Source organism: Pedobacter sp. GR22-10 (assembly GCF_026239715.1).
Classification (GTDB): Bacteria; Bacteroidota; Bacteroidia; order Sphingobacteriales; family Sphingobacteriaceae; genus Pedobacter.
Window position 1 is genome coordinate 1 of record NZ_JAPIVR010000006.1, and the last position, 57671, is coordinate 57671.

General features: G+C 37.8%; 57 protein-coding genes (1 of these 57 running past the window's edge). 34 read left to right on the forward strand and 23 right to left on the reverse strand.

The genetic code is table 11. From position 1 onward, the window contains the following. From OQX64_RS20245 to OQX64_RS20260, 4 genes are all read right to left on the reverse strand, one after another. Window positions 1-1113, reverse strand: a 1113-nt coding sequence (locus OQX64_RS20245; protein ID WP_265820128.1) for a TIGR03364 family FAD-dependent oxidoreductase, incomplete at its 3' end; no start/stop codon positions are given. Next, complete coding sequence (locus OQX64_RS20250; RefSeq protein ID WP_265820129.1) at window positions 1110-2423, reverse strand: DUF5690 family protein; 1314 nt, start codon at window positions 2421-2423, stop codon at window positions 1110-1112. The genes OQX64_RS20245 and OQX64_RS20250, both read right to left, overlap by 4 nt. 9 nt (window positions 2424-2432) lie before the next feature. Further along, window positions 2433-3116 (reverse strand): HAD-IA family hydrolase, encoded by a 684-nt coding sequence (locus OQX64_RS20255; protein ID WP_265820130.1) that lies wholly within the window; start codon window positions 3114-3116, stop codon window positions 2433-2435. A gap of 78 nt (window positions 3117-3194) precedes the next feature. After that, complete coding sequence (locus OQX64_RS20260) at window positions 3195-3773, reverse strand: helix-turn-helix domain-containing protein (protein WP_265820131.1); 579 nt, start codon at window positions 3771-3773, stop codon at window positions 3195-3197. A 146-nt stretch (window positions 3774-3919) separates the two neighbouring features. Here OQX64_RS20260 and OQX64_RS20265 point away from each other — a divergent pair, with 146 nt between their 5' ends. From OQX64_RS20265 to OQX64_RS20290, 6 genes are all read left to right on the forward strand, one after another. Further along, window positions 3920-4501 carry a phosphohydrolase gene (locus tag OQX64_RS20265; RefSeq protein WP_265820132.1) on the forward strand — a complete coding sequence of 194 codons (582 nt, stop codon included), beginning with the start codon at window positions 3920-3922 and terminating at the stop codon, window positions 4499-4501. Window positions 4502-4681: 180 nt separating this feature from the next. Continuing rightward, window positions 4682-7963 (forward strand): SusC/RagA family TonB-linked outer membrane protein, encoded by a 3282-nt coding sequence (locus tag OQX64_RS20270; RefSeq protein ID WP_265820133.1) that lies wholly within the window; start codon window positions 4682-4684, stop codon window positions 7961-7963. A 20-nt stretch (window positions 7964-7983) separates the two neighbouring features. Continuing rightward, on the forward strand, window positions 7984-9582 hold the full coding sequence (locus tag OQX64_RS20275) for a SusD/RagB family nutrient-binding outer membrane lipoprotein (protein WP_265820134.1): 1599 nt from the start codon (window positions 7984-7986) through the stop codon (window positions 9580-9582). Between the two features lie 55 nt (window positions 9583-9637). Beyond that, window positions 9638-10729 carry an alkaline phosphatase family protein gene (locus tag OQX64_RS20280; RefSeq protein WP_265820135.1) on the forward strand — a complete coding sequence of 364 codons (1092 nt, stop codon included), beginning with the start codon at window positions 9638-9640 and terminating at the stop codon, window positions 10727-10729. A gap of 193 nt (window positions 10730-10922) precedes the next feature. After that, complete coding sequence (locus OQX64_RS20285) at window positions 10923-11144, forward strand: hypothetical protein (protein ID WP_029287553.1); 222 nt, start codon at window positions 10923-10925, stop codon at window positions 11142-11144. Window positions 11145-11338: 194 nt separating this feature from the next. Further along, entirely contained in the window at window positions 11339-11929 is a 591-nt protein-coding gene (locus OQX64_RS20290) for a hypothetical protein (RefSeq protein WP_265820136.1), read from the forward strand. Window positions 11930-12050: 121 nt separating this feature from the next. Here the strand turns inward: OQX64_RS20290 and OQX64_RS20295 are convergent, their stop codons facing one another. Continuing rightward, the gene (locus tag OQX64_RS20295) at window positions 12051-12842 is read right to left on the reverse strand and encodes a glucose 1-dehydrogenase (protein WP_265820137.1); all 792 of its coding nucleotides are present in this window, start codon (window positions 12840-12842) and stop codon (window positions 12051-12053) included. Between the two features lie 196 nt (window positions 12843-13038). Between OQX64_RS20295 and OQX64_RS20300 the strand changes: the two genes are divergently transcribed. The 3 genes from OQX64_RS20300 to OQX64_RS20310 all read left to right on the forward strand — a co-directional run bounded on the left by OQX64_RS20300 (window position 13039) and on the right by OQX64_RS20310 (window position 15451). Continuing rightward, a complete protein-coding gene (locus tag OQX64_RS20300) occupies window positions 13039-13341 on the forward strand; it encodes an ArsR/SmtB family transcription factor (RefSeq protein ID WP_265820138.1) in 303 nt (100 codons plus the stop codon). A 12-nt stretch (window positions 13342-13353) separates the two neighbouring features. Continuing rightward, window positions 13354-14454 (forward strand): NADH:flavin oxidoreductase, encoded by a 1101-nt coding sequence (locus OQX64_RS20305; protein ID WP_265820139.1) that lies wholly within the window; start codon window positions 13354-13356, stop codon window positions 14452-14454. A 106-nt stretch (window positions 14455-14560) separates the two neighbouring features. Then, entirely contained in the window at window positions 14561-15451 is an 891-nt protein-coding gene (locus tag OQX64_RS20310) for a pirin family protein (protein WP_265820140.1), read from the forward strand. A gap of 115 nt (window positions 15452-15566) precedes the next feature. On the opposite strand, the gene OQX64_RS20315 is transcribed toward OQX64_RS20310, so the two are convergent. Together OQX64_RS20315 and greA are read right to left on the reverse strand one after the other, a co-directional pair. Next, window positions 15567-15965 carry an HIT family protein gene (locus OQX64_RS20315; RefSeq protein WP_265820141.1) on the reverse strand — a complete coding sequence of 133 codons (399 nt, stop codon included), beginning with the start codon at window positions 15963-15965 and terminating at the stop codon, window positions 15567-15569. Window positions 15966-16053: 88 nt separating this feature from the next. After that, window positions 16054-16527, reverse strand: a complete 474-nt coding sequence (gene greA, locus OQX64_RS20320; RefSeq protein WP_029287566.1) for a transcription elongation factor GreA — start codon at window positions 16525-16527, stop codon at window positions 16054-16056. A 272-nt stretch (window positions 16528-16799) separates the two neighbouring features. Here greA and OQX64_RS20325 point away from each other — a divergent pair, with 272 nt between their 5' ends. Beyond that, window positions 16800-18680 (forward strand): M1 family metallopeptidase, encoded by a 1881-nt coding sequence (locus OQX64_RS20325; RefSeq protein ID WP_265820142.1) that lies wholly within the window; start codon window positions 16800-16802, stop codon window positions 18678-18680. Between the two features lie 65 nt (window positions 18681-18745). On the opposite strand, the gene OQX64_RS20330 is transcribed toward OQX64_RS20325, so the two are convergent. Together OQX64_RS20330 and OQX64_RS20335 are read right to left on the reverse strand one after the other, a co-directional pair. Continuing rightward, a complete protein-coding gene (locus tag OQX64_RS20330; RefSeq protein WP_088302498.1) occupies window positions 18746-19222 on the reverse strand; it encodes an OsmC family protein in 477 nt (158 codons plus the stop codon). 85 nt (window positions 19223-19307) lie between these two features. After that, window positions 19308-20231, reverse strand: coding sequence for a 2-hydroxyacid dehydrogenase (locus OQX64_RS20335; RefSeq protein ID WP_265820143.1), 924 nt, complete (start codon window positions 20229-20231; stop codon window positions 19308-19310). 226 nt (window positions 20232-20457) lie between these two features. Between OQX64_RS20335 and OQX64_RS20340 the strand changes: the two genes are divergently transcribed. From OQX64_RS20340 to OQX64_RS20350, 3 genes are all read left to right on the forward strand, one after another. After that, complete coding sequence (locus OQX64_RS20340; protein ID WP_088302496.1) at window positions 20458-22947, forward strand: TonB-dependent receptor domain-containing protein; 2490 nt, start codon at window positions 20458-20460, stop codon at window positions 22945-22947. A gap of 82 nt (window positions 22948-23029) precedes the next feature. Next, the gene (locus OQX64_RS20345; protein WP_088302495.1) at window positions 23030-23584 is read left to right on the forward strand and encodes an NUDIX domain-containing protein; all 555 of its coding nucleotides are present in this window, start codon (window positions 23030-23032) and stop codon (window positions 23582-23584) included. A 33-nt stretch (window positions 23585-23617) separates the two neighbouring features. After that, window positions 23618-24361: a lysophospholipid acyltransferase family protein gene (locus OQX64_RS20350; RefSeq protein ID WP_088302494.1), complete on the forward strand. Its 744-nt coding sequence runs from the start codon at window positions 23618-23620 to the stop codon at window positions 24359-24361. Window positions 24362-24446: 85 nt separating this feature from the next. On the opposite strand, the gene OQX64_RS20355 is transcribed toward OQX64_RS20350, so the two are convergent. Further along, the gene (locus tag OQX64_RS20355; RefSeq protein WP_088302493.1) at window positions 24447-25196 is read right to left on the reverse strand and encodes a LytR/AlgR family response regulator transcription factor; all 750 of its coding nucleotides are present in this window, start codon (window positions 25194-25196) and stop codon (window positions 24447-24449) included. A 58-nt stretch (window positions 25197-25254) separates the two neighbouring features. Next, window positions 25255-26286 carry a sensor histidine kinase gene (locus OQX64_RS20360; protein WP_088302492.1) on the reverse strand — a complete coding sequence of 344 codons (1032 nt, stop codon included), beginning with the start codon at window positions 26284-26286 and terminating at the stop codon, window positions 25255-25257. Between the two features lie 265 nt (window positions 26287-26551). Between OQX64_RS20360 and OQX64_RS20365 the strand changes: the two genes are divergently transcribed. Genes OQX64_RS20365 through OQX64_RS20375 form a run of 3 tightly spaced genes read left to right on the forward strand, consistent with a single transcriptional unit; the run spans window position 26552 to window position 28520 of the window. Next, window positions 26552-26809: a hypothetical protein gene (locus tag OQX64_RS20365; protein WP_088302491.1), complete on the forward strand. Its 258-nt coding sequence runs from the start codon at window positions 26552-26554 to the stop codon at window positions 26807-26809. A gap of 3 nt (window positions 26810-26812) precedes the next feature. After that, window positions 26813-27721, forward strand: coding sequence for an ABC transporter ATP-binding protein (locus tag OQX64_RS20370; RefSeq protein WP_265820144.1), 909 nt, complete (start codon window positions 26813-26815; stop codon window positions 27719-27721). 1 nt (window position 27722) lies between these two features. After that, the gene (locus OQX64_RS20375) at window positions 27723-28520 is read left to right on the forward strand and encodes an ABC transporter permease (protein WP_265820145.1); all 798 of its coding nucleotides are present in this window, start codon (window positions 27723-27725) and stop codon (window positions 28518-28520) included. A gap of 198 nt (window positions 28521-28718) precedes the next feature. Here the strand turns inward: OQX64_RS20375 and OQX64_RS20380 are convergent, their stop codons facing one another. Beyond that, on the reverse strand, window positions 28719-28949 hold the full coding sequence (locus OQX64_RS20380; RefSeq protein ID WP_088302488.1) for a response regulator transcription factor: 231 nt from the start codon (window positions 28947-28949) through the stop codon (window positions 28719-28721). 293 nt (window positions 28950-29242) lie between these two features. On the opposite strand from OQX64_RS20380, the gene OQX64_RS20385 reads away from it, so the two are divergent. From OQX64_RS20385 to OQX64_RS20415, 7 genes are all read left to right on the forward strand, one after another. After that, on the forward strand, window positions 29243-29632 hold the full coding sequence (locus OQX64_RS20385) for a hypothetical protein (protein WP_265820146.1): 390 nt from the start codon (window positions 29243-29245) through the stop codon (window positions 29630-29632). A 692-nt stretch (window positions 29633-30324) separates the two neighbouring features. Then, window positions 30325-31053, forward strand: coding sequence for a sensor histidine kinase (locus OQX64_RS20390; protein ID WP_265820147.1), 729 nt, complete (start codon window positions 30325-30327; stop codon window positions 31051-31053). 3 nt (window positions 31054-31056) lie between these two features. Further along, window positions 31057-31698, forward strand: coding sequence for a response regulator transcription factor (locus OQX64_RS20395; RefSeq protein ID WP_265820148.1), 642 nt, complete (start codon window positions 31057-31059; stop codon window positions 31696-31698). A 111-nt stretch (window positions 31699-31809) separates the two neighbouring features. Further along, a complete protein-coding gene (locus tag OQX64_RS20400) occupies window positions 31810-32187 on the forward strand; it encodes a BlaI/MecI/CopY family transcriptional regulator (RefSeq protein WP_088302600.1) in 378 nt (125 codons plus the stop codon). Next, window positions 32184-34205, forward strand: a complete 2022-nt coding sequence (locus OQX64_RS20405) for a M56 family metallopeptidase protein (RefSeq protein ID WP_265820149.1) — start codon at window positions 32184-32186, stop codon at window positions 34203-34205. Before OQX64_RS20400 ends, OQX64_RS20405 begins: the two co-directional genes overlap by 4 nt. Before the next feature lie 12 nt (window positions 34206-34217). Next, on the forward strand, window positions 34218-34841 hold the full coding sequence (locus OQX64_RS20410) for a TonB-dependent receptor plug domain-containing protein (RefSeq protein ID WP_265820150.1): 624 nt from the start codon (window positions 34218-34220) through the stop codon (window positions 34839-34841). Window positions 34842-34865: 24 nt separating this feature from the next. Then, window positions 34866-35588, forward strand: coding sequence for an energy transducer TonB (locus OQX64_RS20415; RefSeq protein WP_265820151.1), 723 nt, complete (start codon window positions 34866-34868; stop codon window positions 35586-35588). A 281-nt stretch (window positions 35589-35869) separates the two neighbouring features. Here the strand turns inward: OQX64_RS20415 and OQX64_RS20420 are convergent, their stop codons facing one another. From OQX64_RS20420 to OQX64_RS20430, 3 genes are all read right to left on the reverse strand, one after another. Then, window positions 35870-36640 carry a succinate dehydrogenase/fumarate reductase iron-sulfur subunit gene (locus OQX64_RS20420; protein ID WP_265820152.1) on the reverse strand — a complete coding sequence of 257 codons (771 nt, stop codon included), beginning with the start codon at window positions 36638-36640 and terminating at the stop codon, window positions 35870-35872. A 93-nt stretch (window positions 36641-36733) separates the two neighbouring features. Beyond that, entirely contained in the window at window positions 36734-38713 is a 1980-nt protein-coding gene (locus tag OQX64_RS20425) for a fumarate reductase/succinate dehydrogenase flavoprotein subunit (RefSeq protein ID WP_265820153.1), read from the reverse strand. A 19-nt stretch (window positions 38714-38732) separates the two neighbouring features. Beyond that, window positions 38733-39446 (reverse strand): succinate dehydrogenase cytochrome b subunit, encoded by a 714-nt coding sequence (locus tag OQX64_RS20430; RefSeq protein WP_253249069.1) that lies wholly within the window; start codon window positions 39444-39446, stop codon window positions 38733-38735. A gap of 93 nt (window positions 39447-39539) precedes the next feature. Here OQX64_RS20430 and OQX64_RS20435 point away from each other — a divergent pair, with 93 nt between their 5' ends. From OQX64_RS20435 to OQX64_RS22580, 3 genes are read left to right on the forward strand one after another with little or no spacing between them, the layout of a single operon-like run. Beyond that, window positions 39540-39755, forward strand: a complete 216-nt coding sequence (locus OQX64_RS20435; RefSeq protein ID WP_265820154.1) for a hypothetical protein — start codon at window positions 39540-39542, stop codon at window positions 39753-39755. Window positions 39756-39783: 28 nt separating this feature from the next. Further along, complete coding sequence (locus tag OQX64_RS22575; RefSeq protein WP_416240477.1) at window positions 39784-39951, forward strand: GxxExxY protein; 168 nt, start codon at window positions 39784-39786, stop codon at window positions 39949-39951. Next, window positions 39942-40100, forward strand: coding sequence for a GxxExxY protein (locus OQX64_RS22580; protein ID WP_416240479.1), 159 nt, complete (start codon window positions 39942-39944; stop codon window positions 40098-40100). Before OQX64_RS22575 ends, OQX64_RS22580 begins: the two co-directional genes overlap by 10 nt. 141 nt (window positions 40101-40241) lie before the next feature. Here OQX64_RS22580 and OQX64_RS20440 read toward each other — a convergent pair whose 3' ends face one another. The 3 genes from OQX64_RS20440 to meaB form a co-directional block, all read right to left on the reverse strand. Continuing rightward, on the reverse strand, window positions 40242-40433 hold the full coding sequence (locus tag OQX64_RS20440; RefSeq protein WP_010599638.1) for a cold-shock protein: 192 nt from the start codon (window positions 40431-40433) through the stop codon (window positions 40242-40244). Window positions 40434-40739: 306 nt separating this feature from the next. Continuing rightward, complete coding sequence (locus OQX64_RS20445) at window positions 40740-41243, reverse strand: hypothetical protein (RefSeq protein WP_265820155.1); 504 nt, start codon at window positions 41241-41243, stop codon at window positions 40740-40742. A 225-nt stretch (window positions 41244-41468) separates the two neighbouring features. After that, complete coding sequence (gene meaB, locus OQX64_RS20450) at window positions 41469-42371, reverse strand: methylmalonyl Co-A mutase-associated GTPase MeaB (protein WP_265820156.1); 903 nt, start codon at window positions 42369-42371, stop codon at window positions 41469-41471. Between the two features lie 154 nt (window positions 42372-42525). Between meaB and OQX64_RS20455 the strand changes: the two genes are divergently transcribed. The 3 genes from OQX64_RS20455 (at window position 42526) to OQX64_RS20465 (ending at window position 46334) form a co-directional block, all read left to right on the forward strand. Next, window positions 42526-43404: a glycosyltransferase family 2 protein gene (locus OQX64_RS20455; protein WP_265820157.1), complete on the forward strand. Its 879-nt coding sequence runs from the start codon at window positions 42526-42528 to the stop codon at window positions 43402-43404. After that, window positions 43405-44391, forward strand: a complete 987-nt coding sequence (locus tag OQX64_RS20460; protein WP_265820158.1) for a glycosyltransferase family 2 protein — start codon at window positions 43405-43407, stop codon at window positions 44389-44391. Window positions 44392-44516: 125 nt separating this feature from the next. Further along, complete coding sequence (locus tag OQX64_RS20465) at window positions 44517-46334, forward strand: ABC transporter ATP-binding protein (RefSeq protein ID WP_265820159.1); 1818 nt, start codon at window positions 44517-44519, stop codon at window positions 46332-46334. Here OQX64_RS20465 and OQX64_RS20470 read toward each other — a convergent pair. Next, window positions 46324-47472: a glycosyltransferase family 4 protein gene (locus OQX64_RS20470; RefSeq protein WP_265820160.1), complete on the reverse strand. Its 1149-nt coding sequence runs from the start codon at window positions 47470-47472 to the stop codon at window positions 46324-46326. The genes OQX64_RS20465 and OQX64_RS20470 overlap by 11 nt on opposite strands. Before the next feature lie 102 nt (window positions 47473-47574). Here OQX64_RS20470 and OQX64_RS20475 point away from each other — a divergent pair, with 102 nt between their 5' ends. The 5 genes from OQX64_RS20475 to OQX64_RS20495 are packed head-to-tail and all read left to right on the forward strand — an operon-like array spanning window position 47575 to window position 53556. After that, a complete protein-coding gene (locus tag OQX64_RS20475; protein WP_265820161.1) occupies window positions 47575-48567 on the forward strand; it encodes a glycosyltransferase family 2 protein in 993 nt (330 codons plus the stop codon). Window positions 48568-48573: 6 nt separating this feature from the next. Then, complete coding sequence (locus tag OQX64_RS20480; protein WP_265820162.1) at window positions 48574-49473, forward strand: glycosyltransferase; 900 nt, start codon at window positions 48574-48576, stop codon at window positions 49471-49473. A 21-nt stretch (window positions 49474-49494) separates the two neighbouring features. Continuing rightward, the gene (locus tag OQX64_RS20485; protein ID WP_265820163.1) at window positions 49495-51627 is read left to right on the forward strand and encodes a glycosyltransferase; all 2133 of its coding nucleotides are present in this window, start codon (window positions 49495-49497) and stop codon (window positions 51625-51627) included. A 1-nt stretch (window position 51628) separates the two neighbouring features. Next, window positions 51629-52459, forward strand: coding sequence for a glycosyltransferase family 2 protein (locus tag OQX64_RS20490; RefSeq protein ID WP_265820164.1), 831 nt, complete (start codon window positions 51629-51631; stop codon window positions 52457-52459). 5 nt (window positions 52460-52464) lie between these two features. Further along, entirely contained in the window at window positions 52465-53556 is a 1092-nt protein-coding gene (locus tag OQX64_RS20495) for a glycosyltransferase family 4 protein (RefSeq protein WP_265820165.1), read from the forward strand. A gap of 26 nt (window positions 53557-53582) precedes the next feature. On the opposite strand, the gene OQX64_RS20500 is transcribed toward OQX64_RS20495, so the two are convergent. From OQX64_RS20500 to OQX64_RS20510, 4 genes are all read right to left on the reverse strand, one after another. Continuing rightward, window positions 53583-54557 (reverse strand): nucleotide-diphospho-sugar transferase, encoded by a 975-nt coding sequence (locus OQX64_RS20500; protein ID WP_265820166.1) that lies wholly within the window; start codon window positions 54555-54557, stop codon window positions 53583-53585. Window positions 54558-54705: 148 nt separating this feature from the next. Further along, window positions 54706-55785 carry an acyltransferase family protein gene (locus tag OQX64_RS22585; protein ID WP_416240478.1) on the reverse strand — a complete coding sequence of 360 codons (1080 nt, stop codon included), beginning with the start codon at window positions 55783-55785 and terminating at the stop codon, window positions 54706-54708. A gap of 183 nt (window positions 55786-55968) precedes the next feature. Further along, window positions 55969-57441 (reverse strand): MAC/perforin domain-containing protein, encoded by a 1473-nt coding sequence (locus tag OQX64_RS20505; protein ID WP_265820167.1) that lies wholly within the window; start codon window positions 57439-57441, stop codon window positions 55969-55971. 119 nt (window positions 57442-57560) lie between these two features. Continuing rightward, window positions 57561-57671: the final stretch of a S41 family peptidase gene (locus tag OQX64_RS20510; protein WP_265820168.1), read on the reverse strand. Its footprint extends 1191 nt past the window's final position; 111 of the gene's 1302 nt are visible here — the last part of the coding sequence; its start codon lies off the right edge, out of view — the gene reads right to left on this strand; its stop codon occupies window positions 57561-57563.

Sequence of the window (57671 nt, forward strand, 5' to 3'; positions counted from 1 at the left end):
GATTACCTGCTCACACAATCCAAAAGATAAAGTCATGCCGTTACCACCTAAACCATTAATGATGGTTACCCCTGGTGCTACCGCCATAACCAGTTCGGTTTCGCCGTTTTTCATTTTCGGATAAATGCCATTCCAGGTTTGGATGATGCTGTTATCTTTAAAATGAGTAAAGGTTTTTAAATATTTTATAATCAGCTGGTTGATAAAATCCTTGTCGAAAGGATCATGAACCAGGCCATACTCATGCGAATCGCCGATGGTAATTTCTCCGGTATGGTTTTGGGCCGCCATTACATGGATGCCCCATTTCAAATATTCTGCATATTCCACTTCGTAACGTTTACGCAGCTGGGATAAAGATGGTGTGGCGTGAAACCCGGGATAATGAATCATACTCAGGCTTCCGCACAATGCCGGCCCCATACGCCAGCCCTCTGGCTGACTGATGATGCGTAACATTTGCAATTTGCATTTGGTAATGCCCTGCTGCATAAAAATTTCAGGATATAGGGTTTCAAATTCGGCACCACTGCAAATAAAGATTTCATCAGCCTGCCAGCTTCGTGATCCTGATTTTACAGTTGAATTTTCTACCTGGCTGATGGCCGTATTCCAGTGAAAATTTACCCCATATTTTTCTTCCAGATAACCGGCTATTTTACCAATGGCTACGCGGGCTTCTACAATCATTTCCGTCCCGCTCCACAAGGCGCCTTTTAATACAGCAGGATTTACGCCGTTTGATTTGGCTAAAGTTTGTTGAGGTGTAAGCAATGTACAATAGCGATAAGCCTGATTCATTTCTACATATTCAGTCATCACTGCAAGTTCATCATCGCTATTGGCGATGTGTAATGAACCTACCTCATCATGCCAGATACCGGCCTCCATGCAAATCTGTTTCCAGATACTGCGGGATAACATTGCACGCTCGAAAAGGGGCCCCGTAGGTTGTCCTATTGGCCACACCATCCCAAAGTTGCGGATAGATGCACCAACTGCACGCTCGTTACGTTCAAATACGGTTACTTCAAATCCCCTGATGGCAAGTGCCCGGGCGGTGGCCAAACCTACAATGCCGGCTCCAATAACGATGGCAGATGGTTGATTCATATGGTTGAAAATTTTAACGGTGTTGCCACAGCAGAAGTGCCCTTGCGTGCAGATTGAAAAAAATAAATTAAGGATAAGATGCTGCAAAGGCCTCCAATAACGGCGACCAGGATTATACCTTCTCTAAAAAAATTCCCCCAGCTGATATCCGGCTTTCCGAATTCTTTCACGATTAATACACTTACACTGGCCAGGTAGCCCAGGGAATCGGCCAGGTACATTACAAAACCCACATTGCTTTTATAATGAAAAGTGGCAATCATCCGTTCAAAAAAGATGGCGTTATAAGGCACATAACCCAGATAGAGCCCCAAGCCAGCCATTGTCATCCAGGCTACGGGGCCAACCATATGTAAACTGAACATAAGGGTGGATACGCCAATTAAAATGCAGCCCCCTATAATGAAGAGGTGGATAATACTGAAGGCTTTTAAATTTCTTTTGATCAGAAAAAGCAAGCTCATGGCAACCAGTACAATGATCGAAATCCGGCTATCTATTTTCGCATAAATGTTCTTATCGGTAATCCCCAGGCTGTTCCAGATTTCCACTTCAAAGTTATCACGCACATCACGCATCACTGTAAGCAAAACATAGATGATTAAAGTAAGGATAATGCCGGGCAGGAAGCGGCTGATAAATTGTTTTCTTTCTGAAGCCGTCATAGGCTTACGTTCAGTGCGCAGAAGCCGGTCTTTTTCTGTAGGCGGCGGCATGAGTTCGAGCAGTAAGACAAAAAATATAATCGGGATTACAAATAATGCACCCGTTAAAAATGGCATCATGTATTCATTTACATGGTAAGCGTGCAGAAGCGTTTGGCCAACTGTTTTTACGAAACCTGAACCGAAAATAAGGCTTATGGATAATACCGCAGCCATAAATTCGGTAGAACGGCGACCTTCCAGATAGCCAAATACCAGACCCCATATTAAACCCAGAGGGAAACCATTCATAAATAAAAACAGCATATTGTAGGGTGCCGGTACGAGGGCAAAGCCCAGCAAAGCCAGCCACGAAATACCTACCAGCAGCAGTATGGTAGCCCCCCTGCGCTTACTCTTAAGTTCGGCAATAAAACGGATGCCATAAAATTTACTCAGTGTATAACCTACAATCTGAAAAATAACGAGCCATACTTTATAATCAATATGAAAATACTGCTGCCCCGCGTATGTACCTGCAGCGAAGGCCTTGCGGAAGGCATACATAGATGAATAGGCCCCAAAAGCAGCCAAAGCCGATATAACCGACGTAAGGGCATAAGGCCAATGGGCTATCTTTGCCCGTAAAATTTTTGCTAAGCCCATCGCGATTATTTATAAAACGATGCCAAGCACATCAGCAATGTTATCAATAATATGCGTGGGATGGTAGGGCTCCAGCTCGGCACGGGTAAAAGCGCCGGTGGTTACCGCAATCACATATTTACAACCTGCGTTCTGCCCCTCCCGGATATCTACTTCGGTATCACCAACTTTCGCCACCTCATCTGCTTCAGCAATACCGGCCAGCTGCCGCAAACGGTTAATCATCCCTGGATTGGGGCGACCTTCTGCTACTTCGTCCGAACAAACCAGGTAATCAAATATATCTTTCTCCCGCCATTCGAGTCTTTTAATAATCACTTCGGCAATATCTCTTGAAAAACCCGTGTTGATGCCTACCTGAATACCTGCTTTTTTTAAGGCCAATAGCGTTGACGTTGCATTTGGTAAGGCTTCCAGAAAATCGGCCTGCTGATAATATTCAATCATCAGGCGTACAAAGGTCTCGTGGATCTGATCAATAAGAACTGGTGTAATCTTCGAAGCATCAGCTTCATATAAGTGGAGCATTTTGGTAATCGCCACTATTTTTTTATAGCCCATTAAAGGGTTGATGATGTGATCAGGAACATCATAACCATACTGATGTAAGGCACTTTTGAAAGTTTGCGTAACTTTATTTTCATCTTTGACCGTGGTACCGGCCATATCAAACACTACGAGTTTAATGGACATTTGCTAAATCTTTTGTTTAGCAAAATTAAACTTAGTTTATTATTACAAAACTACCTTAATGTTAAAATAAATTTAAGTTTAGCTGATTTCTTCAAAGAAATAGATTACCAGCATACTGGCTTTTTCTTTACCCAAATTTTTGGGGGTATGCGGCATACGCCCATCAAACAGCATAGAATCACCTTGCTTCAGGCTATATACCTCCTCCCCAAAATGGTAATCAATACACCCGTTTAAGATGTACTTATATTCAAAAGCTTCCGTTTGGATCTGCGGTCTTTGGGCACCGGGTTCCAAATCGAGAATAACGATATCTATGGTTGATTTCTTAATGGATTGTGTAAAGATGCGCTGGTAATTAAAACCTATAGCATCTTCCTTTTCAAAATGCTCGTAAGCTTCCTTACGGCGGATCAAAAGTGGAAACTCCTTGCCATTGTATTTAATATCCTTGAAAAATATGTTTAAATCAATTTCTAAAGATTTAATAATATCAATGAGTACAATTAAAGATGGTACAGTACGGCTATTTTCAATCTGCGAAATTAATCCCTTGCTAACATTTGCCCTGGAGGCAAGTTCCTGCACCGTAATATTCTTCTCACGTCGCCTGTCTTTAATACGGTTACTGATCTGTATCAGTACATCATCTTCCATCGATCTGATTTTTGTAAGGGCGGAAATTAGAGAATAAATTTTAGCATGGCAAGGCTTTTAAAATATTTTAGTATCATGTAAGAAGGTCACAAAAATTTAATTCTGTGCTAACATGAATTGCTTTTATTTGCGTTTTTTTAGATCGCATGACAGAAAAACCCTTAAATCCTCAGCTTATTGCTGATGAAGTGTTCGCTTTATATGAGGCACATGGAAATGATGATTACATCGGAGAACCTGTTTCCCAGTTGGAGCACATGTCGCAGGCAGCAAACCTGGCACTTGCAGAAGGCTATGATGATGAAGTTGTACTTGCAGCTTTCTTTCATGATATCGGACATTTATGTGCCGCAGGTTCAGCAGTGGGAAGCATGGATGGCATGGGTAATGTAAATCATGAGCAGATTGGAGCTGATTACCTGCTGGCACGTGGTTTCTCCCCGCGTTTGGCCAAACTGGTAAACGGACATGTGATTGCTAAACGCTATCTCACTTATAAATATCCCGAATATTTTGATAAGCTCTCTCCGGCCAGTCGCATTACTTTAGGCTTTCAAGGCGGACCAATGCATGCAGCCGAAGCAGCTGCATTTGAAGCTGATCCTGATCTTGATATTATTATCCGCATGCGTTTTTGGGATGATGAAGCGAAATTAACAGCGATCCCGATCAATAATTTAGATCAGCTTAAGGCGCTTGCCATAACACATTTAAGCCATAGTAAATAGGAATTATTGCTTTGGTGTTAAATCATCTTAACCTAATTGTATTGATTTAGTTACCAAAACTGAAATCTGTTAATGATCAGTAAACAAACTTTTAAAGTTTAGATAACTTAAAATTAGTTTACAAATAATAAACAAAGTTTAGTATTGCCAAATAATATTAAATCAAATTATTTGGCAATTATGGATGCTTTTTACCCCAATTTAAAAAGGCTCGCACTCCTGGTGATGTGCTTCCTTTCTCCGCTAATTTTACTGGCACAAACCAAGATTTCAGGTGTGGTTAATGATGAGACCAATCAGCCTCTTCCCGGGGTAACTGTCATGCTCAAGGATTCTAAAGTTGGCACAACTACTGATAATTATGGCCGCTTTATCCTATCAGCAAATATCGGTCAAACACTTCAGTTTCAATTTGTAGGTTTCAACAGCCAGGAAGCGACCATTATTGACAGCACGAACCCGCTGACCATCACGCTGCAAGGGAATAACCAAACACTTAATGAAGTTGTGGTAACGGCTTTAGGTGTAAAAAAGGATAACCGTAAAATTGGTTATGCCGTATCTACCGTTCAGGGAGATGATCTTATCCTGGCGCGTGATCCCAATCCGGTAACCGGCTTAATTGGCAAAGTGGCCGGATTATCAGTAGGTCCTTCTGCTGAATTATTGGGCTCGCCAAATGTAGCCATTCGCGGAAATACCATTTCTTTATATGTAGTGGATGGTTTCCCCATCAATACAGATACCTATAATATCAGTCCGGATGATATTGATACCTATACGGTATTAAAGGGTCCCGCTGCAGCTGCACTTTATGGCAACAGGGCATCTTACGGTGCCATTCTGATTACCACCAAAAAAGGCAACAAAAACAAAAAAGGCTTAACCATTGATGTGAACAGCAGTACGGTCATCAACAAGGGATTTTTGGCCTTTCCAAGAATACAGCACGCTTATGGGGCGGGTGAAAATACTTTTTATCAGTTTGTTGATGGTAAAGGTGGCGCACCGGGGGGTGTAGATTCTGATTATGACATTTGGGGGCCATACTTCAACGGACAATTAATTGCACAATATGACAGCCCTATCGTGAACGGTGTACGCCAGCCAACACCTTATACCGCGCGGGGTGCAAATAACTTAAATAACTTTTTACGCACCGGAGTTCAAACGAATAACAATATCGCCTTAACCTCTAACGGCGAAAACCATACCATCCGTTTTTCTGCTTCGCAACAACACCAGGACAGTTACATTCCTGAGCAATACCTGGATATTGCCAATGTCAACATGTATGCTTCATTCAACCCCAGCCCACGCTGGAAATTTGAAGGTAATGTTAACTTCAACCGCCAAACCACTGATAATTTTCCAGATGTACAATATGGCCCAAACAGTTTAATTTACAATATGGCCATCTGGACTGGGGCAGACTGGGATGTGAACGCACCCGATATTAAAGCCATCTGGCAACCGGGTAAAGAAGGGATTCAACAACAATTTGCAGAATATACCCGTTACCACAATCCCTGGTTTATGGTGAAAGAATGGACACGTGGCCACTATAAAACAAATACCACCGGCTACCTTTTAGCCAATTACAAAATCAACACGAACCTGAATGCAACCTTACGCTCTCAGGTTGATACCTACAATATCCTGCGCACAGAGAAAATGCCTTTTTCTGCCCATCCTTACGGACGTGAAGGCAATGAAGGGGATTACCGTGAAGATCGCCGCGACTTATTCGATAACAACACGGAGCTGATGGTAAATTACGATTATACCATTAAAAAATTCCTGAATATTTCGGGTTTAATCGGCGGAAACATGCGCAACATGTCTTATAATTCCAGCTGGACCTCTACCGATTACCTGAATGTTCCTGAAGTTTATGCTTTCAGCAACTCTAAAAATCCAATCCAGTCTACCAGTTTCAACTCTGGCATGCGGGTATTAAGTGCCTATTATTCGTTGGATTTAAGCTTAGGCAAATATGCAACGATTTCAAGCACAGGCCGTTTAGATAAATCTTCTGCCTTTCAGGTTCCAACCACCTATTATTACCCAAGCTTATCAGCAGCAACAGTAATCTCTGATTATGTTAAAATGCCAGCTTTTATCAGCTTTTTAAAAGCCAGGGCATCATACTCCAATATTCGATCTGATGCCACTTCTACCACCATAGGCCCTGCCCCATTCAGTTCCATTACGGCCTTGGGTGGCAGCACGGGTGCATCACTTTTTAACAACCCACTGGGCTATGGCACGACATATAGCTCTCCATACAATGGACCTGATTATTCTTTAAATACTTCCTACGCCACGAGCAAACCTTATAATAGTCAAACCGCAGGTTACGCTTCTGATTATTTATATCAGAATGGGATTAAAACCTCAACGCGTGTAAATTATGAGGAAGGCTTTGACATCAGGTTTTTTAAAAACAGGTTAACTTTTAGTGGAACAGCCTTCCAGTATATTGATGGGCCAAGAATTTTACCAAATGCCATTTCAACGGCTACAGGTTACACCATTGAATACCTGAATGCGCTTAAAACGAAGAAAACCGGATACGAAGGCTCATTAAGCGGTGATGTTTTTAAGCAGGCAGACGGCTTTAGCTGGAATATCCTAACCAATATTGCTACTTACAAAGAAGTTTATAAAGAACTTCCGCAGGGCCAAAGCATTTATGCTACCTTCTTTAAAGCAGGAGACCGTACAGATAAATTATATGGAAGCGCATTTGTAAGAACACCGGATGGAAAAATCATCAATGATGCGGCAGGCAAACCATTGGTTAACCCAACAGCCCAGTTTCTGGGTAACGAAATCGGCAGATTTAACTGGAGCATTTACAATAAATTCCAATATAAAAACCTAAGCCTGGGCATCCAGTTTGATGGGAATGTTGGTGGTGTAATTGTTGATTACATGCACAACAAAACCATGCGTGGTGGTTCAAATGCAGAAACTGCAGAAGGCGCTTTAGGTGCCGCCAGATACCAGGATTGGTCAAACTTTGGAAAGAAAGGTTATAATGGCACTTACGTTGGAGAAGGTGTAGTGATTGCTAACGGCGCTTCAATTAATTATGACTCCAATACTGGCGCCGTGCTTAATTATGCAGCCTTACAATACGCTCCGAACACACAGGTGGCCTTTGTACAGGATTATGTCAGTAAATATTACGGGGTAGACGAGGCTAACCTGATGAGTAAAACATTTACCAAGCTGCGCGAAGTAACTCTCGGATATGAATTTTCTAAAGAATTGCTGGAAAAAACCTTTATCAAAAAAGCTTCATTATCGTTGTATGGGCGGAATTTATTGTACTTCTATAAGGATAAACGCTTTAAGGATGTAGACCTTGATCAGTATAATTATGCCACGCCCTCAACCGGTTTACAGTCGCCAACTATCCGCAGTTTTGGCATCAACCTAAACGCTTCTTTCTAACCTTGACAACACAAAAGATCATGAAAAAAACAGCCTATATATTCCTGTTGCCCCTGGTGCTCATCACCCTGGTAACAGGTTGTAAAAAAAGCTTTGAAGAGCTCACTAAAAACACCAATAAACCCAATTCCGTTTCTGCGGCCCTTTTGTTAAATGGCGTATTAAATAATTTACCAGACCTGCCAGATGGTTCAAAAGAAACCTATAGCCAGTATTACCTGAACAATTATGATTACTATGGCAATAACCGTTATGATTTGGGTAGTGGTGATGATTATTATGCTGCACTTAAAAACGTAGTGGAAATGGAGCAACGTGCTGCAGCTACCGGTGGTGCCAGCATTAATCCTTATGAAGCATTGGGTAAATTTTTTAAAGCCTATTTCTTCAGTAAAATGAGTTTGGAAATGGGTGATATTCCAATGACGCAGGCACTAAAGGGCCTGGATGCGCTGGAACCCGGATATGATTCACAAAAAACAGTAATGCAGCAATCGCTGGCCTGGCTGGAAAGTGCCAATAGCGATTTGGATCAGCTAATTAAAAACCCGGCTAATTTTGGCACTGGTGCGGGCGCAACACTCAGCAATGATATCTATTTCAACAATGACCTGAGTAAATGGCAAAAAACGGTAAATGCACTAAGAATCAGATTATTGATTCAATTAAGCAAAAAAACAGCGGATACCGATCTGAATGTGATGACGCAGTTTGCCAGTATCATCAACAATCCTACTAAATACCCTTTAATGACTGGTACTGCAGATAACCTGCAATACACCTTTGTAGCCCCGAACAATTATTACCCTCAAAACCCAAATAATTTCGGGCAAAGCGGATCCAGAAAAAATTCATCAGCAACTTATATCAGTTTACTTACCCGTTTAAAAGACCCGAGGGTTTATGCCACTGCCGAACCCGCAAGAGATTTAGTGGATAATGCTAAGCAAAGCGCTACGGATTTTGCTTCTTTCCTTGGTGCAGATGCAGGCCTGGATTTAGGTGTAATGTATAACAATGCCGGTTTACAAAAATATTCTTTCCTCAACCGTAAACGGTTTTATTCTACTTATACCGGTGAGCCAAGCATACAGATCGGCTATGCCGAACTCATGTTTAACATTGCAGAAGGCATTAATAGAGGATGGGCAGCCGGAAACGCTGAAACCTATTATATTGCGGGCATAAAAGCCTCGATGAGTGCTTATGGCATTCCTGAAACGGGCAACTATACCGCATATTTCTATCGCCCCGGATCAACAGATGTAACCAACACATCCAATTATGATACCTTTATTATCCCGGTTGATTTTAATACCTATTATAACCAGGCTACAGTAAAGTATGCAGCCGGCACAACAGGTATTACACAAATTTTGCAGCAGAAATACCTGGCCTTGTTCAGACATGCTGGTTTAGAATCTTATTTTACTTACCGCCGTACCGGAATTCCCGCTTTTACAACCGGCCCGGGAACAGGAAACGGAAACCGCATTGCGCAACGATTTAAATACCCTTCCGCAGAACGCACTGCCAATGCTAAAAATTATCAGGCAGCCATTACCGCTCAGTTTAATGGCAATGATGACATTAACGGCATCATGTGGATTTTAAAATAATATTCGTTCAGGCAAGGCCAACTATTGGCTTTGCCTTTACCCTCCAACCCATCATATGAAAAAGCTTATATTAATTGTTGCCTTAACTATAAGTGTAACATTTTCCTTTGCACAGGCCAGGAAAACAAGAAACCTGTTAATTGTTACCCTTGACGGAATGCGCTGGCAGGAAGTATTCAGAGGGGCTGATTCTGCTCTGATCAGTTCAAAATACACGGAAGACAAGGAGGAAGTGAGAAAAAAATACTGGACTGCCGCTCCGGATGACCGAAGAAAACTACTTTTCCAATTTTTATGGAACACCATCGCAAAAGAGGGGCAGATTTATGGTAACCGGGATTTGGGCAATAAAGAAGAGTTATCCAATCCTTATCGTTTTTCCTATCCTGGCTACAATGAGCTTTTTACAGGCTTCCCCGATGTCAGGATGAATACCAATGATGCCATTGCCAATCCTAACCTGAATGTGCTGGAATTTCTGAATAAGCAAAAAGGCTTTGAAGGTAAAGTAGTGACGTTTTCATCATGGGAACGTTTTCCGCAAATTTTGAATACCGGCCGTTCTGGTCTGCCAGTATACTCCGGCTATGCAGATTTGAAAAACAATGATGCAAATGCACGATTAAAATACCTGAACGAACTTCAACATCATGTTCCGCATTACCTCGGTGATTCTACCAGACTGGATTTTATTACCTATGAATTTAGTAAGGAATACCTGAAGCAGTATAAACCAAGGGTAATGTATATGGCTTTTGATGAAACCGATGACATGGCACATGCAGGCAATTATAAATTTTACCTCGACAGGGCCAAGCAGGAAGATGGCTATATTAAAACGCTATGGGAAATGATCCAGGCAGATCCGTTTTATAAAAACAACACAACACTGTTGATCACCTGCGATCACGGCCGCGGAGAGGTACCCATGGATCAATGGCGTGACCATGGCGCAAATGTTAAAGGAGCTGAAAATACGTGGTTTGCCATTTTAGGACCGGACACACCTGCAAACGGAGAAATAAAAACATCAACAACAATTTACCACAAACAACTGGCACAAACCATATCTGAGCTACTGGGTTTTGATTTTAAAGCCGCAGCCGGGCACGAGGTTGGAAATGCTATCAAAACAGTGTTTAAATAATAACTAATTTCTGAATAGATTTAAAGTTGATTGGAAGCGATACCGCTGATGGTCAACTTTTTTAATTTAACCAGTTTTCCAATCCTTCTGAATTAAGTCTGTTTACCGAAAGGCTTTATGGTAAACCGCTACGTTTACGCCCGAACTTTTTAATATGATTTGATGTTATCCATTGAACTAACCCGATAACATCATGGCAAAAGAAAAAAAGAAAAAAACAACGAAGAAAAAAGGTGGCAAAAAGAAAGATAAAAAGAAAAAAGGCAGTACTAAAAAGAACAAGCTTGGTGTAAAAAACTCCCTGGTGAACAATATCAACGCCCGGAAAAAGAAGGGAAAATCCCGTTCGAAAAAGAAATCTAAAGTGAGTAGAAAGGCCTACAAAAAAATGAAAGAGGGCTGGAAGAAAAAATAGTTTAGGCAGGCCATTACATCACAGGTTTTAACAATGGCCTGCTCCCCTTCAATATCGTTATTTTTTCCCATCATCGTCATAAAATCTTGATATCGAAGGATGATCAATTAAAGATAATCACTGGCAAATCAGCTTAAAAAATCCCTAAAACTGAAAATCATAATTTTAGGCTATCTTTACACAAAATAAAATCGATGGCGGTATTACATAAAAAAGAAGAAAAAATTCAGGCAGTGCTGGGTAGGTTGCCTAAAAAATATACAGATGAACAATTCGTTGAAATGTTTATCAGACTTTACTCTAAAGATTGGGGTAAAATCAAATCAGCTTATATCAAGCAATCTCAGGATAAAGAAAAGGGTTCTATCATCAACATGCCTAAGCCGGAGATTTATTTGAAACAGGTTTTAGCCAACTACCTGCAAAATGCGGATGCCCCTAAAGCGGCAGAAGTAAAAAAGGAAGAAATTAAAGAACCCGTTACGGAAGCTAAAAAACCTAAAACACCTGTCAAAAATAAGGCGGAGGCTGTTGAAGCAATCGCTGAACCTAAAAAGGTTAAAGCACCGGCGAAAAAGAAAGTACAAGCAGAAGATGCACCGGCTGCAGCAGTAAAGGAAAAGAAAGCACCTGCTAAGAGGAAGGCCGAAGCCACAGAAGAGCCAGTTGCAGAAGTTAAAAAAACTAAAGCACCTGCTAAAGCAAGAGTTGAAAAACCAGCAGATGCTTCAGCAGAAATTAAGAAACCAAAAGCAGCAGCCAAGAAGCCTGCAGCAAAAAAATAAAAAAAATTTTCACTCAGGTATAATAAATCATCTTTTTGGTTGTTTATGTATATGAGAGCGTTAATTTAGATGACGGGGATAGGTCGGTATGATTTATCCCCGTTCTTTTTTACATCAGAATTTAGACATTCCCATAACTATTGGATTGCCCTCCATCAATAGCTATGGTTTGGCCATTTACATAGCTACAATCTTTACTTAATAAAAAGCAAACCACTTTAGCAACTTCTGCCGGCAATCCAAGTCTTTTAGCCGGATTGGCTTGTGCATAATCCTTTTCTGCCGCCTGGGGATCAGCAGGGTTTACCTGCTTAAAAGCCTCGGCAACCATTGGGGTGAGTATAGCACCCGGGGCTATGGCATTTGAAGTAATTCCATACTGGGCATATTCTAATGCTGTATTTTTGGTCATCCCCGAAACCGCATGTTTACTGGCTACATAAGGCATTTGATTCATTACACCACGGATTCCGCCAACAGATGCCACATTAACAATTCTACCATATTTTCTTTCCTGCATATGTGGCAATACATAACGTAAACCATAATAAACACCCATTAAATTAATATCGACTACTTTTTTGAAAATATCGATATCATATTCCGTTATGGATGCCTGTTTGCCTTCAATACCCGCATTATTGTAAAAACCATCTATCTGGCCAAATTTCTCAATGGTTTCATTAACATAAGCTTTAACTTCCTCTTCTTTTGATACATCAGCTTTAATGATTAAAACCTCTAATCCGGAATAATCTTTTGTCAGGTCAGACTTTGCTTTTTGCAAGGCTTCTTCATTATAATCAACAAGCACTAATTTGGCTCCCAAAGCTGCAGCTTCCCATGCAGTTGCCAATCCTAAACCCATTCCTGCTCCTGTAATCAGAATTACATTTTTTTCAAAATTTTTCATATTCTTCTTTTTAATTATGATCAAATCAACCCGCTATCAGGTTTAATCTGGCATCAATAAATACTTGCTTACCGAACGCAGCGCAGCTGCTAATGTTTGTCAGTTAATTTTAATAAACCTAAAATGTAAAAACATCAAATTGTAATCTTCAGCTTTATCATTGGCATATCGGGAAAAGTCGATATATCTTTGTTTTATGGATCAAGTAGAAATCTTTAAAGCCTTATCAAACAAAACCCGTTTACAGATTTTAAACTGGCTTAAAGAGCCTGCCGAGAATTTTCCTGAACAGCTAAATCCTGATTTCGAAAATATTGGTGTTTGTGTTGGGCAGATTCAAATGAAGGCTGGTTTATCTCAAAGTACCATTTCCGAATATCTTTCCATTTTACAACGAGCAAATTTGGTTACGGCGACACGTGTTGGCCAGTGGACTTACTACAAACGCAGTGAAGAAGGAATCAAAATGTTAAATCAAATTATTAGTACAGCATTATAAAAACAGAAATATATGAACACAGATAGCTTATTTAAGCCCTTTAGCTTAAAAACATTAAATACCAAAAACAGAATTGTAATGGCCCCAATGACGCGGTCTTTTTCTCCTGATGGCATTCCAACCGATGCCGTTGCGGAGTATTATGCTAAAAGAGCGGCCGGCGAAGTAGGACTAATCTTATCTGAAGGAACAGTGATCAATCGACCTTCGTCATCCGCCGACCCAAACATCCCACATTTTTATGGCGATCAGGCTTTGGCTGGATGGCAAAAAGTGATCAATCAAGTTCATGCTGCAGGCGCACAAATGGGCCCTCAAATCTGGCACCAGGGCATTATGGAAAATCATGCTTCTGGCTGGACACCAGATACACCTTTCGAAGGCCCGTCTGCATTACAAAGGCCTGGTTTTGAAAATGGGGTACCGATGACGGATGCAGCCATTGCCGATACCATCGCGGCTTTCGCACAGGCCGCCGCAGATGCAAAAGCTTTAGGTTTTGATACGGTAGAAATTCATGGGGCACACCAATATCTAATTGATCAGTTTTTTTGGGATGGGACCAATAACCGTACAGACATTTACGGCGGCAAAACCCTGGCTGAGCGGACACGTTTCGCTGTTGAAGTGATTAAAGAAACGCGTAAACGTGTTGGAGAAGATTTTGCTTTAATTATTCGCTTATCGCAATTTAAACCTGCTGCTTACGATTTCAAATTAGCCAAGAATGAAAACGAGATGGAACAATGGTTAACACCACTGGTTGATGCAGGAATTGACATTTTACATTGCTCTCAACGCCGGTTTTGGGAACCAGAATTTGAAGGATCTGATTTAAACTTTGCCGGATGGGCGAAAAAAATCACCGGTAAAGCCACTATATCAGTAGGTTCTGTGGGTTTAGACGGTGACTTCTTTGGTGCATTTGCCGGACAAAGTTCACAACCAAGTTCATTAGATGAACTGGTACGCAGAATGGATCGTGGCGATTTCGATTTAATTGCTGTTGGCCGACCGCTATTATCCGATGCAAACTGGGTAGAGAAAATCAAAAATAACCGTACAGATGAATTAAAAGGCTTTAGCAAAGAAGCTTTAGCAGAACTTGTATAAACTTGCTATTTATAAGGCAAAAAAAAGCATCTCAGCAATGGGATGCTTTTTTTGTTCTGACAACTTTGATAGAATTTCCTTAAATTCAACTTTCAAAAAATATTCCATGTCAAATATCTCCCTCATAATAGAAGAACGTCCTGCCAATATTGGCAATTTCATGGTGGGCAGGTTATTGCCATTCAGGGAAAAGCGAATGGTAGGCCCTTTTGCATTCATCGACCATATGGGACCAGCAGCCATGAGCGATCATGAAAATTTAGATGTCCCACCACATCCACATATTGGTTTATCTACATTGACTTATCTTTTTGAAGGGGAGATTGAACACCGCGATAGCATGGGCACAGCTATCATCATTAAACCTGGTCAGGTAAACTGGATGACCTCCGGAAGTGGCATAGCACATTCAGAAAGAACTCCGGCATATCTTCGCCATACAGACAAAATGCTCCATGGCTTACAAATCTGGGTAGCCTTACCAAAAGACCTGGAACAAATGGAGCCAGAATTTTTTCATGTAGAAGAAAATAAGATCCCGGGTTGGGAGCAGGATGGTGTAAATATAAAATTGATCGCCGGAGAAGCATTTGGTAAAAAATCACCGGTTCCGGTTTATTCTCCGCTTTATTTTATCGAAATTAAAAGTAATAAAAGGCAAAAGCTGAACATTGGAAATGATTTATTTGGAGAAAGTGCCCTTTATATTTTAGAAGGCGGCATTGAAAGCGACGGACATCTATTCGAGCCACGGCTTATTTTAATTGCCAACGATGCCAAACTTTGTGAATTTACCATGCTGGAAAATACAACGGTTTACATTTTTGGCGGTGAACCTTTCCCGGAGGAAAGATTTATTTACTGGAACTTTGTGGCTTCGGATAAAGCTTTAATTGAACAGGCCAAACAAAATTGGTTAGACCAAAACTTTAAACCTGTTCCCGGTGAAACCGAATTTGTTCCCCTGCCAAATCAAAATCCTTATTTGAAAAAATGAAGATCATTTCTTTAAACTCATCCTCATGAACTTGATTCAGGATCTTTTTATGGAAGAGTTTATGAAGAGAATTGCTTCGTTATTCCTCCTCACAATGACTATAGATTATCTGATATTATTCTTCCAGTAAGGCCTGCCTAATTTTTTCAGCGGCTTCAGCCAGTTCTTCCTGACTTGGGCTTAGTTTCGCTTTGCTAAAGTTCATATCGCTGACATGATTCATTGGGATTAAATGAATATGCGCATGCGGTACTTCCAGCCCGATTACTGAAACGCCTACTTTTTGACAAGGAAAAGCTGTTTTTACGCCTTTTGCCACAATTTTAGCAAACATCCAGAGACCAACAAACAGGTCTTCATCCATATCAAAAATGTAATCTACTTCAATTTTTGGGATCACCAGCACATGGCCGGCAGTTAAAGGCTGAACATCTAAAAAAGCTAAATACTCTACGGTTTCAGCAACTACATGAGCAGGAATTTCACCGGCAACAATTTTCGAAAAGATAGTCATAAAGGTGGAAGGTATAAGGTGAAAAGGTGTTGAGGTAAGCGTTTTGCGATAGGCGTTTTATAATCGCTCACCGCCAAACGCTATCTGCTTATCTTGATATTTCAAGCACTTCAAACTGCATTTTACCTGCAGGCACTTCAATTTCAGCGAATTCACCAACAGATTTACCTAATAAACCTTGAGCTATTGGAGATTTGACAGAAATTTTTCCGGTTTTTAAATCAGCTTCCGTTTCGGCAACCAACTGGTAAGTCATGGTTGCACCATTTTTTACATTTTTAATCTTAACAATGGATAATGCCAGCACTTTTGTTAAATCCAATTTCGATTCATCAATTAAGCGCGCATTCGCCAGTGTATTTTTTAATTTGGAGATTTTCGCTTCGTGCAAACCCTGTGCTTCTTTCGCAGCATCGTATTCTGCATTCTCTGATAAATCACCTTTATCTCTTGCTTCAGCAATTGCTTTAGATATTAGCTGACGCCCTGTGGTTGTTAGATAATGAACTTCCTCTTTTAGTTTATCTAACCCCTCTTGTGTATAGTACGTTACCTCTGTCATTGCTCTATTAATTTTTTTTCAAACGCTATAAAAAACAAACAAGACTACATAGTTGGTTCCTACATAGTCTTGCTTCAATTATAACGAAGATAAAATCTGAAAATTACAAATGCAAATAAATGCACATGATTTTTATGATTTAGATTTACAGAATGCTGTAATGACGTTGATAACACATTTGAGCAACATATCACTCATTTGAATCTAAGCATTCTTTCATTCAATAAATTCATTCATTATTTTTTACTTTTAGCTCAAATTATTCAGAAAAAATGAAAAAGTTATTTTCGCTAGCCCTCATCTTAGGGATGAGTTGGTATTCCGTTTCGGCTCAGGAGCTTTATATGCCCCGAAATATCAAAGCTGCCTATCAAAAGGGAACACGTTCCATGAATGGGCAGCCTGGTCCCAATTACTGGCAAAATCATGGCCGCTACCAGATGGACATCAAAGTAGATGCAGAAACTAAAATAGTAAGCGGGCAGGAAGAAATTATATACAGCAATAACAGCAATGATACCCTGAATGTATTAGCCATTCGTTTCGTAAACAATTTGCATAAGCCTACTTCACCGCGTAGTGGCTCAGTAAGCGAAGATTTCTTATCCAACGGCTTAAATATTTCTGCTTTTGCGGTTGATGGGGAAACCTATAAGATAGACAGCAAAGGCTGGGGAACAGTTGGAAACGTAAAACTGAAAAAACCATTAAACCCGAAATCGAAAATTACAGTCAAAATAGACTGGGATTATCCATTATCTAAAGAAAGTGGTCGTGAAGGACAGATAGACCCCAATTCATTTTTTGTGGCTTACAGTTATCCGCGGATTTCGGTATATGATGATTACAATGGCTGGGACCGGATTCCGCATACCGACAGGGCAGAATTTTACAATGATTTTAATGATTATGTTTTCACTGTAAAAGCGCCAAAAAATTATGTGGTTTATGCCACCGGCGATTTTTTAAACCCTGATGAAGTGCTTCAGCCAGAAATTGCTGCCCGTTTAAAAAAATCGTATAAAGCAGATGAAGTGGTTCATATTGCCACTGCTGAAGAATTAAAGAACGGAAAAGTTACTGTACAAAAAGACTGGAATACCTGGAAATTTAAAGTTGATCACATTACAGATGTTACTTTTGCGTTGAGTAATCATTATGTTTGGGATGGTGGCAGTGTGGTTGTAGATGCTAGAACCGGCCGCAGGGCCAGTGCACAGGCAGCTTATAATCCAGCTACCGGTAAAGATTTTCTAAATTCGGTGAAATACAACATCAATGCCTTATCCTGGTTTTCGAACAACTGGCCTGGCATTCCATATCCTTATGCCAAAACAATTGCCTTCCAGGGCTTTGCAGATATGGAGTTTCCCATGATGGTGAATGATTCTAACTTCGGCGATCCTGTTTTTGCACAATTGGTTCAGGATCATGAGGTGGCTCACACTTATTTCCCTTTTTACATGGGTATTAACGAAACCCGTTACGCTTACATGGATGAAGGCTGGGCCACTACTTTTGAATACTTAATCGGTATCGCTGAACATGGTCAGCAGGCCGCGGATGATTTTTACAAAAAATTCAGGGTAAACAACTACATCAATGATCAATCTACAGAAGAAGATCAGCCTGTGATTTCCATGTCAGATCAGGTTTCGGGTGCAGGTTACGGGAATAATTCGTACGGAAAGGCTTCATTATCTTACCTGGCATTGAAAGATATGCTGGGCGACGTTCTTTTCAAGAAAGCATTGCACCACTATATGAACACCTGGAACGGCAAACATCCTATTCCATGGGATTATTTCAATTCGATGAATGCAGGTTCAGGGCAAAACCTGAACTGGTTTTTCCAGAATTGGTTTTTCACCAACAACTATCTGGATTTAGCAGTTGAAAAAGTAACTGCAGGAAAAGGAAAATCGGCTGTTACCGTTAAAAACGTTGGTGGTTTTGCTATTCCTTTTGATGTGGTGGTAATTTATGCTGACGGCAAAAAAGAAACCCTTCATCAAACACCTGTAGTTTGGAAAACCAATCAGAAAGAAGTAGTGATCAATATCCCATCAGCCAGGAAAATTACATCCGTTACATTGGATAACGGCATTTATGTAGATGCTACTCCAAAAGATAATATTTACGAAGTAAAATAATACCGTTTTACAGTTTTCAGTTGGCAATCGTAAATAGCCAACTGAAAACTCTAAATTAAAAAACACTAACTGTTCTCTGCTTTAAACGTGGCTTCGTGTTTAACCGGAAAATTCAGTGAGTTGGCGATAAAGCACATTTTATTGGCTTCCTGATGTAGCGATTCTGCCAGTTCGACATGAGCCTTATCCGCAATTAAAACCTGAGGGTGCAAGGTTACTTCTTTAAACTTTCCGCTCCCGTCTGCCAGTTCCTCCATAGTTCCAACGGCCTTATCCTGATAATCAATGACCACAATTTCATTTTTCGAGCAAAGGTGTAAATACCAGAGCATATGGCAACTGGATATCGCAGACAGCAATAGGTCTTCGGGATTATACTTAGTTTTATCACCCAGGAAGGCAGAATCTGATGAGCCCAAAATATCGGCTTTACCATCAACGGTTATGGTATAATCACGATCGTATGAACGATAATCCATTGTTCCGGAACCTTTATTGCCCGTCCACGTAATGGTTGTTGAATATAAATGATCTTTCGGCATAATATATCTGAGTTAGATTTGGAATCAATTTAAGAAAATAGCTTTAAATTCTAAGCAGCAATTACAAGTATAGAATAAAATGTAACTATAAAAAACCCTGCAGCTTATCAGCAAGCACCTCCGAAATTTTACGATATGAGTCAAAAGTCCAGCCGCCTACATGCGGAGTTAAAATAACCTTCTCATTTTCCTTCAATTCTTCGTACCAGTCTTGCGTTGCCAGAGCAGGGAATTTTTCAGTTTCCAGTACATCTAAACCGGCACCTAAAATCTTACCAGATTTAATGGCATTCAAAACAGCTTTGGTATTGACTACTTCTCCCCTTGCGGTATTGATGAAGAAAATTGGTTTCTTAAAATGGAAGAAATATTCATCATCAACCATTTGCCGGGTTTCAGCAGTGAGTGGAATATGCAGACTCAGCACATCGCTATGTTTTACAATCTGTTCCATACTTACCTCACGCGCAAAGGCATCGCTAAAGCCTGTTTTATATTTGTCATAGGCCATTACATCTACTTCAAAGCCAGCCAGTTTCTTCGCAAAACTTTGTCCCATAAAACCGTAACCGATAATCCCTACCTTTTTACCTTTCAATTCGTAACCTCTGTTACCTTCACGATCCCAGATTCCATTTCTAATTTCCAAATCAGCCTTGCGGAAGTTGTTCATCAGTGAAAGCAACAATCCGGTAGCATGTTCTCCAACAGCATCGCAATTTCCTTCCGGAGCATTGATTAGTTCAATATTTCTTTCAAATGCGATTTTATCATCAATATTATCTAAACCGGCACCGGCTCTGGCCACAAACTTTAAATTTGGGGCCGCTGCAAAAATCTCAGTATCGATTCTAAACTTCGTCCGCACTGCAATCCCTACATAATCCTTGATTTTATCCAGCGTTTGCTGACGCGTAATTTGTGGTTCATCATCAACTTCATAACCCATTGCAATGGCCCGTTCCTTAAAAACAGGGTGTAAATCATCAACGATTAATATTTTTTTCATTGTGTAAATTTTATTTCAGACGTTTTTGAAATCAAACAAAAGTAACATTTTATGAAAGGCTTCCACACTTCAAAAGCGCTTATTTATTTAAAGCCTTTCGCATCATTGAGACTCACAAAAATATTACTATAAAACCGCTGTAATAAAATAGTTACGCCACGCTTATTAAACTTAGTTGCTGTTACTTTGTCTCCCTTTACAATACATACACAAATTTTAACCTTTAATGAGACTTATACACTTACGTGCCATACCACTTGCCCTTTTATTTTTAAGTTTAACGTTTAACCTTTTTGCCCAAAGCGGGGGCAAAGCAAAAATTACCGGCGTACTAAAAGACGCTAAAACCCAAGAAACTATTCCGTTTGCTACCGCTGTTTTAATTGACAAAGCAACCGCAAAGAATGTTAAAATCGCACAGACTGACCTTAACGGGGCCTTTACCATGGCTGATTTACCTAATGGGAATTTTACTTTTAAAATCAGTTTTGTAGGCTATCAAACCATGGTAAGGGATAATGTTGCCATTACCGCAGCCACCGGAACTTTAAACTTTGGCGATATAAAAATGAATGCGGCCAAAGGCAATATTTTAAGTGAGGTAACCGTAACCGGCCAGAAACAAGGCATGCAGATGGGGATTGATAAAAAAATCTTCTCTGTTGACCAAAGTGTGATCAGCGAAGGTGGCTCCGCAACTGATTTATTGCAAAATGTGCCTTCCGTTTCCACCGATATGGACGGGAATGTAAGTTTACGTGGTTCAACAGGTGTCCGGGTTTTAATTGATGGCAAGCCTTCTTTAATTGCCGGAGGAAACGTAGCACAGATTTTAGCTTCCATTCCGGCCAGCTCTATTGAAAGTGTAGAGGTAATCACTAATCCTTCAGCCAAATATGATGCGGAAGGTCAGTCGGGCATTATCAACATTGTTTTAAAGAAAAACACTAAATTAGGTTTTAATGGTTCAGCAGCCATTACTGCCGGTAACCGCGATAATTACAATGCAAATACCAATTTGAGTTTTCAGAACAGTAAGGTAAATATTTATGGAAACTACAGCTATCGTTATGGCAACCGCCTTGGTGGGGGTTATCAGGATATTTTTTATAAATCTGACTCCTCAAGAACAGCCTACACCAGCCAGGCAACCCGTTCAAATTCTTTGGATAAGGGACATAATGCTAAAGCTGGTTTGGATTATTACCTGACACCTAAAAGTGTAATCAGTTTATCCGGGGGGTTCAACTCCAGGGAAAATGAGCGAAATGAGTTGCTCGACATCAAACAATTGAACCGTGCACAAACGCCGCTTTCATTAAGTAATAGAACAAATCTAAACGATGGTTATGGAAGTAGCTATGATTTAAATCTGGATTTCGTTCAGAAGTTTAAAAAACCTAAGCAAGAGTTAACTTTTAATTTCGGCTATTCGAACGGAGATAATAATAACGATCAAACGTATAGCACCACCACCACAAATAGAAATAATATTCCCATCAATGAGAATCTGAGTTTGCAGCGTGTTTTCAACAGAGGAGATAATTCAAACTATAACATCCAGACAGATTATACCATGCCTGTGGGTAAAGCAGGTAAATTGGAGGCTGGATACCGGAGTCAGATTCGTTTGGCTGGCAACAATCAATATGCAGATTCTATCTTAACCAATACAAGTATTTACATACAAAACAATAAGCTGATTAACAATTTTGACAGCAAAGACCAGGTTCATGCACTTTACTTAAACTATCAGAATCAAATTAAGGATTTCGGTTATCAGCTGGGTTTAAGGGCTGAAGATGCACGGTTAGATACCCACTTAGATGGCTATACCAATAATATATTAACCTCAAACGAAGGAAATATTCACTATAAAAGATTATATCCGAGTGTATTTTTAACACAGAAGCTGAAAGGCGACAACCAGGTTCAGCTGAGCTATACACGCCGGGTAAACCGCCCGAGGCCATGGGATACCAATCCATTTCTGGATGTTTCTGATCCATTTAACTACAGAGGTGGTAACCCTAATCTATTGCCAGAAGATGTACACTCATTTGAGTTGGGCTACAGCAAATACTGGAAAAAAGTAACCTTAACTTCCAGCTTGTATTTCCGCCAAACCAATGATGTGATTCAAAGGGTAAGAAGCTCACCTGTTAATGGAATCATCACCACCACACCACAAAACTTATCTCGCCAGATCAACAGCGGTCTGGAACTGATCGGCCGTTTTGATTTGGTAAAAGCCTTAAATTTTACCACAAATGTAAACCTTTACCAGGCAAAATTTGCTGGTGATACCAGATTTGACATCCCCACCAGCAGTGGTTTCAGCTGGAATGCCAACTTAACTGCGAACTTAACGGTAGTGAAGAATTTATCGGTACAGGTTCGTGGTGATTACCGCGCCCCTGAGGTAATGGCACAGGGAAAGCGTAATGCCATGTATGGCATTGATGGCGGTGCCAAATACGACTTCCCGAATAAAAAAGCTTCATTAAGCTTCAACGTGAGAGATGTATTTAACACCAGAAGATGGAGCATGACTACTGAAGATAAATTTACAATTGTGGATTTTGAACGCCAGATGCAGGGAACAATGGGAAATTTAACCTTCTCTTACCGTTTCGGAAAAACGACATTTAGCAATGTAAAAAAACAGAAAAAAGATGAGCAACAGGATAACCGACCTGATGAAGGTTCATTCTAAATAATAGTAAGGCGTTTCGACTATCGGAACGCCTTTTTTGTTTAATTACATCGTGTCAAAATGATATTCATTATCTTGCGCTATGGAAGATCAAAACCCCTGGAAGACACTTGACAGTGAAGTAAAATACGATAATAACTGGATCAGGGTTACCGAACATCAGGTGATTAATCCATCTGGTGGCGCCGGTATTTATGGCGAAGTCCATTTTAAAAACTTTGCCATTGGCATCTTAGCACTGGATGAAGAAAACAATACCTGGCTGGTGGGGCAATATCGCTTTCCGCTTAAAGCCTATAGCTGGGAAATTCCGGAAGGCGGCGGTCCTTTGAATGAAGAGCCGCTGGAAAGTGCCCGGCGCGAACTTCTGGAGGAAACCGGATTAAGTGCTAAAAACTGGCGGGAAATTCAGCGCATGCACCTTTCCAATTCAGTAAGTGATGAACTGGCCATCATCTATCTGGCCACCGGTCTGATCCAGGGAATCGCCATGCCCGAAGAAACGGAACAGTTAGTGGTAAAGAAAATTGCCTTTGAAGAAGCCTGTCAAATGGTTTTAAATGGGACAATAACTGATTCGATGAGTGTTGCCGCCATTATGAAAGTAAAGCTGATGATTTTAAACGGCGAAATCTAATGATTACCTTTGCCGCATTAATTTTTTAATCAGATGAGTAAGCTTTTCGGCTATATCTTAAGCCCTGTTTTCTATTTCTTCTTTGGCTTAACGCTTTGCATTTTTCACCCCATTCAGTGGATTTGTCATCGGTTTTTCGGATACAAGGCGCATAAGGTTTCTGTTGATATCCTGAACTTTTTTCTCACCTATTGCCAGGTGTTTTTATTGAATTCGGTTATTTTTAAAAACGATTACAGCCTGCCAACCCATCGGCCCATAATTTTTGTGGCAAACCACCAGAGTATGTATGATATTCCCACACTCATCTGGTTCCTGAGAAGATACAGCGCCAAGTTTATTTCTAAAATAGAACTGACCAAAGGTATTCCGTCCATTTCCATCAACCTGAGGGTAGGTGGTGGTGCAAACATCAACAGGAAAGACAATAAGCAGGCCATCTCTGAAATTATCAAACTTGGCCGCAGGATGCAGCAAAATAACTGGAGTACGGTTATTTTTCCTGAAGGCACCCGCGCAAAAGACGGACAGGTTAAAACCTTCCAGTTTGGCGGTATTGCCACCCTTTTGAAAGCAGTTCCAAATGCACTGGTGGTGCCTGTTGCCATTGAAAATTCCTGGAAAATTGTTCGCTTCGGCATGTTTCCCTTAACTACCGGAAATGCATTACGCTGGACCGTTCTAAACCCCATAGACCCCGAAGGAAAAACAGCAAACGAGATTACACTGGAAGCAGAAACAGAAATCAGGAAGGTGCTTGGGCAAGAAATGACTTAGTATCGAAACCTTGGTATGGGGTCTCAAGATTTTAGCATCAGGTATCAGAACTATTGACTCCGGATTAAAGACTCCAGACTAAAAGCTAAATATTCTTATTTCCAATTACTTTGAAAAACTCGTCACGGTAGGTATCTCCAACCGGAATGATTTTCTGATTAATCGTAATTCTGCTTCGTTCAATACTTTCTATTTTATCTACCGCTATAATGTACGATTTGTGTACGCGGATAAACTGACTTTGCGGTAAGGCCTCCTCCATTTTCTTCATACTCTGAAGCGTAATTACCCGCTCTGTTTTAGTGAAAATAGAAATATAATCTTTCAAACCTTCAATGAAAAGGATGTCATGAAGGTAAATTTTCTGAATTTTATGTTCTGTTTTTACAAAAATATAATCCTGAACAGGATTTGCAGGTGCAGAAAATGGTGCCGGTGTAACAATAGGTTGCGCTACGCTTACAGGCGCTTCAGCCGGTTTAAATTGTTTGTGAACCTTCTCTACTGCTTTGTAAAAACGATCAAATGCAATAGGCTTCAAAAGATAGTCTGATACGTTAAGATCATAACTTTCCAGGGCATACTGCGGATAAGCTGTAGTTAAAATATAATGGCATTTGTTCCCGGCAATTTTCAGGAATTGAATCCCGGTAAGTTCCGGCATCTGAATATCGAGAAAAACCAGGTCAATCCCCCCTGCCTGAACAATTTGCAAAGCTTCTATAGGATTTTCGCACCTTTTAACAAAATTTAAAAAGGGCACCTTTGAAATATAATCCTGAAGGATATCCAGTGCCAAAGGCTCATCATCAACAACAATGCAGTTTAAATTCATTTTAAGTTTATCGTTTTAATTCATGATTTTTATAAAATCCGCTGGTGTGGCTTCCGGATTAAATATCAATCATCAGTTCGCAGGTATAATGGGTAGCCGAATTTACAACATTTAATTTATATCTGTCAGGATAAACCAATTGTAATCTTCTTTCTACATTGGTTAAACCCACTCCGCCCTGCGCATCTTTATTCTGGTTATTTTTTTTATTCACCACACTGAAATGAAGAATTTTCTGGTTGGCAATGATGTTAATTTTTACCGGGTGCCCGGGATCATTGACCACGCCATGTTTAAAGGCATTCTCCACAAAAGAAATCAGCATCAGCGGCACAATTTTCTGATCATCAATTTCCCCGTTTAAAACCATCTCAATATATGCCCCATCCTTAAACCTGATTTTCTGCAAATCAATATAGTTGGTTAAGTAATCAACTTCCTTACTTAAGGATACCGTAGGTGTATTGCTTTCATAGATCATGTAACGCATAATTTCAGAGAGCTTCATGATCGCATCAGCTGTTTTATCAGATTTCTGATAGGCCAGCGAGTAAATATTGTTCAGTGAGTTGAATAAAAAATGAGGGTTTAACTGCGACTTTAAAAACTGCAGCTCCATTTCGCGGCGTTCACTTTCCAGGTTTCGCTGAATGCGTTCATTTGCAAACCAGTCTGCCGCAAATTTGATCAGGCAACTGGAAACCAGAAAGAAGCCACACAAAAACAACTGCGCGAAGAAGTATTGATCTGCAGTGATCGCTTTTCGCCTGCCTTCATTCATATACTCCATCATCTCTCTCGGATTTAACACTGCAATTGCCGTTTTGACAAATGCCGTTACACCCAGCAGAATAATAAAAATGAAGATATAAAGAAAGTATCTCTTTTTCTTTTTAATGAACTGGGGGATAAGGATCAGGTAATTGATGTAAAAAAGTGAAACATTGATAATTCCGAATAGTACAAGCGATAATATAAAGTGCTTTATATTTTTAGTTTCAGAATCAAAAAATATGCTTAGTGCAATTATGATTAAGATAGCTGCCCAATACAGTGCATGCAATATGATAGGTCCCTTACTTTTCGTCATTATTTTTCGCTTATTCATCAATTGTGTTGATACTTTCGATGAGCGCATCCAAAATAAATAAAGTTTCTATTTTTAGATAATACAATCTACCAACTGCCTTTTTTTTTCTACGAACAGGCCAAACGGCCTAAATTATCGACCAACACCAATTTTTATCGATAAACGCCGAAATGGCCTGTTGATCTAGAATCTTTAACGCTTGGTATAATACATTTTAGCAGCTTGGTTTTCTTCAGTTTCTTTGAATCATCAAAACGAAACAATTATGAAACACGCATCAGCCATTCACTTCAATAATCAAACCGTATTTACTGATGCTACTTTCAACATCGCTCCACTTAAATTATCAGTTATGAAAAAATTAGCCAATACCTCGCCATTTTTACTTTTATTATTACCGGTTTTTATGATGATGATATTAACGCTTACGGTTAATACCAATCCAAATGAAGCTGAAATTGTAGTAAAACCAGCCAAGGCATCTACCTCAGTGGTGAAACAAGCTACGGCTATTTTCAAATAAGATATGCCCAGCTTTACCATTGAAACCGTTGGATTAAATTTCAATTTTGGACAGCAGGTCATTTTAAAAAACTTGTCGCTACAGGTTCCGAAGGGCAGTATATATGGCTTTCTTGGCCCGAATGGAGCAGGCAAAACCACTACAATAAAAATCCTGCTGAACCTCTTGAAATCTCCCTCCGATCAGGTTTTTATCTTCGGTAAGGAAATCAACAGTAACCGCATCGACATTTTAAAACAGGTAGGCGCACTGGTAGAGCAACCCGCCATTTATGGGCATCTTTCCGGAAAAGAAAACTTAATTAACCGGTGTTTGCTTTTACGCATTCACAAAAGCAAGGCTGATGAGATGCTGGCGCTGGTTGGCTTAACAGATGCCGCAAATAAAAAATCAAGCCAATACTCGCTGGGAATGAAGCAACGCCTCGGCATTGCACTGGCCCTGATTTCAGACCCTGAACTGCTGCTTTTAGATGAGCCCACAAATGGCCTGGATCCAAATGGCATCATCGAAATCAGGAATCTGATGATGGAGCTTACTGCAAAATACAACAAAACCATCCTGGTATCGAGTCACCTTTTGTCTGAAATAGAAAGAACGGCAACCCATGTTGGTATTATCAATCATGGACAATTGCTTTTTCAGGGAACCATTCAGGAACTTCAGCTATTGAACAAACCCTTACTTGAAATTGAAGTTGATCAGGTAGAAAGTGCCGGTGCTTTAATCCTGGAGAATGGATATGAAATCATGGCACAAACAAAATCCAAAATCAGTATACCTTATGCCTCTGCGGCAGAAAGTGGAATCGTCAATACCTTATTAATAAAAAATGGTTTTACGGTATCCAGTCTCTCCATGCAAAAAAAGGACCTTGAAAATTTATTCCTGGATATTACCAAACCCGACTAATATGCGTACGCTCTACATATCATTAATATCCGAATTTTATAAATCAAGAAAAACACTGGCATTTTGGGCAGCAATATTGTTGCCGGTAATCATATGTGGATTAATCACTTTTGGTTTTTATTCCAGTTCTGAAAGAATTATTGCCTTTCATTATCCACCGATGATATTGTGGGCAAATTATAGTGGTGCGGCACTTGGCGTAATGGGGTTTCTAATTATGCCTTTCTACGTCATATTTATGGCTTTTTCGGTCAACAATATTGAACACAAAAATGATACCTGGAAAATGCTGTTTGCACAGCCTCTGAATAAATTTTCCATTTATGCAGCAAAATACCTGTATGCTGTATTTATGATATTCATCTGTTTACTGCTGTTCGCATCATTAACCTTCGCCTTTGGCCATTTATTACAGGTTTTGGTGCCAAAATATAATTTTAGTCAGTATAATCCTCTACATATCCTGATCAACTCTTATGCTAAACTTTTTCTCTCTTCTTTAGGCATTTTATCACTTCAGTTTATCATGAGTTTATTTTGGAGCGATTTCCTTAAACCCATGGGCATAGGCTTTATTGGTGCCATCATGGGAATAATTATCGTAAATGTTGGATGGAAATATGCCTATTTCATCCCTTACTCTCTACCCACCCTGGCTTTGAGAATAACGAAAGTAAACAAAGGGGCTAATCCATTGGAATTTCCGGTTTTTACACAGGAAATATGGACAAGTTTAATTTATGCAGCTATTCTTTTCATTGTTGGTTATTTTATAGTAACCAGAAAAAGCATCAAATAAGCTAGAAAAGCCAGCATCATTTTTTTGATTCAGCAGATATTATTTTCACCCAGGAGCAGTCAGGAATAAGCCCTTTGCTATTGCGCGTGTAAAATTCTTTTTAATTACAAAAGCCTGCTTTTCTGATCATTGCTGATCAAAAGGCAGGCTTTGTTGTTTAGAGAGAGAGATGCGTTAAATGCAGAGCGTTATTCCTTATCAAAAGGACAAAATTCTTTGTTTAAATGCCCAAACAATGAGCTGGTAAGAATTGCGTAAATCAAGTTTTCTCACCATATTTCTTCTATGTGTATTAACCGTATGCTCACTGATAAAAAGCATATCGCCAATTTCTTTACTATTATAACCATTTGATAAAAGACGTACAATGTCTATTTCCCGCTCAGTTATCAAACTGGTACTTTCCTGAATTAAGACTTTGTTTATCATTTTATAAATTTAAGCGAATCACATCAGCCGTATTAACCATTAAATAATAAATGAAGGACAGTGTACTTCTAAGTTACATTTTAAGCAATTGGATCTGGTTAGGGCGGCTTTAATAGTTAAATCAATATTTTGTTTGTTTCAATAATCAAAAGTACGGGCCGCTACTGATTTATGAGTAGTAGAAATTACCCTAAATAAAAAGGTGTTTTTACGGTATAAAAAAAACCAATCGCTATTGCCTGCCATGATCTAATTTACGAATTTAGGGATCTAAATCATTTATAAATACTAATATGGAAAAAGTAAACGAATCGCAGCCTATTGATAAAAATACAGCGATAAAAATGGTTAATGCTTATAGCGAAGAGGCTACCAGACTAAACTCCGGATCATATACAAAGGCAGTATGGTTTCCTGCAGAGCAGATTCTGGCAATGGCAAAAAAAATCAGTGAAGGTAAACATGATGGTTTGCGGATTTACTTTGCGCAGTACATCGAAGAATCATTAAAAGACTTACCTGAAGATCATAGAGGAAGAAATACAGTATTATTGGTACCTACTTATGCCGCCGGCCAAACCAATGCGCGTGGGGAAAAAACGAATGCACATGAAGATGATACCGCCAATATTGAAAACAGAGGTGATCTTTGTCCTACTATGTGTGACGGAACAGAACTGTAATTTATGAATTTTTTTACCCCTATCGTTATTGCAGAACTAATTTCTCTGATTATAGCGCTAACTTTTCTATTTAAGGATAACATTTCATTCTGGAAAGTTAATATAGCCTATCTAATCATAGCATTGTCTGCAGAAGCAAGGGGATCCTATCTTTCGGCTCACCATCGCCATAACGTAGGGTTATTCAATACATTCGTCCTGTTTGAAATTGCATTTATTTCTTATGGCATGTATTATTGTTTGAAAAAATACACGAATCCAAGGCCTGTAATATTTACTGGCCTTGGTATCTGTTACTCGATTTTTATCTTTTTTACATTCAAAAATGGAATACACGCCTATAATGATGTATTCAATGATAACACGGTAAGTGTAATGTCTTTAATATTTGTGCTTTATTGCCTGTATTATTATTATAAACTTTTAAATGACGATGAAGTCCTTGATCTTAAGCATCATCCAGAGTTTTGGTGGGTAAACGGGGTTTTATTCTATTACTTTGGCGGCACAGCTATTAACCTCTTTTATGGGCTGTTTAATATCCTCATATTTGAACATATTAAGCTTCGATTATTTATTTACTATATTATCAACATTATCCTTTATAGTAATTGGATATACAGTTACATATGCAGAGCCAAACAACGCAAATTGCTATATTAATTTCGATTACAACATTTATATTCCTGCTCATGCCTTTATTTCTGATTATTTATATCAGATCATATAACAGGCATAAAAAAAATCATTTGCTGGAGAAACAGCATATGCAGCAAAAATTTGAAGCCGAAATTTTACAGGCGCGGATTGAGGTGCAGGATCAAACCATGCAAACCATTGCCACAGAATTGCATGATAATATTGGCCAGCTCCTGAGCCTTACTACATTGACACTTAATTCTGTAAACATCAACGACAGTGAAAAAGCAGAGAAAAAAATTGGCGACTCCCTTTCTTTTATTAATAAATCAATCAGAGAACTAAGAGAACTGGCTAAACTGCTGCATGGCGAACAGGTTGTCGAAAATGGAATAGGCTATGCACTGGATCAGGAAGTAAACTGGTTGAGCAAAACCGGAGCCTACGAAATAGAGGTTAACAACAGTCTTGTTGATTTAATTGAAAAATCACCGGATAAAGACCTGATCATTTTACGTTTACTACAGGAAATCATCAACAACATTATTAAACATGCCAATGCAACGGCCATTACCTTTAATGCTTACTACGAAGATAAAACCCTTCATTTACAGGTTAAAGAGAATGGAATAGGGTTTAATTATGAACAGGCAGCAGCAGCCTCCTCCGGAATGGGATTAAATTCCATCTATAAAAGAATAGAAATGATCAATGGAAAATTAGTATTAAATTCGTCACCTAATCATGGTACTAATATTTTAATTGAAATTCCCTATCCTTAAAACATGTCTGCTCCATCTATCTCCATTGCCATCGTTGATGATCATACACTTTTCCGCTCCGGACTGGCCAGTTTATTAGATGAGTTTGATGAAATTAAAGTGCTGTTCGAAGGCATCAATGGCCAGGATCTTCAGCATAAAATTAAAACCCATCCGGATTTACAGCTTATTTTGATGGATATTAATATGCCCGTAATGGATGGTTATACCGCTACCAAATGGGTTAAAGAAAATTACCCGAACGTTAATATACTCGCCTTGAGCATGCTGGAAGACGAAAAAGCAATTATTGGTATGTTAAAGGCTGGTGCAGGCGGCTATATGCTGAAAGAATCTACTCCAAACGAACTGCTTACCGCTATCAAGGCCATCAACGAAAAAGGCTTTTATGTTAATGACCTTGTTTCTGGCCGCTTGCTGGTGGCACTCAAAGATGGTGATACCAAACCAATCTTCAGCGCACGCGAATTAACCTTCCTTCAACATTGCAGCAGCGAACTTACTTATCGAGAAATTGCAGACCTTATGAATGTGAGCCCGCGAACGGTAGACAATTACCGCGAGTCACTGTTTGCAAAACTCAACATCAAATCCCGCACCGGACTAGTGGTTTACGCCATTAAAAACAATCTGATTAAGATATAATTATCTTCTATCGCCGGATATTTTTTCCCATATCATTTGGATAACTAAATAATTAGTTTTAACTTTAATAATGACAACATTTGTTGATCATCCTTATTGTTATGCATTATGATGGAAATTAAAGATTTAACCAAAGCCGAAGAACAAATTATGCAGGTTTTGTGGCAGTTGGAAAAAGCATTTGTTAAAGAAGTTATTGACGAACTACCTATTCCAAAGCCTGCTTATAACACAGTCTCTACCATTATCAGAATTCTGGAAACCAAAGGTTTTATCGGGCACGAGGCATTTGGAAAGGCACACCAATATTATCCGCTGATCAGCAGAGAAGATTATAAACGCCATGCGACAGAAAAACTTCTGGGAAATTATTTTGAAAACTCTGTAGAAAGTATGTTTTCATTTTTTGTTAAAGAAGAAAAGCTTGATTTAGGTGATGTAGATGAAATTTTGAAAATGATTAACAAAATTAAACGCAATCCAAAATGAGTTTCGCCCACTACTTGCTACAGGTTAACCTCTACCTGTTTGTTTTCTACGGCTTTTACAAACTGCTGTTAGATAAGGAGACCTATTTCCTGCTTAATCGCATCTATTTAGTGGCATCGGGAGTTTTATCTTTATCTATCCCTTTTATACGCATGGAATGGATTACCCGGCAGGATGTTGCTCAAAAAGTTTATACCAGTATAAACTGGGATGCTGTTTTAGAACAGGCTATAATAGTTCCGGATCATGAAAATAGTTTTAGCTGGTCAAACATCTTTGTGCTGATCTATTTTACCGGGATATTGTTTTTTCTGTTTAGGCTGGTGCTCAATTTATTAACGGTTAAAAAACTGATTCATTCCGCAAAATCGGGTTCAGCTTTTTCTTTTTTCAATAAAAAAGTGATAGATCAGCAACTACCCTTATCAAATGTTATACACGCACATGAAGATGCACATGTAAAGCAATGGCATACCTTAGATATTTTATTTTTTGAGCTTTTAGGCATTCTGACCTGGATAAACCCGGTTATTTATTTCTATAAAAAATCAATCAAAAATATACATGAGTTTCTGGCCGATCAGCATGCCGCGGCATTTCAGGGTGATAAGGCGGAATATGCCATGCTGATTCTGAGCCAGTCTTTTGGCATTATGCCCAATAGCTTAACTAACGGTTTCTTTGATCAATCCCTCATCAAAAAGAGAATTTTTATGCTCCAAAAGGAAAAATCAAAAAAGGCCGCCATCTTGAAGTATGGCTTTTTTATCCCGCTTTTTGCCCTTTTAATCATTTTCTCTTCGGCTACCGTACGTAAAAACAAAAATTTATTGGAACTGTCTGATCAGATTCCTTTAGATAAACCTATTGAAATGGTGAAAGATATCGTAATATCCGATAATCCATCCGCTGAAACTTTAGCTGCCGAGAAATCAATTGCGCCGGAAGCAGGAAAGATGGATAAATCCTGGAAAGATTTTTATGCTTATTTATCCAGAACGATAAAGTATCCAACAGCAGCCAGGTCACAAGGTTTACAGGGAAATACCCAGATCAGATTTCAGCTAAAAAACCATAAGATAGTCCGCGTGGCTTCACTGGTAAATTTAGGTTCCGGTTGTGATGAAGAAGTGATGAATGCCGTGTCATCTTATACTGGTTTTAAAAACGCAATTGATGGAAATTATGCCATCAAAGTTGAATTCAGGTTGGATGAAGGTAATTCAAAGATAAAAAACCTAAATTCAGTACCTGCAGTGGCCTATACCCTATTGCCAAGCCTTCAGGTTAAGGCTTTTGCAAATCAGAATTTAACTGATCAGAATTATCAGTCTAAAGATAAAGTATTTGATTTTGTATCTATAGATCAGCAGCCTGAGTTTCCTGGTGGTATTGAAAAATTTTACCAATACCTGGGCAAAAATATTAAATATCCTAAACTGGCAGTGGATAATCATGTAAGCGGTAAAGTATTCTTAAGCTTTATCGTAGAGAAGAGTGGAGACCTTTCAGATGTTCAGATTACCAGAGGATTAGGCAGCGGGACCGATGAGGAAGCCATTAGGGTCATTTCGCAATCACCTAAATGGAATCCAGGCATTGCAAATGACAAGCCCGTAAGAGTAAAGTATAATATTAATGTGAATTTCAACTTAGCAAAAAGTAACGAGCCATCAGAAAACCCAACGCCGGCCAGAACACAAAAATTATCATTAAGATCAACAGGAAATAACAACGACACCAAATTTATTGATGGTATATTTAATGGCCTTATAATAGTTGATGGCATTAAGCTTGCAGATAATAAGCTTTTAAATAAGATAAACCCTGCCAATATTGAATCAGTAAGCATATTAAAAAATCAGGCTGCTACCAGTTTATATGGTTTAGAAGCCAAAGAAGGCGCAATGCTGATTACGACTAAAAATAGTGAAAAAAATCTATTCAGAGATTTGAATCAAAAGGAAAGCACTATTGACAAGAATACAACTGTTGACTATTTACGTGAAAAATTTTAACGGAATCAATTTATGAAAAAAGCATCAATTTTGATTACTGTACTGGCTTTGGGTTTCCATGTTTGCGCGCAACAGACAGACACGATTAAAGTCCAATCCAACATATCATTTCCCGGATGGTCTAAACCAGACAACAAGGAACCACTAATTATTATAGACGGGAATAAGCAATATATAAGAGGTACTACAGCACTAAAAGATATCAATCCGGAGAATATTGAATCCATAAATATCCTGAAAGATAGCGCTGCCATACGTAAATATCAATTTGATGGCACTGCTGGTGCAATTGAAGTTAAGACCAGAAATGGCGATGCAGGATTTTATCAAATGGCCATCGATACCGGACATATAATTTTAAAGAGTGAAATGCAACCGGGTTTTCGTTCGGCCAATCCATCAAAGGTCATCATCAGAAATTTATTACAAAAAGATCTTGATCCAAAGGCTGAACCTATGTATGTTTTGGATGGAAAAGAGGTTCAAGATATTAAAAAGCTAGATCCAAGCACCATAGCTTCTGTTGATGTAATTAAAAATGCTGCAGGAAAATCTTCATATGGTGATAAAGGAAAGAATGGAGTGATCATAATTACAACAATAAAAGCGAAAAAAAAGTCTGAAAAGAAAAACTAAATAAAAAAACCTTAATAATATTTAATGATGAGAAAGCTAATAATTTTAGCCCTAATGGGCATCGCCATGTTTATTAATGCCGTAAAGGCACAAAAAGTTTATGATTTTACATCTGTAGAAAAACAACCCTCCTATCCGGGTGGCATAGCAAAGTTTTATGAATACCTTGGTAAGGAAATTAAATATCCTGAGGCAGCCAAAAACAACAAAATACAGGGAAAGGTATTTGTAAGCTTTACTATTGAAAAAAATGGAAAATTAGGCAATGTAAGAGTCACTAAAGGACTATCAACAGAAACAGATAAAGAAGCCCTCAGGGTGATAAGAAACTCACCAGACTGGACTCCTGGCACCTTGGATAGTAAGCCAGTCAGGGTGAAGTATAATATGAATGTTAATTTCAGTTTAACAGCTGCTAATACCGAAAAAAAGGCAGCATCTAAGTCTGGAATCCAACCCGAATATCCGGGTGGCACAACTAAACTATATCGCTACCTGGCAAAAAACATAAAATATCCTGTACAGGCTAAAAAAGATAAAGTGGAAGGAAAAGTATTCTTGGCTTTTAATGTGGAGCAAGATGGTACATTATCAGATGTACAGGTTACTAAAGGGCTATCCAGAGAAACTGATGCCGAAGCACTTAGGGTAATGAAATCTGCACCGAAATGGAACCCGGCTATTGATGCAAACGGACACCCGGTTAAAGTTAAATATCAAATGGCCATTAACTTTATAATGAGCTAGGGCAGTTATTAAACATCAAACACAAAACCCCTGCTTAAAAATAGCCGGGGTTTTGTGTTTTCTCTCCTGTCTCGGAAGTTTAAATCTATAAATTATTTAATGTATATACAAATTTTACAGAATATAATTTCAAATAACAATATTTTTAATATGCTGACATAGAAATATTTATGTTTCACAAACTTATATTTTGTTCACTTTGATTTCACTTAGAATTAAAAAGCCCCAAACCAGGTTTGAGGCTTAAGATTCAACTTTGCAGCTGAATGCACAGTATATTTTTAAACTGTTTCTTCTGAAACAAATTTTGCACTGGCAAAGTCACGGTTCATGCGCGCAATGTTCTCTAAAGAGATTCCTTTAGGGCACTCCGCTTCACAGGCACCCGTATTGGTACAGTTACCAAAACCTTCGGCATCCATTTGCGCCACCATACTTTGTACGCGACGATAACGCTCTGGCTGACCTTGTGGTAATAATGCCAGCTGAGAAATTTTAGCCGATACGAATAACATGGCAGATGCATTTTTACAGGTAGCCACACAAGCACCGCAACCAATACAGGCAGCAGCTTCGAAAGCAGCATCAGCCTGCATTTTTGGAATCGGAAGACTATTGGCATCCTGTGCATTACCCGTGTTAACAGAAATAAAACCACCTGCTGCAATTACCCGATCAAAGGCTGAACGATCAACAGTTAAATCTTTTACAACCGGAAAAGCTGCTGCTCTCCATGGCTCTACAACAATAGTATCGCCATCTTTAAAAGAGCGCATGTGCAACTGGCAGGTTGTAACCAGGTCTTTCGGACCGTGCGGACGACCATTAATGAACATGGAGCACATCCCACAAATACCTTCACGGCAATCATGATCAAATACAACCGGCTCTTCGCCTTTAGTGATCAGATCTTCGTTTAACACATCGAACATCTCCAGGAATGACATATCCGGAGAAATACCAGCTAATTTATAATCTACCAAAGCACCTTTGGTATTGTTATTTTTTTGACGCCAAACTTTTAGCGTTAAGTTCATATTTCCTGTACTCATGATATTGAGATTTTGGACATTAGACAGGAGAAATTAGATTTGAGATTTGAGACATTATTGCCCTTCTCATATCTTACATCTCACATCTCACATCTATTTATAACTTCTTTGTGCTACTTTAATATTTTCAAACTTCAATTCTTCCTTGTGAAGTTCGAAGTTTACGCCTTCTTTAAATTCCCAGGCTGCAACGTATGCGTAGTTTTCATCATCACGTAAAGCCTCTCCCTCTTCAGTCTGGTATTCTTCACGGAAGTGGCCACCACAACTTTCATTACGGTTTAATGCATCAATACACATTAACTCTCCTAATTCAATAAAATCAGCAACACGACCGGCCTTCTCCAGTTCAGTATTTAATTCATCAGCTGATCCTGGTACACGAACATTACTCCAGAATTCAGCACGTAGCGCCCTGATGTCCTGAATGGCTTCGTTTAAGCCTTTCTCGTTACGGGCCATCCCACATTTCTCCCACATGATGTGACCTAAACGCTTATGGAAATGATCTACAGATTTTGTACCCTTTATATTGATTAAAGTATTTAAAATGCCTTTCGCTCGTTCTTCTGCCTCTACAAATGCAGGGTGATCCGTTGGAATGGCTTTTACCGAAATCTCTTTTGATAAATAAGCACCAATGGTATAAGGAAGGACAAAATAACCATCTGCCAAACCTTGCATCAAAGCAGATGCACCCAAACGGTTAGCACCGTGATCAGAGAAGTTTGCCTCACCAGTGCAATATAAACCAGGAACAGATGTCATTAAGTTATAATCCACCCAAAGTCCGCCCATAGTATAGTGAACCGCCGGATAAATACGCATTGGCGTTTCGTAAGGATTTTCACCCGTGATTTGCGCATACATATCAAACAGGTTACCATATTTGGCTTTAATCACCTCGGTGCCTAAACGCATACAGGTTTCTTTATCCGGATTATGAATACCCGATTTAGAAGCTTCGATTCTACCGTAACGTTCTGTATTGGCTTTGAAATCCAGGTATACGGCCAGTTTTGAAGTACCAACACCATAGCCGGCGTCACAACGTTCCTTAGCTGCGCGTGAAGCCACATCACGGGGAACCAGGTTACCAAAAGCAGGATAACGACGCTCTAAATAATAATCTCTTTCCTCTTCAGGAATTTCTGAAGCCTTACGGTTATCATCTTTCTTTTTAGGAACCCAGATTCGTCCATCGTTACGCAACGATTCAGACATCAGGGTTAATTTCGACTGGTGATCTCCGGAAACTGGAATACATGTCGGGTGAATTTGCGTATAACAAGGATTTGCAAAGTAAGCACCTTGTTTATGTGCTTTCCATGCTGCTGTAACATTACTTCCCATGGCATTGGTAGAAAGGTAAAATACGTTTCCGTAACCACCTGTTCCTAATACCACCGCATGGCCAAAGTGACGTTCAATTTCGCCGGTAATTAAGTTACGGGCGATAATACCGCGTGCTTTACCGTCGATTTTTACTACTTCAAGCATTTCATGGCGGGTATACATTTCTACCTTACCCATACCAATCTGGCGTTCTAATGCAGAATAAGCACCCAATAACAATTGCTGACCAGTTTGTCCTGCAGCATAGAATGTACGTTGCACTTGCGTACCACCAAATGAACGGTTATCTAACAAGCCACCATATTCACGTGCTAAAGGTACCCCCTGAGCCACACACTGATCTATGATATTAGCACTTACCTCGGCTAAACGATGCACATTGGCTTCGCGGGCACGGTAATCGCCACCTTTAATGGTATCATAAAAAAGACGGTAAACACTGTCACCATCATTCTGATAGTTTTTGGCTGCATTAATACCACCCTGAGCAGCAATAGAGTGTGCTCTGCGAGGCGAATCCTGGAAACAAAAACATTTTACTTTATAACCCATTTCAGCCAGGGTTGCTGCTGCAGAAGCCCCCGCCAAACCTGAACCTACAATAATTACTTCAATAGTTCTTTTGTTCGATGGGTTTACCAAAGGCACAGAAGACTTATATTTAGTCCATTTACTGGTTAATTCGCCTTCTGGAATATTTGAATTAATATCTGACATATCTCTTTTGTGCTAAAAACTAATTAATTAAACCGGTATAAACTGCAATTGGCATCAATGCAAATAGGATCGAAATGATCACTGAATACCAAACACTAGCGCCCTTAATTATTCCATTATATTTAGAGTGATTCCAGCCCATGGTTTGAAAAGCCGAAGCAAAACCATGTAATAAGTGGTAGCACAGAGAAAACATAGCTAAAATATAAACAGCTACTCTTACAGGATCCTGAAACTTTTCTTTCATTACCGCATATAAATCTTCATGTCCGTTAGCATCCACAGTTGGAATGCCGGTGAAACGGGATACTACCCAGAAGTCTTTTAAATGAACAACTAAAAAAATAAGCAATAGCGTACCCAATAACCCCATCGAACGGCTATACCATTTACTGTTTGCTTTACCATTATACTCTGCATACTTAACTGGTCTTGCTTTTTGATTTTCAAAAGTCAGTCTTGCCGCCTGAAAAATATGTGCAAGTAAACCAATGAATAAAACAATTTCACCAGCCCTGATGATCCAGTTAGTGGCCATAAAATGAGCACCAACATTGAAGGTTAAACCACCATCATTAATAAAAATTAATGCGTTTATGCCGCAGTGTACAATTAAAAAGAGTATCAGGAATATTCCTGTAACACCCATAATGAATTTCTTTCCTATTGATGAAGAAAGCGCATTTCCGAAACCACTCATTTGATTAGGATTTATATCTAAAATTTCTTGCAAAAGTATCTAATTATGAGTTTAATTTATAAACGATTATGACAAAACGGCGATAAAACATTTATTTAGAAACATTCTAAGTCGGAAACGAAAGAAATGGAAAGAATTTGGAATTTTACTTTGGAAATGGCCAATTCAGATCTGAACTATTTATACAGTAAAATAAAAACTTCTTTGCCAATATCTTATGTTTTGAAAAACAAAGATGAAAATAGTCACCAAACTGAAAATTTAAGCATTAAGCACAATAAGATCATGATCATCCCTGAAATCATCTCTTATTATTTCAATAAGTCATCCTTAATCACCTAAAAGCGATGACAAAAAAGAAGTTAAACAATTGTCTTATGACATCATTGGCTACGCTATTCGCGTACATAAATATCTTGGCCCTGGGCTATTAGAAAGTGTTTATGAGCGATGTCTGAGTTATGAATTAGAAAAGAATGGACATCAGGTCATTAAACAGGCAATGGTTCCGGTTAAATCTGAAGATTTATTGATGTAGCGTTAAGAGTTGATTTACTAGCAGATGATTGCATTGTTGCGGAGCTCAAAATGGTTGAACAACTTTTGCCAATTCATGAAGCACAGATTTTAACATATATGAAATTATTAAATGTACCACAAGGACTGCAATTTACTTCTTCAAGATAACATTACACGATCATTGAAACCTTTTGTGAATGAACTTTACCGCAGCTTACAGGATTACCATACCTGGTATTCAAAATCTTTTTCATAAAAAAAGTCCCGATTTGCATCGGGACTTTCAACGATTTATGTGTTCGAGTTTTCTTAAGCTACTTTTACATTTACCGCGTTAAGGCCTTTTCTACCTTCTTCTACATCGTAGTTTACGGTATCATTCTCGCGAATGTTGTCAATTAAGCCTGAAGCATGAACAAAAATTTCGGCATCGCCATTAGATGGAGTGATAAATCCGAAACCTTTAGTTTCATTAAAAAATTTTACTGTTCCTTGTTGCATTATATTGTATTTTAATTTGTACCAAAGATAGGCTTAAATACCTATAAACCAATTTTTTATTTTAATAATAATAAAAACCCCTGAAAATACTAGCTGATTGCCTGTTAGACGCTGTTTTTTGATTTAAATTAATTTAGAAACATCTTCAATATTAGCAATTTCAATCAGGAATGGAGTAAAAAATCACGATTGAAGTCCCAATCCTTTTCCAGAAATAGCATCTATAGAGACTTGTTTAATTCTTTATCAATCAATATTTGATATACGAACTACTAATCAAACATACAGCTCATGTCATTAACATAATTAAGCCAACTGTAAATTTTGATCATAAGAAATAACCAATTCATCATTCCGTTTAACCATAAAAATATCGCCAAAATTATCTTTAGCACAATAACTTAGCATCAGATAGTCATCTACAATTTTATGCAAAATCAATTTCGGACTGGTATAGGTAATTGATACAACATGAGCTGCCTTATTTAATAAATCAGAAGACAGGATATGAAGCTCAGCCCAATCAAAAAGGACTGACTGCCCTTGTGAATCATTTAAACCGGGTATTTTATGCTTTAAAGCGTCCATCATATCCATCACTGAAGATTCCAGTTTTTGATTTAAGGAATAAGCTTTCTCATTTTCCTGCACCATTTGAGAGAAGGTATGGAAAAGTTGGTTCTGGGTATATGGCTTGGATCGCTTTTGAAATTCACGATAAGTTTGATGAAAGACATAGCGTTCAAAATCCGTTCTGCACATGAAATTGATATACTGTTTTAAGCTGAGGTTGATATAAGCTAAAGCCATATGCTTAATAATTGCTATTTGAGTGTGAGGATTTCCCAGGCTTAAAAATGTAAAGCATTTGGCAAATACTGATTATCAATCGATAAACGATAAAATAATCGGCATATTGCATCTCAGGGAAATACCAGTTTTTAAATCAAACGAAACAACTTTGTCTTTCGCTTCAGTTACAGAAAATAAAATACAGTCTGCCTATTTCCTCTTCAGGCAGTATATTAAAAACATTTAGGTACCAGAAATGAAATCATCAGCAAAACGATATACATTAAAATCTTCCTGCTGTAACGCCAAATGAAGCGCTTCATTAAGCTTTTTTTTATCAACCAACTGCATCTTATGGTGCTGAATAATTTTCCAGGCTTTTTCGGCAAACAGAAATTCTTTTCGCTGGCTGGCCTCTGTAACCGGTGCCGTAATCCAGTCCATTAATTTATCAATACCTATATTTTTATCAGCTACTGTTTGTAAAACCGGAATTGATTTTATCCCCTCGTGAACCATTTTTTTTAAGTTATTGGCAAAGGTACCAGCACCTTCCCGATCGGCCTTATTAACGACAAAACAATCTGCAATTTCCATTAAACCTGACTTGATATGCTGAACCTCATCGCCTGATTCAGGCACCAGAACCACAATCGTTTTATCTGCTAAACCCGCAATTTCAACTTCCGATTGCCCGACCCCTACTGTTTCGATGAGAATAAGGTCAAAATTTGAAGCCTTCAATACATCAACCATTTCAATTGTTTTAGCAGAAATGCCCCCTAATGCCCCTCTGGTTGCTAAAGAGCGGATAAAGACATTGGGCTTATTAAACTGCCTGGCCATTCGGATCCGATCACCCAGCAATGAACCCAAATTAAATGGCGAGGTTGGATCAATGGCTAAAACGGCTATTCTTTTATTTTCCAGCGTAAAAAAATCAGTGATGGCGTTAACTAAGGTACTTTTTCCGGCACCGGGAGGACCAGTGATACCAATAACAGGCGCACCATACCGACTATCTAAATTTTTCAGAATGGAATCTGCCGGCGAAAGATCATTTTCAACAAGTGTTAATGCCCTGGCCAAAACCCGGTAATTACCTTGTTTCACTTCGCTTAAAATGGATAGAGGGGTATTATTCATCAATAAAACTATCTTTGTACAAATTAACAAAATAATACGGCACCAGGCATAAAACAATCAACATTGAACGAAAGCATCATGATTTACCAAAATCCACCGGGAATTTATCAACAAATCACCATAGCTTCATCACTGCTAAAACACATTTAAACAGATGAAAGTTACCGGCTTTACCTTCTTAAGAAATGCAGTTGTAAATGATTATCCGGCAAAGGAAGCCATACTTTCTGTTCTTCCATTATGTGATGAGTTTATTATTGCCCTGGGAAACTCAACGGATGAAACGGCAGAACTGATTAAAAGTATAGATTCTGAAAAAATCAGAATTATTGATACCACCTGGGACGAATCCATTCGCGAAGGCGGCCGTGTTTTTGCCGATGAAACCAATAAAGCGCTTGCTGCAATTTCAAAAGATACGGACTGGATGATCTACATTCAGGGTGATGAAGCCATTCATGAAGATGATCTTCCTTTAATCAGAAAAGAGATGGAACTGGAACTCCATCACGATCATATTGAAGCACTTCTGCTAAAATATAAACATTTTTATGCTTCTTACGATTACCTGGCAGAATCAAGACGCTGGTATCGGCGGGAAGTCCGGATTTTAAAAAACCTGCCCGGCATTCATTCTTATCGCGATGCACAAGGTTTTAGAATTGACAACAGAAAATTGAAAGTTAAATTAATAGATGCCTATATTTATCATTATGGCTGGGTAAAACCACCCCAAGGTTTACAAGGAAAAGTCAGGAATTTTAACCAGTTTTATCAAACAGAAGAATGGATTGAAGAGAATTATCCTGCCCAACAAACGTTTGATATGCACAATGCAGATCGCCTGGTACATTTTAAAGGGACTCATCCAAAAGTAATGAAACAGCGAATTGCCGCAGCAAACTGGAAATATGAGCAGGATTTAACTAAAGAAACCACAAAAATGAATTTCAGAAGAAGGTTGTTGCAAAAAATTGAGGATTTAACAGGGTGGCGTCTCTTTGAATACCGTAACTATAAAATTGTGAAGTAAATGCAAAAAAGCGTTTCTATCGTCATTCCGAATTATAATGGCAAACACTTGCTTGAACAGTATCTGCCTTCAGTTTTTATTGCTGCCGAAAATGCCCAAACAGATTTTGAGGTTATCGTGATTGATGATGGTTCTAAAGATGACAGTATCAGCTTTATCAAACAGCATTATGAAAACATTAAACTTTTGGTTAACGATCAAAACAGGGGCTTTTCTTATACCTGTAATCACGGAATCAAGGCATCTAAACATGAGCTGATTTTACTCTTAAATTCTGATGTGAAATTAGATCCTGACTATTTTTCTGCCCAATGGAAGTATTTTCAACGTGAGGATACCTTTGGAGTGATGGCCAGAATTATGAGTTTCGATGAGACCCGAATTGAAGACGCAGCACGCTTATTATACTATTCTGGTTGCCGAATTAAAGCAAACAAATTTTATCATTGCGAAAACCCGAATGATGATCACGTTTATACGGCTTATCTTTCCGGTGCTAATGCTTTGGTTGATGCCAAAAAACTTAAAGCACTGGGTGGTTTTGACGAGATTTATTCTCCTTTCTCTTCAGAAGATTTTGATTTAAGCTTACGTGCCTGGCAATTAGGCTGGAAATGTTACTATGAGCATCAGTCTTTTTGCTATCATCATGTGAGCGGGAGTACTAAAACCCAGATCAAATCTAAATTTATCAAGAAAGTTTATTATCGAAACCGGTTCATCCTACAGCGCATTCATTTAAATGGAATGCGGCTGAGCCTGCTCCCCTTCTATTTATTTTTTGCAGAAATTATTCCTAAACTTTTAACAGGTAAATTTTGGGTTTGGGATGCTTACCAGCAATACCTGGCTACATTTCATTCGATTGAGCATAGCCGTAATCAACTTGCATCCTTAAAACGGCAACACCATTCTTCAAAAGGCATTTCTGATATCAGAAAAATCATTAATCAATCCATTGTGGGTAAAAACATAAAGCGATTGTAATTTTACTGGCCATGAAGTCTCAAGATATAAAGGTCTGTTTGAAAACCGTACCTTTGTCAAGTTATATTTAGATTTTCAGGGATTGGTTTTGGTCCTTTCCCATTACATTATACTATTTTCCATCGATGAAAATTTACTTCCGCTTGTTATCTTTTGCAAAACCAATTGAGAAATTCGCTATTCCTTATGTGATTGCTACACTTTTTGCGATCACGTTTAATACATTTCTGTTTACTTTACTTGGCCCTCTGCTGGAAACGCTTTTTGTGAAAGATGCACCAACTACATTAAGTAAAGCCAGTTCCTCGCTTGATTTTATGGCTAAATTTAGTCAGCAGATTAACACTTGGATTGATCAGTATGGAAAAACGGAAACATTAAAATTTGTTTGTGTAGTTATTGTGATTACCGTTGTTCTAGCCAACTTGTTTCGCTACTTATCACAGCGTTATATGGAAGATTTACGGGTTCATACCCTGTTGAATTTGCGCAGAACAGTTTTTAATAATGTGATGAACTTGCATATAGGCTATTTCAACAATGAACGCAAAGGCGATATAATTTCTAAGGTGGCATCAGATGTTCAGGTAGTTCAGTTTACCGTAACCAATACGCTTCAAGTTGTTTTTAAGGAGCCCGTTCAATTGCTTTTTTATGTAGGCGTACTGATATCTATTTCTTTAAAACTAACATTATTTTCACTGCTCGTGATTCCAATTTCAGGTTTCATAATCAGTAAAATCGTAAAAAGGTTGAAACAGCAGGCAAAAGAGTCGCATGAATCCTTTGCCCGAATGATAGGCTTTCTTGATGAATCGTTAAGCGGAATCAAAATTGTAAAAGCATTTAATTCTAGTGAAAGGGTAAAAGCGAAGTTTGAAGATGAAAATAAATTTTATTCCTTTTTGAATAGAAAAATGGTCAGGAGGCAGCAATTGGCTTCACCAGTTTCACAGACTTTAGGTGTGCTCGTAGTTGTTTTCATCGTATTATATGGAGGAACAATGATCTTAACCGGACAGGGTGATTTAACACCTTCCAAATTCCTCGTTTACATTGCAACTTTTTCACAGGTAATGCAGCCTGTAAAGGCTCTAACAGATTCATTCAGCGGAATTCATTCCGGAATAGCAGCTGGAGAGCGAGTCTTGGACCTGATTGATACCAAGCCCGATTTAATCGATCAGCCTGATGCAAAATCAGTTCATCAATTTGAAAAATCGCTTGTACTGGAAAATGTTTCTTTCAATTATGGTGAAAAACGGATATTAAATAACATTAACATCAATATTGAAAAAGGAAAAACCATTGCTTTAGTTGGTCCTTCCGGTGGTGGAAAAAGTACATTAATGGATTTAATTCCCAGGTTTCATGACCCTAAATCAGGCTCCATCAAAATGGACGGAACAGATTACAGAGACCTTAAAATTGAAGGTTTGCGTGCTCAAATGGGAATTGTTAATCAGGAGTCTTTTTTATTTAATGATACCATATTTAATAATATAGCCTTTGCAAAGCCCAATGCCACTGAAGCCGAAGTTATAGCGGCAGCAAAAATTGCCAATGCACACGAGTTCATTCTGAATACAGAAAATGGTTACCAATCTTCTGTGGGTGATCGTGGCAATAAATTATCCGGCGGACAAAGACAACGGGTTTGCATTGCCAGAGCTGTACTGGCTAACCCTCCGATAATGTTACTGGATGAGGCAACCTCTGCATTAGATACTGAATCAGAAAAACTGGTTCAGGATGCACTAAACAACTTAATGAAAAACCGCACATCAGTTGTGATTGCCCATCGTTTAAGCACCATTCAATACGCCGATAAAATTGTGGTCATTGATAAAGGTGAAGTGGTAGAAACCGGAAGCCATGCGGAGCTAATGACAAAGAATGGCTTATACAGAAGGTTGATTGATATGCAGGCTTTTAATGATTAAAGCCCTGTTCTAAAATCAACTCTAATTTTAAAGTCTGTTCAATAGCATTAAAACCTTTCGCATATTCCTTGATGTAATTCTTATCATAAGAACTATAATTTTCTTCTATTTGCTCCATGGCTTTAGCTAATTTTGTAAACGAAAGCTGATTAACTACAATGCCAATTTTTTCATTTACATACTCTTCTATACCACCTGAATTGAACCCTGCGATTGGTTTACCCAGATGTGCTGCTTCCTGCATTACAAGCGGAAAAGAATCCTGACGCGAAAGAAGAAGAAAAGCATGCCCCAGATTAAAGTAATCATAATAGTCAGTTGATTTTCTTCCGACGAAAAATAATCTGTCATTATAATCAATCTCCCTTGCTATTTTTGTATAAGCAGTAGTTCCGGAATCATCAATATTACCAATCCATATAATTTTGTGATTTGTTTTTAGCACTTTAAGTAAAGGAATTACAAAATCTACCCCCTTAATTGCATTAACGCTACCAGCCATTACCCAGATAAAATCATTCGCTTTGAAGTTAAATTCCTCTCTAGCAATACTATTATTATTTAATGAAATAAAACGATCATCAACAAAACTATTTAGCAAATGGACATTTTTATGCCCCATGTCTCTTAGATTTTCGCAAACAATTTCAGAACACCCTATGCAAACATCAGACTTTAATAAATTTTCTATTGTTTTACCTTTAACCATATCATAATATAAAGGCATTTCGTGAACATGAGATATAATTTTGACACCAAGTTTTAAAGCAATTTCGTAAGCATCCCTATTTACAATGGTATTAATATACCAGCAGTCTGCTTTGATTTTTTTTTGAATTTTACGCAACTGGTATTCTATTGGATTTATGTTTACCAAATACAATAGAATCCTAAATAACCTCATAAGATAGTTCTTATGCTTTTTATAGCCAATGAAAGAAGTTACATTTACAGGAAGATCATTTAATAACGTACCATCATTTCGGGTAAACAAATAGGGCTCAAATTTCTGAACATTCAGGTTCTCTAAAATATAAAGCAACTGCATTTCAGAACCTGTCCTTCCAAAAAATGGGGTGATAAACAATATTTTTTTTGCTGCTGTAGCTCCTTCTTTTTTTGAAAAACCTGTAGTCATTTTATCTTTTTTTCAGGCTTTAAAGATGCAAAAATCTATGCCATCTTTATAAGCTTATTAACGCTTAAATTATCTTATTTTTACAGCACCTAAACCCAATACATGATTGAGGAGCAAAAAAATCTTATTACGGTGTTAATGCCTGTTTTTAACAGCGAACTTTTTGTAAAAGAAGCTATCGAAAGCATACTCAATCAATCCTATAAAAACTTCGAATTTTTGATTATTAACGATGGAAGTACAGATCAGTCGCACGCCATAATCAGCTCTTTTTTAGATAACCGGATAAAATATGTTAATAATGAAGTGAATAAGGGTATAGTAAATACGTTGAACGAAGGATTGGTGTTGAGTAAGGGCAAATATATCGCCAGAATGGATGCTGATGATATTGCCATGCCCGATCGGTTAACCAAACAAGCTGCTTTTCTAACTGCGAACCCAACCTATAAATTGTGTGGCAGTATGGCGATTGCTATTGATGCAACAGGAAAAGAAATAAGCAACTTAAACCGGCCGCAGCATAGTGCTAAAATCAAAGTATTTAACTTGTTCCGCAATGCTTTTATACATCCAACAATTATGGCAGATGCTGAAACAATAAAGAAATTTGCCTACAGCGAAGATTTTAAATATGCTGAAGATTATTTTTTATTTTCTCAAATCACAATGAGTTATCCGGTTGCAAACTTGCACCAGCGTTTGTTACAATACCGCATTCACGGAGAAAGTATAACATCAAAGAAAAAGGCAGAAATGGTGCAAAGCGAGCTCAAAACCATAGCCTATTTATCATCTTTCTTATTTGATAAAGTAGATCAACAAAGTTTATTGGTTCATCATTCAATCCTGCGCCCTGAAGATGCTGCTTTTTCTGAACATGAAATAGAGCACCACCTGGTAAATATATTAAGAGCCAATCGAAAAAAGCAGGTATTCAACCAAAGGCTTCTTACCAAACAACTTCAAAAAGATTGGTATAACTACCTGCTTAAATCCAACAATAAATATTCCCTTGGTAAGTTTATAGGATCAGATTTATTTACCTTTAGCAATTTAAATTTGAAACAGGTTATCAAACTCCTGCTAAAGTAATCGATCATGGAGCCACTCATTTCTATAGCGCTTTGTACCTATAATGGCGCTAACTTTTTACAACAACAACTGGATAGTATTCTTAACCAAACCTATAAACACATTGAACTGGTTATTGTTGATGATGGTTCTTCTGATGGCACAAAAGATATATTGAAACAATATGCTGCTAAATATGAACAGATTAAACTGTATTTTAACGAAACGAACATCGGTTTTAATGCCAACTTTCAAAAAGCCATATCTTTTTGTTCAGGCGATTTTATAGCCATAAGCGATCAGGATGACATATGGCTGGAGCACAAATTAGCGCTATTACATCAGAATATAGGAGATAACTGGCTGATTTTTTCGAATTCAGAATGGATAGATCAAACAGAAAATCTCATTGGGCGACAAACATTAAATGCCGATTTTAAATTGGGGAACCGTGATTACAGAAGCGCACTATTCTATAATTCGGTTACCGGGCATACCACTCTTTTTTCAAAGGCACTGTTACCCTACATATCTCCAATTCCTGAAACAGGATATTATGACTGGTGGATCGGGTTTGTAGCCCTATATCATCACAAAATTACTTGTTTAAATGAATGTTTAACACTGCACAGAATCCATAGTTCTTCAGTGATGCACAAGTTTAAAGGTAATGTAAAAACCAACATCAAAGCAGAACGTTTTAAAGAAATTGATCTGAATCTTTTCCTTTTAGGCAAGTATAAAAACTTAAAAGAAGCAGATAAAAAACTGATTGGTAAAATATATGCCGCCCACCATAAAAAAGGATACAGTCTATATTTAATCAGGCTTATCTATAAACATTATCAAGATTATTTTCCTGATCTGAAAAACAGAACAGGATTAAGCAGACTAAATTTTGCTATTAAATTTTCCAAAAAATTTTAGGCTACAGCACTTATTAAACACATGAAAATTTACCGTTGGATAGATAAATACAATTATAAAGTCTCAATTAAGATTACGAAGAGATATTATACCGGAATATCAAAAAGAAGAACAAAATTATATTCCTTATCGCCATCTTTTTGGGGAGACTACCTGCTGCGTTTATTACTGGTATTTGCGTCTGTTATTTTTGTTAAAAAATCTGCTTTTAAAGGTTTTTACAATATTATATCCCGTAAATTCTCTCCTTTTTTCTCTTCAGATACCAACCCCATAATTTATATTAAAACAAGAGATTTGATTTCAGCATTATTTGGTTACCGGTATTTTGTTGATGAGGCTACTCCAGATCTTTTAGACAGGAAGATCATTCTTGCAGAAAAAATAGTATTTCAACGTTCAGAGGAGCCATTTATTAGCGTTATCGTAACTGGCAACTATCGCTTAGATTCTCTTTATAACTGTTTAAAATCTTTAAGCGATCACATTTCTGAAAAACATACTTTTGAGGTTATTGTATTCAAAAATCAAGATCACCATGTCAATTCTTTCCTGAATAATAATGTTAAAGGAATTATTCTTTTAGAAACGGCTTCTTTTGCATCAATTTCAGAAAATGCAAAAGGAAATTTAATCTATATCCAATCAAGTGAGGCTATAATAAAGAAAAATTGTGTTGAACTCCTTGCCGAAGTACTGAAAAATAAAGATGTAGGCTGTGCAGGGGCAAAACACCTTCATAGAAATGGCTTACTTATTAGAACAGAAGGCGACACTATTTTTTATGAGGACAGCACTCATCCTGAATTTAATTCTCAAAGAGAAATTACACATTATGCTTCAGCTAATTTTATTTTCCACAGAGATCATTTGAGTAACTTAAACCTGTCTGATATTGATCTTCTTTCGTCGGTTTATATCGGAGATCAGATTGGTCAATACCTTGCCGGCAAAAACAAAAAGGTTATTTATCAACCTTTGGCAGAGGTGGTGTGCTATAATATCCATCAGTTAAAGGCCCAGGCCTTAATTGAAAAGCCTGCACAAAAAACTATATTATTTATCGATGATGTTATCCCAACACCCGATCAGGATTCTGGTTCGAACAGGATATTCAAAATTATGCAGCTGATAAAAGCTTTAGGATTTCACGTTATATTTCTACCTGCCAACGGTGAGAAAAAACCACGTTATTCTAATCAGATGATTTTGGAAGGGTTCGAAGTGCTATACCGTTTTCCTAATATGCGCGGACTGATCAAAATTCTCGAAGGTAAGCTTCAGGACATTGATGCTGTGTGGCTATGCAAACCGCACAATAATGAGCAGTTTAAGTTTCTATTTGAGCAGGAAAAAGATTTATTCTGGATTTATGACACAATTGATCTCCATTTTTTAAGGTTGCAGCGGGAAGGCAATCTTTCTGGAGACCAATCTGTTATTCAAGCCGCCAATGATGTTAAACAGGTAGAACTCAATATTGCAAAACGTGCCAGCATTACCCTGGCCATTACAAAGGATGAAAAAGAAGTTTTAGAAAACGAAGGCATAAACAATGTTGAGATAATACCTAATATCCACGAAATAAAAACTGTAACCGAATCTGCAGTTTCTTTCAGCTTAAGAAATGGTTTACTTTTTATTGGTGGTTATCTGCACAAACCCAACATAGATGCTGTGCAATGGTTAGTTAAAGAAATTATGCCTTTGGTATGGGCCGTCGATCCTCAGATAACCTTAACGCTTTTAGGGAGCAACCCTACAGATGAAATACTTGCGCTGCGCTCGGATAAGGTAATTGTTCCTGGTTATATACATGATGTTTCAGCATATTTCTATAGTAACCGAATATTTGTATCACCATTACGATTTGGTGCAGGTATGAAAGGGAAAATTGGCCAGAGTTTAGAATATGGACTTCCAATTGTTTCTACTGATATTGGCGTAGAAGGTATTGGGTTAACAAATGGCCACGATGTAATGGTAGCGAATGATACCAAAGATTTTGCAGAAAAAATCATTCAGTTATATAATTCTCCCGATCTTTGGAGTAACATCAGAAACAATTCGATTAACGCGTTAAAAGCATACACCCCTGAAGTGATAAAACTGCAACTGGAAGAATTATTAAGAAATTTGAGCAACAAAAAGTAGTATGAGCGAACAAAAGATCTCAATTATTACTGTTAATTATAATAATTGCACCGGGCTTGAAAAAACGATGAGCAGTGTTTTTTCGCAAAGTGCCGCCAATATCGAATTTATTGTTATTGATGGTGATAGTAATGATGGTAGCGCCAAATTATTAAACCAAAATACACATAAGATTACCTACTGGATAAGCGAACCCGACAGGGGGATTTATCATGCAATGAATAAGGGAATAAACATTGCTACCGGAGATTATATCTTATTCCTCAACAGTGGTGATTGGCTTTACAGCGATACGGTAATTTCGCAGTCGCTTAAGGCCATGAAAGAACAACTGGATATTTATTATGGCGACATTATTTATGATGAGATACATCAGCAGAGTAAACGAGTGTTTCCGGATCAGTTAAATTTTGCCTTCTTTTTCGAACAAAACATATCGCACCAGGCCAGTTTTATCAAGAGAACTTTGTTTAAAACGATCTTTCTTTACAATGAAAATTTCAAAATTGTATCTGACTGGGAATTTTTCACCTATGCCATATGCAAGCGGGAAGCCTCGTATAAACACCTCGATATCATCATCACCAATTATGATGCAACAGGCATTTCTTCCAATACCGATAACCATATAGTAATGAACTCGGAGCGCGAAGTATCTTTAAATAATCACTTTCCTGAGTTTATAGCTGATTATAATTACTTTAAACATTTAAGGGATAAAAAAGCAGAACAGTTTTTGTACATTAAACAGCATCCGTTAGCGTACAAATGTTTAAAAGCATTTATTAATCTCATTTTACTTTTTTTACCAAAGTTTAAAAAATCAGCCTAAAAATTATGGTTAAGGTTTTATATGATCATCAAATATTTACAGAGCAAACCTATGGAGGCATTTCCAGGTATTTTAAGTATCTGATGAATGGAATAAAGAAAACAGAACAGGTAGAGTATAAACTAGGCCTTTTAAGATCCAATAACTATTATATCAGAGATGAACAACAGCCTTTAAGCAGTCCCTTATTTAATCCGCTTTTTAAAACACAAGAGAAACTTCTTAAACGCAATAACTCATACAGCAAATACCTGCTTAAGAAAAATGATTTCTCTGTTTTTCATCCTACATATTTTAACCCTTATTTTCTAAAGTACCTGAAAAAGCCGCTGGTTATAACCGTTCATGATATGACCTATGAGGCACTACCCCAATTTTTCCCTTCATCTGATCCTTTACCTTTTTATAAAAGAATATTAATGGAGAAGGCAGATAAAATTATAGCTATATCCGAAATAACAAAAACCGACATATTAAAATATAGCAATGTTAATGTAGATAAAATAGAAGTTGTGCATCATGGAATAGATCTGGCTGAACCAGTGTACGCTCCTGTTGAAGGCTTACCTGAGCAGTACATTTTATTTGTTGGTGCCAGATGGAGTTATAAAAATTTCCATTTAACAGTAGAGGCTTTTAAAAAATTAACACAAAAATACCCCGGGTTACGCCTGGTATTTGCAGGTGGCGGGGCTCTAAGCTATGGCGATTCTGAGTTTTTAATACGCAATAATATTTTAGACAAGACCATACAATTATCTGTTAGTGATGATCAGCTGAATACACTTTATAAAAATGCCCTATGCTTTGTTTATCCTTCACTATACGAAGGTTTCGGATTGCCAATATTAGAAGCTTTTAAGAATAATTGTCCTGTTTTGCTTAGTAACTGCAGCTGTTTTGAAGAGATTGCAGGAAACGCTGCACAGTATTTCGATGGCCAATCTTTACAATCGTTGACAGAAAAGTTAGAAATTATTATCTCATCTTCTCCTCTTAGAAGAGAAATGGGTAATGCAGGAAAAAAAAAATCGCTTGAATATCCTATTGATAAATGTATTTCGAAAACAATTGAGCTGTATAAAAAAATTATTTAAATGCCTGCAGTCTAAGCAAAAATCGTTCAACCCTTAAAAAAAGACTTGAACCATCTTTTAAACCTTCTTCTATAAAAATTGTGTTTTTTTAAGTAGGCCATTTCCGCTAACTTACCCCGAATATTAAATTCTTCGAATAAAAGATTATAATCTGCCTCTTTTTCCGGCACCATATATTTTGGATGAACCAGCTCTCCCAGTTCCTCTAAAGGAACATTGGCAAAAGGACTATTGGCATTGGTAGTATTTTCTGCAAACTGATCGAATCCAATGTTACTTACCAGATTATAATTAGGAACAATGTTTAGTGAATGACTAAATAAGTGTAAAAACGTTACCTGATAATCCCATGTATCAATTTTACCCTCCTTGGTTTCATTAAATATTTCAACCCACCTATCAACAATTAGAGGATCTTCAAATATTCTTTGCAGTGGTTCTCTAACTTCATCTGCGTTGTACTGGCTTAAATTCTTATCATAGTTATTCCAGGATCTTTTCCAGGTAGCCCAGCCCCAGCCGTTGGTTAAATTAGAAAAATAATATGAGCCTTTACCCCATTTTTTTTTCGTGTCGAAATTAAAGCCAGATATCAGCCAGATTCTTGTATCATTCCGGTATTTCTCCAGCAAATTATCACAATAATAAAAAAAACTGATAGAGGGCAAACAATCATGCTCTAATATAATTCCCTCTTCCTCATGTTGAAAAAACCAATCGATTGCAGAGGATATGGCTTCTTTTGGCCCCAAATTCTTTTCTCTGAATAAGGTATGTACTTCGCATTCCCAATCAATAAAACCCATTACTGATTCTTTAGCTTTATTACAATCTTCTGCCTCTGTTGCCCGGTTTTCCCGTGGACCATCGCAGGTAAGATATAATTGCGAAGGTTTAGCCTGCTTAATTCGTTCTAAAACTTTCAGCGTAGTATCAGTTCTATTAAAAAAAATAAATAATATTGCTGATTGAGTTTGATAAGCGGTATAATTTGTAGACATATTGGGTTTAAGCAGGCAAAAATTGTGATGAATAATCCATATCAGGCGATCTAACAAGAATACACTAAAACGGATCACCTGAACAAATCTACTAAAATAAAAGAAAGCGTTTGACTGGCACCTATTTCATATTATCTGGACATTAAAATTATCTGCCAATTATCCACTTTATTTTAGTCTTACTTATCAGGGCAATGAGCAACATTGTAGCAGAATAAACAATTGTAAATCTACAGGCAATATAAAGAAGCATATTACCCAAAGACATTTCATTGAATTGAATTATGTGGAAGGGTCTGAAAACTTCAGGCAAAAGATGGGTAACCAATATATAGTGTATTAAATAAACACCAAATGTAGTTTCCCTTGGCTTTAAATATTTGACAAATCTAAATTCCTTTATTTTAAACAATAAAAAGATAGTGGCTAATGAATAGAAAACATTACTTATTCTTAATGTATTATATGGATCTTCACTTTTTACCTTTATTAGATGAATAATATCGAACACCGCTAAATAGAAAGTTATCATAAATAAACCAATAAAGATATAATATGGCGTTTTTTGAATAAATGCTTCAATTTTACTCCAATACTTATTAAAAATGGCACCCAACCATAGATAAAAAATAAATCCAAAAATTGCGATAGTGTGCGATGTAATAAACCATTCGAAATATACATTAGCGCTATAAGTTAAAGTAAGCACCAAAAAAATTGCCCCCAGCCACCATTTGTACAAATACTTCTTAAAGCATAATAGTATTGCGATACAAAACATAAAATTGATAATAAACCAATAATTGGTAAATAGATAAATCATCTCTATTTTTTCAATCAGCAACTTCCGGAGATGAAAATCGCCTGACCGATGCAGCGCAATGTAATTTTGAATGATGATAGCACACAAAAATATCAGTGACCATATTAACCAGGGTAGAAATACTGTGGATAAACGTCGTTTAAAATATTGCCAGGATGAATAGGTTGTAAACTTACTCCCCAATAAAAATCCGGCTAATAAAAAGAAGGATATGGTACCAAATTTTGAAAACTGAATTAACCCGATGTAAATGATGTGTTTTAGAGGAAAACCATTAAAGATATATGTGCCATTATACGTACAGTGTTCCATAACAATTCCCATCATTGCAATGCACCTGATGGTATCTATAAAATCAAAATTCCTTTTTATGGGCACTGTTTCTTTAGCTAATTCTGTATTCATTAAATATTTAAGTGGTTTGATTAACAAATATGTGATAAAAAAAGGGTTCCGATGTGAATCGGAACCCTTTTAACATTTATGTATATAAAATTTTACATATAAATATTAGCAACTAAATCAGATATATATAATGAATCCAAGAAATATAAATATACAATTCTCTGTTACTTATTTAAATAAACTTTATTGAATTATAGCGCCTAAAACATAACCAAATGTACTAGGTATATTTCTGGCATTGCTTAATTTAAAATAATATTTATTGGCAACATCGGGGCTTGTGATGTATCTTAACATATAGACTCCTTGAGCTGTATGCTCATAAAAATAAGTTCTTCCATTTCCTGAATCTCTCAATAATTCAGCACCTGGAGGGATTGGCGGACCTTCCGTGAGACCTAATTCTGACAGAGTTGAAATTTGTTTAATATTTGAGGTTACTTGTACAATAGGATTAAATGGTGGTCGTTTTATTATTGTAGTAGTTTCAAAATTATAAACTGCCTGTAAAGTCCCATAATCCTGAATGTGCCTAGCCTTTCCATTCATTACACTGAATACTCTTCCATCTGGAGTGCGTAAAAGCTTACCTTCTTGTGTAGGATTGTAGTTTTCATCAATAATCAAATTAGCTTGGTTATTAGTTAAGTATTGAATGACATAATTCTTTACAGCTAGAGCCTTTGATGGATCAGGAATTAAATCGTATATAGGCATTAAGCCATCAGGAGTAATATCAATCATTTCTGAATTTGCAAGTGTTGAAGTACTTTGCCACCCTGATATTACAACGGTTGGGGTAGGATTAGGATTTGATGCATTACCTATCGGAACTTGACCTACTAAGCTTTGAGTAGGATCTCCTCCTATTGTTCTATATTGTAATTTTTGTGAAGTATTTTCAACGATATCATTGCTATCATATGTGTATCCTGTATTTAACTTAAAAATTAACTTAACACTTAAGTCCACTCCAGCCGAACTTGCAATTGTCCTTTCAGACTTTGACGTTTCGGATTTGTATAATGCTTCAAGCTTTGTTCCAAGAATAATGTCTGTTAAAACATGTGTTCCATAACGGCTTACAATGTATTCCGGTGATTGACTTTGCACATCAGATAAAAAACTTGGTGATAGATAACTTTTTAAAAGATCATTAGGTGCATTAAATTTCACTCGTTTTTGCTGTATTTTTAGTCTATAGCTACTATAAATATTTCTGGATGAAAAATTATCAGTTTCGTTGTAAGCAGCATTTATAGTAGCCTTGAATAGTGATAATCCTAATAGCTCTGCACCAAAGGTATTACTAAATCTAGTAGTTAACTTCTTCAGATACGAAACAGCATCACTTCCAGCATCTAATATGCCCTCTTGTTTAGTAGCAAAATCCCATTCAACCCGAGTAGGATGATCGGTCTTTAATCTTACCACATCCACTACTGAAAACTTAGCAGCACTTGAATTTGCATATTCTCCAAGAACATCATAGCCATAGCCTAATAAATCATTTTGCCCATCTTTGGCGGATGCCAATCCATTGTGCTTATTATTCAATAACTGCCCATCAACCAATTCACTCTTTTTACAATTACTGAATAACGTCGTGAAAACACACAGCATGCAAATAATTTTTAACTTGTAATCTTTTTTCATAAATATTTTTTTCAAAACTACTAATGAAAAATATTACAGATGACAACTAGCAGTTATCAATATAAAGAAACATTACAAACGAGAAAAAAACAAATAAGTCTAATAGAGAGTTATTAAAACTACTTATTTTTTAGCCTTAATCTATTTTCAATCATACCAACATCACTGTTGTCATTAATAATTGACAATTGCTGGCGTGCTTTACCTTTTGAAAGGTCAGCTAATTTTGC

Coding starts and splice junctions, on each gene's coding strand:
- OQX64_RS20250 (WP_265820129.1), bottom strand. CDS start 2,423: ATGGGCTTAGCAAAAATTTTACGGGCAAAGATAGCCCATTGGCCTTAT.
- OQX64_RS20255 (WP_265820130.1), bottom strand. CDS start 3,116: ATGTCCATTAAACTCGTAGTGTTTGATATGGCCGGTACCACGGTCAAA.
- OQX64_RS20260 (WP_265820131.1), bottom strand. CDS start 3,773: ATGGAAGATGATGTACTGATACAGATCAGTAACCGTATTAAAGACAGG.
- OQX64_RS20265 (WP_265820132.1), top strand. CDS start 3,920: ATGACAGAAAAACCCTTAAATCCTCAGCTTATTGCTGATGAAGTGTTC.
- OQX64_RS20270 (WP_265820133.1), top strand. CDS start 4,682: ATGGATGCTTTTTACCCCAATTTAAAAAGGCTCGCACTCCTGGTGATG.
- OQX64_RS20275 (WP_265820134.1), top strand. CDS start 7,984: ATGAAAAAAACAGCCTATATATTCCTGTTGCCCCTGGTGCTCATCACC.
- OQX64_RS20280 (WP_265820135.1), top strand. CDS start 9,638: ATGAAAAAGCTTATATTAATTGTTGCCTTAACTATAAGTGTAACATTT.
- OQX64_RS20285 (WP_029287553.1), top strand. CDS start 10,923: ATGGCAAAAGAAAAAAAGAAAAAAACAACGAAGAAAAAAGGTGGCAAA.
- OQX64_RS20290 (WP_265820136.1), top strand. CDS start 11,339: ATGGCGGTATTACATAAAAAAGAAGAAAAAATTCAGGCAGTGCTGGGT.
- OQX64_RS20295 (WP_265820137.1), bottom strand. CDS start 12,842: ATGAAAAATTTTGAAAAAAATGTAATTCTGATTACAGGAGCAGGAATG.
- OQX64_RS20300 (WP_265820138.1), top strand. CDS start 13,039: ATGGATCAAGTAGAAATCTTTAAAGCCTTATCAAACAAAACCCGTTTA.
- OQX64_RS20305 (WP_265820139.1), top strand. CDS start 13,354: ATGAACACAGATAGCTTATTTAAGCCCTTTAGCTTAAAAACATTAAAT.
- OQX64_RS20310 (WP_265820140.1), top strand. CDS start 14,561: ATGTCAAATATCTCCCTCATAATAGAAGAACGTCCTGCCAATATTGGC.
- OQX64_RS20315 (WP_265820141.1), bottom strand. CDS start 15,965: ATGACTATCTTTTCGAAAATTGTTGCCGGTGAAATTCCTGCTCATGTA.
- greA (WP_029287566.1), bottom strand. CDS start 16,527: ATGACAGAGGTAACGTACTATACACAAGAGGGGTTAGATAAACTAAAA.
- OQX64_RS20325 (WP_265820142.1), top strand. CDS start 16,800: ATGAAAAAGTTATTTTCGCTAGCCCTCATCTTAGGGATGAGTTGGTAT.
- OQX64_RS20330 (WP_088302498.1), bottom strand. CDS start 19,222: ATGCCGAAAGATCATTTATATTCAACAACCATTACGTGGACGGGCAAT.
- OQX64_RS20335 (WP_265820143.1), bottom strand. CDS start 20,231: ATGAAAAAAATATTAATCGTTGATGATTTACACCCTGTTTTTAAGGAA.
- OQX64_RS20340 (WP_088302496.1), top strand. CDS start 20,458: ATGAGACTTATACACTTACGTGCCATACCACTTGCCCTTTTATTTTTA.
- OQX64_RS20345 (WP_088302495.1), top strand. CDS start 23,030: ATGGAAGATCAAAACCCCTGGAAGACACTTGACAGTGAAGTAAAATAC.
- OQX64_RS20350 (WP_088302494.1), top strand. CDS start 23,618: ATGAGTAAGCTTTTCGGCTATATCTTAAGCCCTGTTTTCTATTTCTTC.
- OQX64_RS20355 (WP_088302493.1), bottom strand. CDS start 25,196: ATGAATTTAAACTGCATTGTTGTTGATGATGAGCCTTTGGCACTGGAT.
- OQX64_RS20360 (WP_088302492.1), bottom strand. CDS start 26,286: ATGACGAAAAGTAAGGGACCTATCATATTGCATGCACTGTATTGGGCA.
- OQX64_RS20365 (WP_088302491.1), top strand. CDS start 26,552: ATGAAACACGCATCAGCCATTCACTTCAATAATCAAACCGTATTTACT.
- OQX64_RS20370 (WP_265820144.1), top strand. CDS start 26,813: ATGCCCAGCTTTACCATTGAAACCGTTGGATTAAATTTCAATTTTGGA.
- OQX64_RS20375 (WP_265820145.1), top strand. CDS start 27,723: ATGCGTACGCTCTACATATCATTAATATCCGAATTTTATAAATCAAGA.
- OQX64_RS20380 (WP_088302488.1), bottom strand. CDS start 28,949: ATGATAAACAAAGTCTTAATTCAGGAAAGTACCAGTTTGATAACTGAG.
- OQX64_RS20385 (WP_265820146.1), top strand. CDS start 29,243: ATGGAAAAAGTAAACGAATCGCAGCCTATTGATAAAAATACAGCGATA.
- OQX64_RS20390 (WP_265820147.1), top strand. CDS start 30,325: ATGCCTTTATTTCTGATTATTTATATCAGATCATATAACAGGCATAAA.
- OQX64_RS20395 (WP_265820148.1), top strand. CDS start 31,057: ATGTCTGCTCCATCTATCTCCATTGCCATCGTTGATGATCATACACTT.
- OQX64_RS20400 (WP_088302600.1), top strand. CDS start 31,810: ATGGAAATTAAAGATTTAACCAAAGCCGAAGAACAAATTATGCAGGTT.
- OQX64_RS20405 (WP_265820149.1), top strand. CDS start 32,184: ATGAGTTTCGCCCACTACTTGCTACAGGTTAACCTCTACCTGTTTGTT.
- OQX64_RS20410 (WP_265820150.1), top strand. CDS start 34,218: ATGAAAAAAGCATCAATTTTGATTACTGTACTGGCTTTGGGTTTCCAT.
- OQX64_RS20415 (WP_265820151.1), top strand. CDS start 34,866: ATGATGAGAAAGCTAATAATTTTAGCCCTAATGGGCATCGCCATGTTT.
- OQX64_RS20420 (WP_265820152.1), bottom strand. CDS start 36,640: ATGAGTACAGGAAATATGAACTTAACGCTAAAAGTTTGGCGTCAAAAA.
- OQX64_RS20425 (WP_265820153.1), bottom strand. CDS start 38,713: ATGTCAGATATTAATTCAAATATTCCAGAAGGCGAATTAACCAGTAAA.
- OQX64_RS20435 (WP_265820154.1), top strand. CDS start 39,540: ATGGAAAGAATTTGGAATTTTACTTTGGAAATGGCCAATTCAGATCTG.
- OQX64_RS20440 (WP_010599638.1), bottom strand. CDS start 40,433: ATGCAACAAGGAACAGTAAAATTTTTTAATGAAACTAAAGGTTTCGGA.
- OQX64_RS20445 (WP_265820155.1), bottom strand. CDS start 41,243: ATGGCTTTAGCTTATATCAACCTCAGCTTAAAACAGTATATCAATTTC.
- meaB (WP_265820156.1), bottom strand. CDS start 42,371: ATGAATAATACCCCTCTATCCATTTTAAGCGAAGTGAAACAAGGTAAT.
- OQX64_RS20455 (WP_265820157.1), top strand. CDS start 42,526: ATGAAAGTTACCGGCTTTACCTTCTTAAGAAATGCAGTTGTAAATGAT.
- OQX64_RS20460 (WP_265820158.1), top strand. CDS start 43,405: ATGCAAAAAAGCGTTTCTATCGTCATTCCGAATTATAATGGCAAACAC.
- OQX64_RS20465 (WP_265820159.1), top strand. CDS start 44,517: ATGAAAATTTACTTCCGCTTGTTATCTTTTGCAAAACCAATTGAGAAA.
- OQX64_RS20470 (WP_265820160.1), bottom strand. CDS start 47,472: ATGACTACAGGTTTTTCAAAAAAAGAAGGAGCTACAGCAGCAAAAAAA.
- OQX64_RS20475 (WP_265820161.1), top strand. CDS start 47,575: ATGATTGAGGAGCAAAAAAATCTTATTACGGTGTTAATGCCTGTTTTT.
- OQX64_RS20480 (WP_265820162.1), top strand. CDS start 48,574: ATGGAGCCACTCATTTCTATAGCGCTTTGTACCTATAATGGCGCTAAC.
- OQX64_RS20485 (WP_265820163.1), top strand. CDS start 49,495: ATGAAAATTTACCGTTGGATAGATAAATACAATTATAAAGTCTCAATT.
- OQX64_RS20490 (WP_265820164.1), top strand. CDS start 51,629: ATGAGCGAACAAAAGATCTCAATTATTACTGTTAATTATAATAATTGC.
- OQX64_RS20495 (WP_265820165.1), top strand. CDS start 52,465: ATGGTTAAGGTTTTATATGATCATCAAATATTTACAGAGCAAACCTAT.
- OQX64_RS20500 (WP_265820166.1), bottom strand. CDS start 54,557: ATGTCTACAAATTATACCGCTTATCAAACTCAATCAGCAATATTATTT.
- OQX64_RS22585 (WP_416240478.1), bottom strand. CDS start 55,785: ATGAATACAGAATTAGCTAAAGAAACAGTGCCCATAAAAAGGAATTTT.
- OQX64_RS20505 (WP_265820167.1), bottom strand. CDS start 57,441: ATGAAAAAAGATTACAAGTTAAAAATTATTTGCATGCTGTGTGTTTTC.